The organism is Methanobacteriaceae archaeon (assembly GCA_013403005.1).
GTDB lineage: Archaea > Methanobacteriota > Methanobacteria > Methanobacteriales > Methanobacteriaceae > Methanobacterium.
In genome coordinates this window covers 395,001-452,671 of record JACBOA010000001.1, presented here as the reverse complement: position 1 = coordinate 452,671, position 57,671 = coordinate 395,001, and the positions used below count along the sequence as shown (strand labels likewise).

Annotated in this window: 60 protein-coding genes, 2 tRNA genes and 2 pseudogenes (2 of these 64 cut by a window edge); 42 read left to right on the top strand and 22 right to left on the bottom strand. The window is 36.9% G+C overall.

The window, feature by feature from the left end; genetic code table 11:
- Nucleotides 1–20, bottom strand: partial view of an ATP-dependent protease LonB gene (gene lonB / locus HVN35_02200; protein ID NYB51364.1) — the start only. 1,894 nt of this gene lie to the left of the window's left edge; the window shows 20 of its 1,914 coding nt (coding positions 1–20); it begins with the start codon at nt 18–20; the stop codon falls past the left edge of the window.
- Between the two features lie 464 nt (nt 21–484).
- On the opposite strand from lonB, the gene cobQ reads away from it, so the two are divergent.
- A complete protein-coding gene (cobQ, locus tag HVN35_02195) occupies nt 485–2,017 on the top strand; it encodes a cobyric acid synthase CobQ (GenBank protein NYB51363.1) in 1,533 nt (510 codons plus the stop codon).
- A 170-nt stretch (nt 2,018–2,187) separates the two neighbouring features.
- On the opposite strand, the gene HVN35_02190 is transcribed toward cobQ, so the two are convergent.
- Nucleotides 2,188–2,835, bottom strand: a complete 648-nt coding sequence (locus HVN35_02190; GenBank protein NYB51362.1) for a TrkA family potassium uptake protein — start codon at nt 2,833–2,835, stop codon at nt 2,188–2,190.
- 450 nt (nt 2,836–3,285) lie between these two features.
- On the opposite strand from HVN35_02190, the gene HVN35_02185 reads away from it, so the two are divergent.
- Nucleotides 3,286–3,359 (top strand) — tRNA-Gly (locus HVN35_02185).
- Nucleotides 3,360–3,361: 2 nt separating this feature from the next.
- A tRNA-Gly gene (locus HVN35_02180) sits at nt 3,362–3,435 on the top strand.
- 319 nt (nt 3,436–3,754) lie between these two features.
- On the opposite strand, the gene HVN35_02175 is transcribed toward HVN35_02180, so the two are convergent.
- Nucleotides 3,755–4,156 (bottom strand): CBS domain-containing protein, encoded by a 402-nt coding sequence (locus HVN35_02175; protein ID NYB51361.1) that lies wholly within the window; start codon nt 4,154–4,156, stop codon nt 3,755–3,757.
- Nucleotides 4,157–4,683: 527 nt separating this feature from the next.
- Between HVN35_02175 and nikR the strand changes: the two genes are divergently transcribed.
- From nikR to HVN35_02125, 10 genes are all read left to right on the top strand, one after another.
- Nucleotides 4,684–5,088, top strand: a complete 405-nt coding sequence (gene nikR, locus HVN35_02170; protein ID NYB51360.1) for a nickel-responsive transcriptional regulator NikR — start codon at nt 4,684–4,686, stop codon at nt 5,086–5,088.
- Between the two features lie 38 nt (nt 5,089–5,126).
- Complete coding sequence (locus HVN35_02165; GenBank protein ID NYB51359.1) at nt 5,127–5,897, top strand: methyltransferase domain-containing protein; 771 nt, start codon at nt 5,127–5,129, stop codon at nt 5,895–5,897.
- A gap of 16 nt (nt 5,898–5,913) precedes the next feature.
- On the top strand, nt 5,914–6,363 hold the full coding sequence (hycI, locus tag HVN35_02160) for a hydrogenase maturation peptidase HycI (GenBank protein ID NYB51358.1): 450 nt from the start codon (nt 5,914–5,916) through the stop codon (nt 6,361–6,363).
- Between the two features lie 257 nt (nt 6,364–6,620).
- On the top strand, nt 6,621–7,760 hold the full coding sequence (locus HVN35_02155; GenBank protein ID NYB51357.1) for an ATP-grasp domain-containing protein: 1,140 nt from the start codon (nt 6,621–6,623) through the stop codon (nt 7,758–7,760).
- 201 nt (nt 7,761–7,961) lie between these two features.
- Nucleotides 7,962–9,038 carry a glycosyltransferase family 4 protein gene (locus HVN35_02150; GenBank protein NYB51356.1) on the top strand — a complete coding sequence of 359 codons (1,077 nt, stop codon included), beginning with the start codon at nt 7,962–7,964 and terminating at the stop codon, nt 9,036–9,038.
- Between the two features lie 95 nt (nt 9,039–9,133).
- Entirely contained in the window at nt 9,134–10,552 is a 1,419-nt protein-coding gene (locus HVN35_02145) for a Mur ligase family protein (GenBank protein ID NYB51355.1), read from the top strand.
- A 355-nt stretch (nt 10,553–10,907) separates the two neighbouring features.
- Nucleotides 10,908–12,470, top strand: coding sequence for a Mur ligase (locus HVN35_02140; GenBank protein ID NYB51354.1), 1,563 nt, complete (start codon nt 10,908–10,910; stop codon nt 12,468–12,470).
- A gap of 129 nt (nt 12,471–12,599) precedes the next feature.
- On the top strand, nt 12,600–13,034 hold the full coding sequence (locus tag HVN35_02135) for a hypothetical protein (GenBank protein ID NYB51353.1): 435 nt from the start codon (nt 12,600–12,602) through the stop codon (nt 13,032–13,034).
- Between the two features lie 59 nt (nt 13,035–13,093).
- The gene (locus tag HVN35_02130) at nt 13,094–14,314 is read left to right on the top strand and encodes a hypothetical protein (GenBank protein ID NYB51352.1); all 1,221 of its coding nucleotides are present in this window, start codon (nt 13,094–13,096) and stop codon (nt 14,312–14,314) included.
- A 3-nt stretch (nt 14,315–14,317) separates the two neighbouring features.
- Nucleotides 14,318–14,683, top strand: coding sequence for a DUF356 domain-containing protein (locus HVN35_02125; protein ID NYB51351.1), 366 nt, complete (start codon nt 14,318–14,320; stop codon nt 14,681–14,683).
- Between the two features lie 137 nt (nt 14,684–14,820).
- Here HVN35_02125 and HVN35_02120 read toward each other — a convergent pair whose 3' ends face one another.
- Nucleotides 14,821–15,297 carry a TIGR00270 family protein gene (locus tag HVN35_02120; GenBank protein ID NYB51350.1) on the bottom strand — a complete coding sequence of 159 codons (477 nt, stop codon included), beginning with the start codon at nt 15,295–15,297 and terminating at the stop codon, nt 14,821–14,823.
- Nucleotides 15,298–15,538: 241 nt separating this feature from the next.
- Here HVN35_02120 and HVN35_02115 point away from each other — a divergent pair, with 241 nt between their 5' ends.
- A complete protein-coding gene (locus tag HVN35_02115; GenBank protein ID NYB51349.1) occupies nt 15,539–16,771 on the top strand; it encodes a proteasome-activating nucleotidase in 1,233 nt (410 codons plus the stop codon).
- Between the two features lie 457 nt (nt 16,772–17,228).
- Here the strand turns inward: HVN35_02115 and HVN35_02110 are convergent, their stop codons facing one another.
- The 3 genes from HVN35_02110 to HVN35_02100 all read right to left on the bottom strand — a co-directional run bounded on the left by HVN35_02110 (nt 17,229) and on the right by HVN35_02100 (nt 18,088).
- A complete protein-coding gene (locus HVN35_02110) occupies nt 17,229–17,576 on the bottom strand; it encodes a DUF86 domain-containing protein (protein NYB51348.1) in 348 nt (115 codons plus the stop codon).
- A complete protein-coding gene (locus HVN35_02105; protein NYB51347.1) occupies nt 17,573–17,866 on the bottom strand; it encodes a nucleotidyltransferase family protein in 294 nt (97 codons plus the stop codon). The genes HVN35_02110 and HVN35_02105 overlap by 4 nt, the downstream gene beginning before the upstream one ends.
- Nucleotides 17,867–17,941: 75 nt before the next feature.
- Nucleotides 17,942–18,088 carry a hypothetical protein gene (locus HVN35_02100; GenBank protein ID NYB51346.1) on the bottom strand — a complete coding sequence of 49 codons (147 nt, stop codon included), beginning with the start codon at nt 18,086–18,088 and terminating at the stop codon, nt 17,942–17,944.
- A gap of 259 nt (nt 18,089–18,347) precedes the next feature.
- Between HVN35_02100 and HVN35_02095 the strand changes: the two genes are divergently transcribed.
- The 12 genes and pseudogenes from HVN35_02095 to HVN35_02040 all read left to right on the top strand — a co-directional run bounded on the left by HVN35_02095 (nt 18,348) and on the right by HVN35_02040 (nt 28,429).
- Nucleotides 18,348–19,034 carry an FtsX-like permease family protein gene (locus HVN35_02095; protein NYB51345.1) on the top strand — a complete coding sequence of 229 codons (687 nt, stop codon included), beginning with the start codon at nt 18,348–18,350 and terminating at the stop codon, nt 19,032–19,034.
- Nucleotides 19,003–19,689 carry an ATP-binding cassette domain-containing protein gene (locus HVN35_02090; protein NYB51344.1) on the top strand — a complete coding sequence of 229 codons (687 nt, stop codon included), beginning with the start codon at nt 19,003–19,005 and terminating at the stop codon, nt 19,687–19,689. Before HVN35_02095 ends, HVN35_02090 begins: the two co-directional genes overlap by 32 nt.
- A 738-nt stretch (nt 19,690–20,427) precedes the next feature.
- A complete protein-coding gene (locus tag HVN35_02085) occupies nt 20,428–21,570 on the top strand; it encodes a cation:proton antiporter (protein ID NYB51343.1) in 1,143 nt (380 codons plus the stop codon).
- 29 nt (nt 21,571–21,599) lie between these two features.
- The gene (locus HVN35_02080; GenBank protein NYB51342.1) at nt 21,600–22,379 is read left to right on the top strand and encodes a hypothetical protein; all 780 of its coding nucleotides are present in this window, start codon (nt 21,600–21,602) and stop codon (nt 22,377–22,379) included.
- A 94-nt stretch (nt 22,380–22,473) separates the two neighbouring features.
- Nucleotides 22,474–23,712, top strand: a complete 1,239-nt coding sequence (eno, locus tag HVN35_02075) for a phosphopyruvate hydratase (GenBank protein NYB51341.1) — start codon at nt 22,474–22,476, stop codon at nt 23,710–23,712.
- A 39-nt stretch (nt 23,713–23,751) separates the two neighbouring features.
- Nucleotides 23,752–24,273, top strand: coding sequence for an inorganic diphosphatase (locus HVN35_02070; GenBank protein ID NYB51340.1), 522 nt, complete (start codon nt 23,752–23,754; stop codon nt 24,271–24,273).
- Nucleotides 24,274–24,672: 399 nt separating this feature from the next.
- Nucleotides 24,673–24,972: pseudogene (locus HVN35_02065) on the top strand (ferredoxin family protein).
- A gap of 540 nt (nt 24,973–25,512) precedes the next feature.
- The gene (locus HVN35_02060) at nt 25,513–25,884 is read left to right on the top strand and encodes a 4Fe-4S binding protein (protein NYB51339.1); all 372 of its coding nucleotides are present in this window, start codon (nt 25,513–25,515) and stop codon (nt 25,882–25,884) included.
- Between the two features lie 123 nt (nt 25,885–26,007).
- A pseudogene (locus tag HVN35_02055) lies at nt 26,008–26,228 on the top strand (TM0996/MTH895 family glutaredoxin-like protein).
- 73 nt (nt 26,229–26,301) lie between these two features.
- Nucleotides 26,302–27,075 (top strand): NAD(P)-binding domain-containing protein, encoded by a 774-nt coding sequence (locus HVN35_02050; protein NYB51338.1) that lies wholly within the window; start codon nt 26,302–26,304, stop codon nt 27,073–27,075.
- A 152-nt stretch (nt 27,076–27,227) separates the two neighbouring features.
- Nucleotides 27,228–27,419 carry a hypothetical protein gene (locus HVN35_02045; protein NYB51337.1) on the top strand — a complete coding sequence of 64 codons (192 nt, stop codon included), beginning with the start codon at nt 27,228–27,230 and terminating at the stop codon, nt 27,417–27,419.
- Between the two features lie 23 nt (nt 27,420–27,442).
- A complete protein-coding gene (locus tag HVN35_02040) occupies nt 27,443–28,429 on the top strand; it encodes a permease (GenBank protein NYB51336.1) in 987 nt (328 codons plus the stop codon).
- Between the two features lie 211 nt (nt 28,430–28,640).
- On the opposite strand, the gene HVN35_02035 is transcribed toward HVN35_02040, so the two are convergent.
- From HVN35_02035 to HVN35_02025, 3 genes are read right to left on the bottom strand one after another with little or no spacing between them, the layout of a single operon-like run.
- On the bottom strand, nt 28,641–28,880 hold the full coding sequence (locus HVN35_02035; protein ID NYB51335.1) for a TM0996/MTH895 family glutaredoxin-like protein: 240 nt from the start codon (nt 28,878–28,880) through the stop codon (nt 28,641–28,643).
- 59 nt (nt 28,881–28,939) lie between these two features.
- Nucleotides 28,940–29,626: a hypothetical protein gene (locus HVN35_02030; protein ID NYB51334.1), complete on the bottom strand. Its 687-nt coding sequence runs from the start codon at nt 29,624–29,626 to the stop codon at nt 28,940–28,942.
- 3 nt (nt 29,627–29,629) lie between these two features.
- Complete coding sequence (locus tag HVN35_02025; protein NYB51333.1) at nt 29,630–30,064, bottom strand: arsenate reductase ArsC; 435 nt, start codon at nt 30,062–30,064, stop codon at nt 29,630–29,632.
- Between the two features lie 57 nt (nt 30,065–30,121).
- Here HVN35_02025 and HVN35_02020 point away from each other — a divergent pair, with 57 nt between their 5' ends.
- Genes HVN35_02020 through HVN35_01995 form a run of 6 tightly spaced genes read left to right on the top strand, consistent with a single transcriptional unit; the run spans nt 30,122 to nt 33,313 of the window.
- Entirely contained in the window at nt 30,122–30,475 is a 354-nt protein-coding gene (locus HVN35_02020) for a winged helix-turn-helix transcriptional regulator (protein ID NYB51332.1), read from the top strand.
- 19 nt (nt 30,476–30,494) lie between these two features.
- On the top strand, nt 30,495–31,571 hold the full coding sequence (arsB, locus tag HVN35_02015; GenBank protein NYB51331.1) for an ACR3 family arsenite efflux transporter: 1,077 nt from the start codon (nt 30,495–30,497) through the stop codon (nt 31,569–31,571).
- A gap of 30 nt (nt 31,572–31,601) precedes the next feature.
- Nucleotides 31,602–31,922 (top strand): sulfur relay protein DsrH, encoded by a 321-nt coding sequence (locus HVN35_02010; GenBank protein ID NYB51330.1) that lies wholly within the window; start codon nt 31,602–31,604, stop codon nt 31,920–31,922.
- A 21-nt stretch (nt 31,923–31,943) separates the two neighbouring features.
- Nucleotides 31,944–32,333 carry a DsrE family protein gene (locus tag HVN35_02005; GenBank protein ID NYB51329.1) on the top strand — a complete coding sequence of 130 codons (390 nt, stop codon included), beginning with the start codon at nt 31,944–31,946 and terminating at the stop codon, nt 32,331–32,333.
- A 2-nt stretch (nt 32,334–32,335) separates the two neighbouring features.
- Entirely contained in the window at nt 32,336–32,689 is a 354-nt protein-coding gene (locus HVN35_02000) for a DsrE family protein (protein ID NYB51328.1), read from the top strand.
- A gap of 12 nt (nt 32,690–32,701) precedes the next feature.
- Nucleotides 32,702–33,313 (top strand): Fe-S cluster domain-containing protein, encoded by a 612-nt coding sequence (locus HVN35_01995; protein ID NYB51327.1) that lies wholly within the window; start codon nt 32,702–32,704, stop codon nt 33,311–33,313.
- 656 nt (nt 33,314–33,969) lie between these two features.
- Here HVN35_01995 and HVN35_01990 read toward each other — a convergent pair.
- From HVN35_01990 to HVN35_01980, 3 genes are all read right to left on the bottom strand, one after another.
- Nucleotides 33,970–34,815: a precorrin-6A/cobalt-precorrin-6A reductase gene (locus tag HVN35_01990; protein NYB51326.1), complete on the bottom strand. Its 846-nt coding sequence runs from the start codon at nt 34,813–34,815 to the stop codon at nt 33,970–33,972.
- 92 nt (nt 34,816–34,907) lie between these two features.
- Nucleotides 34,908–37,436 carry a calcium-translocating P-type ATPase, PMCA-type gene (locus tag HVN35_01985; GenBank protein NYB51325.1) on the bottom strand — a complete coding sequence of 843 codons (2,529 nt, stop codon included), beginning with the start codon at nt 37,434–37,436 and terminating at the stop codon, nt 34,908–34,910.
- Between the two features lie 248 nt (nt 37,437–37,684).
- Nucleotides 37,685–38,074 carry a hypothetical protein gene (locus tag HVN35_01980; protein ID NYB51324.1) on the bottom strand — a complete coding sequence of 130 codons (390 nt, stop codon included), beginning with the start codon at nt 38,072–38,074 and terminating at the stop codon, nt 37,685–37,687.
- 36 nt (nt 38,075–38,110) lie between these two features.
- Between HVN35_01980 and rimI the strand changes: the two genes are divergently transcribed.
- The 7 genes from rimI (at nt 38,111) to HVN35_01945 (ending at nt 47,116) form a co-directional block, all read left to right on the top strand.
- Nucleotides 38,111–38,599, top strand: a complete 489-nt coding sequence (rimI, locus tag HVN35_01975) for a ribosomal protein S18-alanine N-acetyltransferase (protein ID NYB51323.1) — start codon at nt 38,111–38,113, stop codon at nt 38,597–38,599.
- A gap of 393 nt (nt 38,600–38,992) precedes the next feature.
- A complete protein-coding gene (gene carA, locus HVN35_01970) occupies nt 38,993–40,075 on the top strand; it encodes a glutamine-hydrolyzing carbamoyl-phosphate synthase small subunit (protein NYB51322.1) in 1,083 nt (360 codons plus the stop codon).
- A gap of 133 nt (nt 40,076–40,208) precedes the next feature.
- On the top strand, nt 40,209–43,397 hold the full coding sequence (gene carB, locus HVN35_01965) for a carbamoyl-phosphate synthase large subunit (protein ID NYB51321.1): 3,189 nt from the start codon (nt 40,209–40,211) through the stop codon (nt 43,395–43,397).
- A gap of 378 nt (nt 43,398–43,775) precedes the next feature.
- Entirely contained in the window at nt 43,776–44,951 is a 1,176-nt protein-coding gene (locus HVN35_01960; GenBank protein ID NYB51320.1) for an amidohydrolase family protein, read from the top strand.
- Nucleotides 44,952–44,956: 5 nt separating this feature from the next.
- Nucleotides 44,957–45,406 carry a universal stress protein gene (locus tag HVN35_01955; protein NYB51319.1) on the top strand — a complete coding sequence of 150 codons (450 nt, stop codon included), beginning with the start codon at nt 44,957–44,959 and terminating at the stop codon, nt 45,404–45,406.
- Nucleotides 45,407–45,465: 59 nt separating this feature from the next.
- Entirely contained in the window at nt 45,466–46,302 is an 837-nt protein-coding gene (locus tag HVN35_01950) for a CBS domain-containing protein (protein NYB51318.1), read from the top strand.
- 385 nt (nt 46,303–46,687) lie between these two features.
- Complete coding sequence (locus HVN35_01945) at nt 46,688–47,116, top strand: hypothetical protein (protein NYB51317.1); 429 nt, start codon at nt 46,688–46,690, stop codon at nt 47,114–47,116.
- Nucleotides 47,117–47,266: 150 nt separating this feature from the next.
- Here HVN35_01945 and larE read toward each other — a convergent pair whose 3' ends face one another.
- The 7 genes from larE to HVN35_01910 all read right to left on the bottom strand — a co-directional run bounded on the left by larE (nt 47,267) and on the right by HVN35_01910 (nt 53,504).
- A complete protein-coding gene (gene larE, locus HVN35_01940; protein ID NYB51316.1) occupies nt 47,267–48,319 on the bottom strand; it encodes an ATP-dependent sacrificial sulfur transferase LarE in 1,053 nt (350 codons plus the stop codon).
- Between the two features lie 227 nt (nt 48,320–48,546).
- Nucleotides 48,547–49,191, bottom strand: coding sequence for a TfuA-related McrA-glycine thioamidation protein (locus HVN35_01935; protein ID NYB51315.1), 645 nt, complete (start codon nt 49,189–49,191; stop codon nt 48,547–48,549).
- A 220-nt stretch (nt 49,192–49,411) separates the two neighbouring features.
- Entirely contained in the window at nt 49,412–49,891 is a 480-nt protein-coding gene (locus HVN35_01930) for a TIGR00295 family protein (GenBank protein ID NYB51314.1), read from the bottom strand.
- A gap of 192 nt (nt 49,892–50,083) precedes the next feature.
- Entirely contained in the window at nt 50,084–50,569 is a 486-nt protein-coding gene (tfe, locus tag HVN35_01925) for a transcription factor E (GenBank protein ID NYB51313.1), read from the bottom strand.
- A 448-nt stretch (nt 50,570–51,017) separates the two neighbouring features.
- Nucleotides 51,018–51,911 (bottom strand): coenzyme F420-0:L-glutamate ligase, encoded by an 894-nt coding sequence (locus HVN35_01920; protein NYB51312.1) that lies wholly within the window; start codon nt 51,909–51,911, stop codon nt 51,018–51,020.
- Nucleotides 51,912–52,032: 121 nt separating this feature from the next.
- The gene (locus HVN35_01915; protein ID NYB51311.1) at nt 52,033–52,719 is read right to left on the bottom strand and encodes a hypothetical protein; all 687 of its coding nucleotides are present in this window, start codon (nt 52,717–52,719) and stop codon (nt 52,033–52,035) included.
- A gap of 83 nt (nt 52,720–52,802) precedes the next feature.
- Nucleotides 52,803–53,504 carry a hypothetical protein gene (locus HVN35_01910; GenBank protein ID NYB51310.1) on the bottom strand — a complete coding sequence of 234 codons (702 nt, stop codon included), beginning with the start codon at nt 53,502–53,504 and terminating at the stop codon, nt 52,803–52,805.
- 625 nt (nt 53,505–54,129) lie between these two features.
- On the opposite strand from HVN35_01910, the gene HVN35_01905 reads away from it, so the two are divergent.
- Entirely contained in the window at nt 54,130–54,690 is a 561-nt protein-coding gene (locus HVN35_01905; GenBank protein NYB51309.1) for a PAS domain S-box protein, read from the top strand.
- Between the two features lie 62 nt (nt 54,691–54,752).
- On the opposite strand, the gene HVN35_01900 is transcribed toward HVN35_01905, so the two are convergent.
- On the bottom strand, nt 54,753–55,520 hold the full coding sequence (locus tag HVN35_01900; GenBank protein NYB51308.1) for an ABC transporter ATP-binding protein: 768 nt from the start codon (nt 55,518–55,520) through the stop codon (nt 54,753–54,755).
- On the bottom strand, nt 55,520–56,293 hold the full coding sequence (gene comA, locus HVN35_01895; GenBank protein NYB51307.1) for a phosphosulfolactate synthase: 774 nt from the start codon (nt 56,291–56,293) through the stop codon (nt 55,520–55,522). The genes HVN35_01900 and comA overlap by 1 nt, the downstream gene beginning before the upstream one ends.
- Before the next feature lie 483 nt (nt 56,294–56,776).
- Here comA and HVN35_01890 point away from each other — a divergent pair, with 483 nt between their 5' ends.
- Nucleotides 56,777–57,340: a hypothetical protein gene (locus HVN35_01890; protein ID NYB51306.1), complete on the top strand. Its 564-nt coding sequence runs from the start codon at nt 56,777–56,779 to the stop codon at nt 57,338–57,340.
- Between the two features lie 230 nt (nt 57,341–57,570).
- Nucleotides 57,571–57,671, top strand: the 5' end (the start) of a protein-coding gene (ftsZ, locus tag HVN35_01885; GenBank protein ID NYB51305.1) for a cell division protein FtsZ. The gene runs 1,051 nt beyond the window's last position; 101 of the gene's 1,152 nt are visible here — the first part of the coding sequence; its start codon is at nt 57,571–57,573; the stop codon falls past the right edge of the window.

The window sequence follows — 57,671 nt, the reverse complement described above, 5'->3', positions numbered from 1 at the left end:
TCTGAGTTATAATTTGCCATAGGTTTTAGAAACCTCCATAATTTTTAGTTTTATAAAAAAATCAAACTGTTTTTTTAAGGGGATATACTCTAATGAATATAGTAAAACTTATATAAGAACATTTGCTTTGAGTGAATTTATAGATATTTTTAATGAGTTGAATCAGCTTATTAAAGAGATTATATAATCATTAACATTTATTTATTTAATATATGATGTCATGGAAAGATTTGATATGATGGATAAACACCAGATCCAAGTCAATTGAGATACTCAAAGGTGAAAGATTATTATAACTACATTTTCTAAAAAAATAAGAGATAAAATAAATAATGTAATCAACTATAACAAATTTCAACGTGTAATTTTTGGAATGAGATATTATTTAATGCCTATCCAATTATCTGAGGATATGTTATGAAAATTTTTCATGTAATAAATTTTTCCCAGGATAAAGAGTTAGTTTAAAGATAAAAGTGAGAAAATGGCGGATTCAAATAAAACGAAATTTATAATGGTTCAGGGAACCGCATCAAACGCTGGGAAAAGTGTGCTGGTTGCAGCACTGTGCAGGATTTTCTCCCAGAGAGGATATCGTGTGGCTCCATTCAAATCTCAGAACATGTCCCTTAACTCATTCACCACCCGCGAAAACAGGGAAATAGCAATGGCGCAAGTACTTCAGGCAGAAGCTGCAGGGGTGGAACCACATCACCATATGAATCCGGTCCTGCTAAAACCAAAGGAAGACTTCATATCCCAGGTAATTGTACATGGAAAACCTGCTGGAGATATGAATTTCTACCATTATCAACACAAGTTCCGTAATAATGCATTGAAGGCCATTAATGAATCTTTAGAGGCCCTATCAAAAGATTACGATGTTATTATTATGGAAGGAGCCGGTTCACCAGCTGAAATAAACATGCTGGATGTGGATCTGGCTAACATGCAGATAGCCAGGTTAGCGAATGCAGATGTTATTTTAGTGGCTGATATTGACAAAGGAGGAGTTTTTGCCTCAATTGCCGGTACTTTCCAGCTCCTACCACCTGAGGATCGTCAGAGGATTAAAGGAATTGTAATAAACAAATTTAGAGGTAATTTAGACATATTGATGCCGGGAATTAAGCAAATAGAAGATATAGTGGGGGTGCCTGTGCTGGGAGTGTTACCCTACGATCAGGACCTCAAACTCCCTGAAGAAGACTCTGCATCACTTTCAGAACGTAAATATCATACTGGTGGGAAAATAACCATTGGAGTGATGAGATTACCACGTATTTCTAATTTCACGGATATTGATCCCCTGGAATACGAACCAGAAGTTGGATTGAAACTCATTGAAATAGGGGATGAAATTAAAAATGTGGATGCAGTGATCATCCCAGGGACACGTAACAGTATCAGTGATATGGTAGCCTTGGATAAATGTGGTCAGGCAGATGAAATTCAAACCCTTGCCCGGGAAATACCTGTATTTGGTATCTGCGGAGGATACCAGATTTTAGGTACAAAAATAATAGATTCTTCCCTTAAAGAGTCAAGTATTGGAACAGTTAACGGGATAGGGATTCTGGATGTTAAAACCACCTTCGGAGCAGTGGAAAAGATAATCAGCCAGAGCAAGGGAACCATGATTGGCAATGGCATGTTCAGAAACATCAATGGAGAAGTTGTTGAAGGATACGAACTTCATGAAGGAATTTCTCATCTTAAAACCTCAAAGCCACTTCTTAAAGTTATAAAAGGTTGTGGAAATCATCCTCAAGCTGGTTTTGACGGTGCTCAGGAAGGTTTAACTGCAGGTACCTATTTCCATGGAATCTTCCATAATTTCCATTTCCGCAGATCATTCACTGATTTTTTAAGAGAAAAAAATGATATTGAACCATTAGGCTACCAACGGGACGATTTCCAGGAGTTAAAAAAGTTTTCAATCCAGAGATTATCTAACCTGGTTGAAGAAAATATTGATATGCAGCTTCTCCAGGATGTAATAGGATTTGAAATCTGATTTATTGACAGATTAAAAGAAATTAAAAGAAATTAAAAGAAATTAAAAGAAATTAAAAGAAATTAAAAGAAATTAAAAGAAATTAAAATTTAAACGAAATTTAGAGATAAATAAGATTTAGATAAGGTAATTACAATTTAACATACAAATAATCACATAATTGTATCATGTCAGATGAAAAAAGAGGTTACCTTCTTCACTGAACTGGTTTTAACCAGCACTGATATTTTTTCATTTTTTTCCAGAACCCAGTCATCCTGGGGGATGTACATCTCACCATTTTGATGAATGGCTGCAATTATATAATCATCAGTAGGACTGAGATCACCAACTCTCTTCCCAACTACTTTGGAATTCTGAATGCTTATGTCGAGTAGTTCTGCATTCCCCTTACCCACAACGATTAAATCAGCAATTTTAGGGCGGTTGATCAGTTTTTCCAGGTATCCTGCTGCAGTGAGCTCTGGACTTATAACATGGTTGATACCCACCTTCTTAAAAGCCTCTTCATGATCAGGATTGCTGACCCTGGCAATGATTTTAGGCACTTTATACTCTTTGACCAGGATACACGATAGCAAGTTGGCCTCATCATGACCCGTGGCTGCCACAAAAACATCAGCATCAGATACATTAGCCTCTTCCAGGATTTTTAAATCCGTACCATTCCCGCAGATGACCAACGCATCTAATTCCGTGGCAGCATTTGCACACAAACCCCTATTACTTTCTATTAGAGTTACATCATTTCCTGAAGTCACCAAGTAGTTAGCAAGGGTTAATCCTACCCTTCCACCACCCATTATCACTATGTACATTCAAACACCTTTAAACATAATTATTAATACAATATAAATCATTGTAAACTTTAATTTTAACATCAATTAAAGATTTTCCAGCAACATTAAAGGATTTTTCAACGATTTTTTTAATTCTGAATAATGCGTGTTAAATAATAACTTTTATTGATAGAAAAGCCCATTATTTAAAGTTTACGCCAATACTTGAAAAATGGGGATACTGTCATGTTGCAGAAACTCTCAAAAATGTCATTCAAATGGGAAGAATAAGGTATTTAAATCTTAGCAAGTAGAATTTAAGCGATTGAATCCTGTAAAACTTCATTAAATCATTAAAAAAAATTTTTTAGTAAAATATGGTGCTTACATGTGATAAATATCGCTCCAAACCATTAAATTTGCGGCCCTGAAAAACTAAGCCCTGAAAACCTAAACATATAAATAACATGAACAGAAATATCACGGTATGCGGCGTTAGTCCAGCCTGGTTAAGACACTGGCCTGCCACGCCAGCGACCCGGGTTCAAATCCCGGACGCCGCATAGCGGCTGTAGTCTAGTCTGGTTAGGACTTGGGCCTTCCAAGCCTACGACCCGGGTTCAAATCCCGGCAGCCGCACTCACTCCATTATTATAACCTGAAATTATTTTTTCCTGATTTAAGACCATTAATTTTAAGATTTTCCCTGGATTTAATTTTAAAAATAAATCTTTAATCTTTATTCTTTAACCAGTATTCTATAATCATCTTTATCAAACTGTTTAAAAAGAAAAAACTATTTAAGGAGTAAATTAAGTTGATTAAGTTGAATACAATTAAATTTGGTAAAAATAAAAATAAAAAAATTGATAATAGTTTTATTTCAACAATTATTCTTAAAACATTATAGCAATCCTAATTCAGGAAAACTAACTTAAGTAAATTTTATTTTAATATTTTATGCAGGCACCAGTAATTCTGCGGCCACCATCCGACAGATATCTGTCTTGGTTATCACACCAACAGGTTTATCATCCTCCAGAACTAATAAACCAGATATATCTGCCCTTAACATAAGGTTGGCTGCATCTTCTATCCTGTCATCTGCAGATATGGTTATCACTTCTTTGGACATTATATCTGTAATCTCAAGGGAAACCGCATCCTTAGCAGATGGTTTAATGGTTCCAAGGACTCCAATTAGATCAGAATAGGAAACCACACCTAAAGGCTCCCCATCATCATCCATAACAAATAGTCTCCTTACCCCTTCTTTGTACATTTTTTGAAAGGCTTCCGGTGGACGAGTACTGGAAGTAATTGTTATAACACCCTGGTTCATTGCCTCTTTAACTTTCATTTTTTTCACCCTTTTTTAAATACAATATTATAAATCCAAGTTATTCCAATATTATTGCATAGTATTTATTCCATTATCTCATTAGTAAAGTTTATTATAATCAGGGTATGAAAAAATGCTGAGTTGAACCGGGCTCAGTATGCAAATCCGTTAATGTATTGGTATTTTCTTAATATTATTCATTGCATTAAGAATAATACCCTGTATCAATAGTATTACCGTGGGAATTTAATTCTACAATATTATCTGCAGGATTGGGTCAAAATTAACATTTTAAACCATATTCTACAACCTTTATGGATTATACCACCGCAAAATAGAGTATGATATAAAAAACCCCCAGATTCATAGCCGTCCTGACTAAAGGATGGGAAAGTTTATATATAACAATTTTTATATAAAATCAAAAAATGTTCACATTTTATGTTTAAAAATTGTTTCTTGTGAACAATATTCGATTAGTATTGCAACATTTAAATACTATGAAATAGTAATATAATATTAAACTACTTGGAGGGACCACCTTGATGAGAATAAGTATGTCATTACCAAAAAAACTCTTAAGTGAGTTCGATGAAGTATTGAAAGATAGAGGATATCAATCACGTTCCAAAGGAATTCGAGATGCATTAAAAGACTATATTGTACGTTACCAGTGGATGAAGGAAATGGAAGGTGACCGTATAGGTATCATTGCCGTGATATACGACCACCACTACACCGGAGTTATGGAAGATCTTACCGACATCCAACACGATTTCAGAGAATACATCAACGCGGTTATGCACGTGCACATGACCGAAAAATACTGTCTGGAAGTCGTGGTAGTTAAAGGAGACGTTAAATACATCCGAGACCTCACTGAAAAGATCATGAGACTCAAAGGAGTAGAACACGTTAAACTCACCAGTACTGCCAGCGGCCCCAATTAGGATAAAAAATAATACCCTAATTCAACAAGATAAACAGGATGAAACTTACATCCTATCAACAGCACCTGCTTTCAGATGAAGAGCGATTATCAGCACTTTACGAAGCTATAACTAAAAAAACAAAAGGAATTGTATACGATCTAGGGGCCGGGTCAGGAATACTGAGTTCCTGGGCCGCACCCCTAGCTCGTCACGTCTACGCTGTTGAAAAAGATCCTTACACTGCCAAATTAGCAGAGAATAATCTTAAATCAATTAAAAACGTTTCTTTACTGGTAAATGATGCCAGAAATATTATTTTTCCAGAATATGCTGATTTAATCATCTGCGAAATGATGGACACCGCTCTTATAGAGGAAGACCAGGCTCCGGTTCTTAATTCGGTGCGGAAATACCTGAAAGAAGATGGAGATATTATTCCTTGCGGTGTTTTCAATGGAGTGGAACTGGTAGATCTGAGCATTGGCTACCCCCTTTACCTGGAAGGGAAAATTCCGCAGTATAAGTTGCTTAGCAAGCTAATAATATACGATAAAATAGACTTCAAGCAACATATACCAGAGAAAGTAGAATATCAAATCCGTATTCCCCTCACTGCTGCAGGAATAATTTCAAGCATTAAAATTACCACTTTCACTCTTTTTACTTCTAAAATTATCTGCGGTCCGACACCCATGATGAATCCTCCCCTTTTAGCTCCCACCAATCATCTGAAAGTTAATGAAGGCGAAACTATTATTTTGAATTTGGAATATTCCATGGGAGGTGGGTTAGATAGTCTTAGAGCATCAGTTGAAACAGTTTCTTGAAGGTTACAGTAAAATTGTGATTTTAGGGATAGGAAATGATATGAGGGGAGATGATGCCCTTGGATCTGTTCTAGCCCAGAAAATGTCCCATTTATTTGCTGATAAGAAAAATTTGATAGTTTTTGATTGTAAGACTGTACCAGAAAATTTCACCGGTGCCATAAAAAAAGAAAAACCTAGCCACATAATCCTGCTGGATGCTGTGGAAATGAACAAACCCCCGGGACATATCAGATTGGTGGAAAAAGAAGAAATTGATAATTACAGCATATCCACCCATGCCATGCCCTTATCTTTTTTCATTAAATATTTAGAATCAACATCTCCTTCTGAAATATTTCTTCTGGGAATACAACCTAAAAAGATGAATTTGATAGGTGAGATTTCCAGGGAAGTTGAAAAAAGCATGAATCATGTTTTAAAAGTTTTCAACAAGGTTATAAATCAAAGCAGCCCTAAGAACTGAAAATATTATAATAACTGAATAATATGATCAATAAAAAAAAGCTCTTCAAAAGTTCTTTGAAATGAAATGAAAAAATAAGGAAATGAAAAAGTAAGTTTGATTATTTAAACCAGGAATACTTCTGAATTTTAATTGAAATGAAAGTTTTAAAAATAAACTTCAACAATCATACCACAGGTTCATTAATTGAATCCTTATATTTATTCCTAAATGAATATTCCTAATGAATTAAAATAAACTAAAAAATTTAAGATAACATGAAATTGCTGTTTATAGGAGCACGCCTGTTTGATGATGTGGCTCTTTATACTAAAAAGAAGGGAATAACCACCGTTCTAACAGAATCAAATCCCAAGGCTTCAAATCTTAATTTAGCTGATTCATATTACATTGTACCGCGAGGAATGGATCATCCCAAAGATATAGCTATAAAAGAAGATGTGGATGGAGTTGTACCCCTCATAGGGATTGATGGTCCTCTTTATGATGTTGCCTTGCTTAAGGAAGATCTGGAAAAAAATTATGGACTGCCAGTGGTGGCATCTCCCCTAAATGCGGTTAAAATCTCAGGGGATAAGGTTAAAACTAAAGAGTTTCTCCTTAAAAATAATATAAAAACTCCTGAGCACTGTTTAATTAAATCCACACAGGAACTTGAAACAACAGAATACCCTCTTGTTCTAAAACAGAATCAAGGTCAGGGTGGTAAGGACATTAAAATCGCCTTAAAAAAAAATGATGTGACTGATTACCTTAAACAGTATGATTATGCCCTGGTTGAACAATTCTTAGAAGGGATTGAAATATCAGTGGAGATACTAAGATGGGAAAGAGAATCTATTCCCCTTATTCCAGTTTACAAGGGAAAAACAACCCTAGACTGCATTCACCCTCTTAAGAAATTAAAAAAAGCACCTCTTGATTTAGGTGTTGAAGGTGAAGACCTCCCCCATTACAACCAGAACATCCAAAAAATAGCCAGAAACATTGCAGAACTCATGGGTGTTGAGGGAACAGCTGACCTGGACCTCATATTCAATAAAGTGAATAAAGAAACTTGTGTTTTAGAAATAAACACCAGACCAAGTGGTACCCGGTACCTGACTGCTGCTTCTTCTGATATTAATCCGTTACATGAACTGGTGGACATGGCCACTGGAGAATGGGATGCATCTTTGGTGAGGGATCGGATGAAAGAATACTACGCACTGGAAGTTCCAGTGGGTAATTACCCCAGTGAAAAAAACAACTATCAATTTAGAGACTTCAAAGGCAAAAACAGTTGGATTATTCACGGCCCTCAAAACCATCAAAGGATTACAATCAGGGGTGTAAATGAAGAGAATGCCCTTAAAACGGCTTCAAAACTTAACTTGAATCTGGAAAAATTTATATAATCCGGGAGTAGTTTTAAGTTTTTCTTAGAAATAATATTTTGGAAATAAAATACATAAACGTATTATTATACCTCAAATTAAAGAATAAATTGACATAGAAACATTTGATTAAAATTACAGAATTTTATAAATAAAGAATTATAATTAAAAATTAAAAATTCTATCCCAATCATAAAAAACATTGATTAATTAGGTGGTACATTGATTGATACTCTGAATCTAGTTTTAGCCTTCATTATAACCTTTTTAGCCACGATATTCTTCACTTTCTTTGTTCGTAAGATATTGAAGGATGCCGATGTAACTGATCGTCCCATTGTAACTGAACACAAACATAAAACTGGCACCCCTACTATGGGGGGCTTGGCCATACTTCTAGGTGCAGTTTTAGCTGCTTGCCTGTATTTCCAGGAAAGAAATCTAGTGCTTACCGTGCTGATCATGCTAAGTGCAGGGGTGGTGGGTTTACTGGATGATTTACTAGGATTGAAAATCAAAGAAGTGCAAAAAGTAGTGCGTAACATCACCCCCCAACCGGTTAATATTGGTCGTTTAACACTTGAACCTGGCGAGGAAGCAAGGGTGGCTACTGAAAAGGCCAAGCAGGACCTTCCAGATTTATTGAAACTTGAAAAAGTGAAAATCACTGATGAAACACCCATAAAAAGCGAGGTGAAAGAGAGGGATAAAATTATCGCCCAGATCATTCTGGGAGTTTTCCTGGTGGTGACAGGTGGAGTTAGTAGCATGGTCCTGGGATTTGAAACAGGAATTTTCATTATTCCAGTGGTTATATTTGGAGTGATAGGTTCCATTAACTCGGTGAACCTCATTGATGGAATGGACGGCCTGGCAGCAGGCATACTAACCATTGCATCAGCTTCATGCACTATTTTTTCTATCATCAAAGGGAATCCCAGTTCAGCTATACTCTTCACTGTTTTAACTGGAGTTTCGCTAGGTTTTCTTGCTTTCAACAGATATCCGGCAAGTATTATTATGGGAGACACAGGATCCTTTGCCCTGGGCGCAGGTTACATAACTGCAGGTTTCCTGGGAGATATCATCTACTTTGCAGTCATTGCACTGGCCATACCCATAATATCAGTTATAGTCAGTCTCATGCACCGCGCTCACATCATAAAACTGCCAGTTGAACCATTACACCATACTCTGCATTACAAAGGTCTGTCAGAGAAAAAAATCGTAGCACTTTACTGGTGCACAACTCTAATCATTTGTATGTCAGCCATTTTAATTTACCAATTTTTCTGGTAACTCCATTAGATTATCGGATACTTATAGATGATTATAATGGAATAATAAATCAGAAATAAACCATATCTTCTCATAAAAAAGAGGTCTAAGTAAATATGAAAAAATTAACCACCACTTATCTAGCTCGGAAATCTGGAGGAAAATTAATAGGTGAAGAGCGGGTTATCAATGGAATTTTCAATATTTTAAAAGATGCCAGAGAAGGTGATGTGGTGGTAAGACACTGGATTGATGAAACCGGTGTTAAGATGGCTCAAGATAAGGGTGCTTCATGCGTGGTAACGCAGGATGCCCGTGGTAAATCTGTTGAAATTGCTGAAAAAATAGATTTACCCCTGATTTTAACTGAAAAAATTGAGTTGGCCAATGCTTTTGCTACTCACTGGGCCATAAATAAATTCGCACCTGATTCATTAAGGGTAGTGGTAACTGGTACCAATGGAAAATCAACCACCACCCACATGATAAATAACATCCTCCTGGAAGCAGGATACCATTCTCACACCAACACCGATTCAGAATCAGAGTTTAACACCCTTATTGATCCCATGGTGGCCAAACAGATTGCAGAATTAGGGCAATATCCGGATTATCTGGTTTTAGAGGTTTCAGAGGTGCAGGGATGGGACAACCGGAAGATGGTGGGACACGCCCACCTAATGACCAGTGCCATTGAACCTCAGATGGTAGTGCTCACCAATGTTGCTTTAGATCATATTGGCCTGGTGAATTCATTGGAGGAGGCATCAGCAGAAATTTCAGGTGTTTTAAAAGGATTTAAAGGGAAATTTGTTATTTTAAACCATGATGATCCTTTAATTTGCAGGATGGAGAAACTGGTCCCGGAAGGTGTTAATACATTCTTCTATGGCTCAGATACGGATGTTAAATCAACTGATGAAGGCATATTATATAAAGAGCAGTTAATCATTCCCAGATCTGATCTTCCATTTCAAAGCCCGCATTTCATCCAGAATACTCTGGCAGCAGTGGGAGCTGCAATAGCCTTAGGAATTGAACCAGAGATTATCAGGAGGGCTGTGACTAAATACCAGCCTTTGAAACGCAGATTCTCTATACTAAAAAAGGAACCCCTGATTATTGATGATTTTGCTCATAATCCTGATGGCATCAGAGCCACCATCAAAAGCACGGTAGAATTAAACTCCGGAGAGCTTTATCTAGTTTGTGCAATTAGAGGTTCCAGAGGAAAGTCAATTAACCAGTTGAATGCACAGGCTATTGCTGATTCAGTTAAAGGGATTAAATGTAACTTAATATTGACCAGTAGTGAAGATGTGGTGGATGATGCAAACTGGGTGAAGGAAGAAGAGAAAAAGGTATTTATAGAGGTACTGCACAATGAAGGGATAAATTACATCCATTATAACACACTAGCTGAGTCATTACATAATGCTGTAAAGTCAGCTCATAACAATGATACCATACTTCTAATCGGTGCTCAGGGAATGGATCCAGCATCAGATGTTTTAAAGAATCTGAAATTAATTTAAGGAATAAATTAATGGATGATCCATTTAATAAATGGATCAGATGTTTAAAATTATCTTTTTATCACCTTTAATCAAAAGCTCAATTGAGCCATTTAATATCTTTATAGGATATCTTTTATTGAATTTTTTATATTTAGGGCAATATCCTGTATTGAATGATGTTAAAGATTATAAATGAATTTATTAAGGTTAAATAACAGAATAACCTTTACTAATAGCCATTAATATTAATTGAATCAAAAACTCATCATAATTATAATCTAAAAATAATGGAAAAAATCCATGTTAAATTTAAATGGGAAAATTTTTCTCAAATGACAAGAAAACAAATAGTAGAAAAGACGGTGCTGAATAGATGAGTGCTAATATTGATAAACATTCATTAGAGGCTGAAAAGGTCCCTCAAAAGAAAATAGAAACCTATGGAGTCATAGGCATATGTGGTGTGGTGGGAAACCTGGCTGCAAGAGTATTGATGGACCATAATCACCATGTAATATGCACTGATCACCAGGATTCAAATAATTGCCCATTTCTTTACACCCTCCATGGTTATAATACCACAATCTATCTGAACAATCATCCAGAATCATTCTTTAAGTCATCTGATTATATTATACCCCCACCCAGCCTCCCCAAAACTTCAGAATTATTCCAAATGATCTTAAACAGTAACGCCCAACTCTTGGAAGTGGATGATCTTCTAAAACAAATACCCCCGGATAAACCAGTGATCTGCATCACCGGCACCAATGGCAAGACCACCACCACCACCCTCCTCAAACACCTATGTTACCAGACCGGTTTAAATCCCACAGAACACGGATTTAAAACTCTTCAGGGCAATGTTGATTATATTCCACCCTTACAATGCAGGTTGAAAGGTGATGTGGCCATCCTAGAAACTGGTACCGAAGGTATAAAGGGTGATTTGAGATTCATACTGGAAAGATGTCATCCTTCAGGGGGGATAATAACCAATATTAACCCTGACCACCTTAATAATGAAGATAATTTCCTTAATTACGCCCAGATAAAGGGAGAAATTATTGAAAAACTTCAGGGCGAAACGATAATTGTTAACGGAGATGATCCCACCATATGGGGATTGATTAGAGAGTTGAATTATCAGGGAAAAATTGTTACCTTCGGAGTAAATCACCCCCCTCAGGGTGAGAGTGAAAAATCATGTTTATGTGGGAATAATATTAAAATAAAGGAAACAGTTTCCGGGGTAGGCTACTTTGAATGTGATTGTGGTCTAAAACAGCCATATCCAGATTATCTGGCAACTGATATTACTGAAAACAGTTTCACCCTTAAAACTCCCGAAAAAGATATTCGAATAGAAATGAATATCACAGGACTGCATAACATTTACAATGCCCTGGGAGCCATTGCAGCTGCACATGAACTGTTAAAAATACCATTGGAACATATTAAAGAGAATATAAAAACATTTACCGGTGTTCCAGGGCGTCTTGAATATATTTATCACAGCAAAAATCTTGATTTGATAGTAGATTATGCCCATAATCCTTCTGGAGTGGAAACTGTACTCCGAGAACTGGGTAAAAAATACAAAAAATTAGCAGTGGTCATCACCATCTCCTCAGAATCCGGAACATCAGGAGATATAGAGATCATGAAAAAAGCATTGGAAAATGCAAATTTCATCATACCCGCATCATATTATTCTCGCCAGGCTGCAGGGAAATATATTTCATCAGGGAAGATTATATTAACTTCTAAAGAGCCTGATGAATTCCGAATGGGCACCCTTGGAGCCACACGCGAACAGGTAGTTGAGGGACTTAAAAAGGGATTGGAATGTGATGCGGATGCAGTGGTGTGCATTGGTGAGGCTGCAGTTAAATACAAAGATGACATTAAATTTTTGATGAATTCTTTAGAATAAAATTTCATAGAGAAGTATTATAACCAAAAAAAAATGATTGAAACTTAAATGAATTAAAAAGTTCAAATGAATTAATATATCCGGAAATAATATTTAATCGAGGAGAACTAATTTATAGGTGAAAAGAAGATGTTTATTAAAGTAAGGAGAGACACCCTGATTATTCTAATGCTGGCTTTTATTCTTATCACATCCGGAAGGCTGATGTCATACATGTCCTACGCTTCTTCAACAGAGACTGAAAAAGGAGTTCCCATAGCGGGAATAATTGTTAAAGGGAATGATATTGTACCTTCAGACTCCATCAAAGCTAACATTGCCAATGTAGGTTTTCGATCTGGAAGTTACATCCAGGGAGACACCCTAATTACCAGCAAAAGAAAAGTTCCTTTAAATGAGGCCCTGGAAAACGCTAGACTGGCAGCCATGATGTCAACTGTTCCCGGTACCAAGGCCACCCCTATAAAAGCTGTGGATGTGAAATTAGACAAACAAACAGGCATATTAACTGTGAATGTAATCGAAGACTTCTCCACAGTACAAATTAATCAAACTTCCTCATAGGTGAAGCTATTATGATTAAAAAATATTTATCCAGAATTATGGTATTGCTGGTGACATTACTGCTGCTGGTTAACACCGCAGCTGCCACCTGTAACATAGTGATCATCACAGATCCCACGGGAAAAGACCCCAATGGAGCTGCTGCAGGGAGTATGTCCTTTGCAGATAATATGTTCCAGTCCACATTTATCATGTCCAAGGAAAAACACTTTGCAGTTCTCTCTGGAGGTGAAGGAAATGAAACTCCTCGACTGGCAGCCATAGTAGAAACCATTAAAAGATTGAATAACGGAGCCACAGCTTCAACAGCAGCCAGTGCAGCCAGCAGCTTTTCCGGAATCAGGGTAATGACTGGTGGCCCTACCATTGGAGCTGCAGTAGGAGGATCCTTCGATGCCTATGTGGTGACAGTTGCAGGAGATGGAACCATCACTGCCACCCCTGTATCAGGTGGTTTGGCCACTCTCCCTGCAGGGCAGAAAGGAGCCATAATACACCTGCGTAACACTCATGGGAATCCACTTTATGGTACTGCAGAATCAGTTCGTCAGGACACTGCCATTTTGATTGGTAAAATGATTCGTGATGGTTATCCTGCCACCGAGATATTAGGTGCGGCTTTTAAAAATGTGGCAGTGAAATCTGGTGAGAAATACGGAGGTGGAGGGGACAACCTGGTTTCATCTTTAACCACTGGTGACATGTTCACCCCATCCAAACTCAACACCACTGGTTACCCCATGGACGAACCATATGCCAAAGAATGTCCTAAAGATGGTTGGAGTATTGCCTTCCCTGCAGCAGAGAATTATCAGACCTGCCCCTATGATGGAACACCATTGAAGACTATTTATGCCTACGATGCCCTGGTGGAAACCATAACTGTAACTGCCAATGGAACCAGCGTATCAGTTTACGGAACAGATGCTCCTGGTGTTAGTGAAACTACGGAAGAAATAGTACAATATTCAGTTAAGAAAAATGGATACAACGCTGCCAGCATAGCCAGTGCACTGAACAAAGCCATTGACAACGGACTGCTGGTAGGAGTTAACTACATAGAGCCTAAGGACATTAACATCGTGGAAAGCACCCGTTCGGTAGGAGTTTATTTCAAGCCGCTTCCTGAAGGCAGAACATCACCACCATGGAATCTGCCAATAAGCACGTCAGTTCTGGACATAACAGGCAGTATACAAACCGCAATAGGGCTGATACTGATAATTCTGGTTCTATTCCGCAGCACACTAATCACTTCATTCCTAAAAAAAAGGCGGTAGCCAATGACTCTTATTTTGATTCGTGGCCAAACCCAGTCAAAAATCCTCAACAGCCTGGCAGATATTGAAAGACATGCCCATCTCAGAATCAATGGTTCCCCTAGAATCATGGACACTAAAATGGCTGATGAATATGCTCAAAGCATTATCAGTGCTAAGTTAAGATCAAAAAGCAAAATAGCAGTTTTAGTGTCTGTTGAGGAAGATGTGACTCGTTCCATAATGCAGGTGAAGAAAATACATCCCCCGGCTCACCTCATAGTAATTAGCCATGAATACAAAGAATGGGAAGATTTAAAAAAGATTTTCAGAACACTTCCCCCTCTTAAAGGCTATTACTCTGCTAAAAAAGCTATAAATGGGAAGTGAAAAGAATTAGGGGCTTATAAAAAAAGTTGAAGTTTAACTTATTTTTTTTGCATTCCCTGCATCTATCAATTAACCTAATATTTCAATAAACCCCAACTAGCTGGACATTTATTCCCAATTAAAAAAATCCCTGCATATTAACCCTTTTTTATACGTGCGATATCTCCAATAGTAGCACCTCTCATGTGGGAACCACTCAAATCATCAAGGTGTGCTTCTTCTGTTTTTTCCAGTAGAGTGATCTTTAATGTGCGTTCCAGTTTTCTTGCTAGTTTCAGATCAGGGACCATTTTCCCTGATTCCAGTCTGTTGATCACTGAAACCTTTTCATATATTTTCTCACCAAGATCCTCCCTGGACCAGCCCCTTTTTTCCCTCGCCTGTCTGATAACCGTTTGATAATCCTCAATTACTTCCTGAGTTGGTTCTTGAGATCTGTAATATCTTCTGCCACCAGAAGGAACTCTCCTACCAGGGCCTTTCTGAGGTCTGGGTGGCTCTTTTTGAACTTTACCGAATTTAGAACATTCATTACATGTTAGCATAACTGAATTTTCAATTTTTGTCCTTAATGGCTTTCCAATAAGCTTTTTTCCGCATATCTCGCATCTCATTGTGATCCCTTATAGTTTATTGGTGGAATGTTTAATACCTGACCAATTATAATCGGGTAATTATAATTGGGTTTAAATGACCTTCTTTATAAATAACATGGGTCATTTAAGGAGATTTTATTGGTATATAATTAGACACCTCAATACTTAAATATTATTAAAGACAATAAATCCATTGAATAATATCAATATAAGCTGATATTATTTTTCTCCACAAATCTATGAGGAGTGAACTTGTAAGATGGAAAAAACATCCCAAAATATCTTAAAAAAGATAGAAGACCTAAAAAAAGAAATAAAAATCCTGAAAGAGGATAATGCCAAGACCAAGCGGAATTTGATGTGGAAGGTCCGGAAACTGGAAAAAGACAAACTTCTTATTGAAAATGAGAAGATGAGATTGGACCGTGAAGTGAAATCCCTGAGAGGAGAAATTGAAAGGTTCAGATCACCACCACTGGTAATTGCCACAGTAACGGAAGTTTTAGATGAAGGTAAAGTAGTGGTGAAAAGCAGTACTGGTCCCCACTTTGTAATTGGCTATTCCCGTTTCTTAGATGAAAATACACTGGAGCCAGGAGCTCGTGTGGCCCTTAACCAGCAAACTTTCAGCATTGTAAGTGTTTTACCATCTGAAAAAGACCCCCTCGTAACTGGTATGGAAGTTGAGGAAAAACCAGAAGTTAGTTACGAGCAGATAGGCGGCCTCGAAGAACAGATTGTGGAAATTAAAGAAACTGTAGAATTACCACTTAAAAAACCAGAATTATTCACAGAGATTGGAATTGAACCACCAAAGGGTGTTCTTTTATACGGCCCACCAGGTACTGGTAAAACCTTACTTGCTAAAGCTGTGGCCCATGAAACCAATGCCACCTTCATAAAAATCGTGGCCTCTGAATTTGTGAAAAAATACATTGGTGAAGGAGCTCGCCTGGTGCGTGGTGTTTTCGAATTGGCCAAAGAAAAAGCACCCAGCATCATATTCATTGATGAAATAGACGCTATTGCAGCTAAAAGACTTAAGAGTTCAACCAGTGGTGACCGTGAAGTTCAAAGGACATTAATGCAGCTTTTAGCAGAAATGGACGGATTTGAAGGAAGGGGAGATGTGGGAATAGTGGCAGCCACCAACCGGCCAGACATCCTGGACCCTGCACTGCTCAGGCCTGGAAGATTCGACCGATTCATTGAAGTACCCATACCCAATGAAGATGGAAGAAGGGAAATTCTTAAAATCCACACCAAAAACATGAACTTGGATGAAGATGTGGATATAGAACTGGTTTCCACCCTCAGTGAAGGTGCATCCGGAGCAGACCTTAAAGCCATCTGTACCGAAGCTGGTATGTTCGCCATACGGGAAGAAAAGGCCATTGTAGGTATGAATGACTTCCTGGATGCCGTTGACAAGATCATAGGCATGGAACGTGACGAAGAGATCAGAAAAGAAGCTGGAGTAATGTACGGATAGATTCCAGTTTGGAGGTTTATACCTCCTATTTCTTATTTTTTTACTTTTAACAAAATATCACTGTCTAATTTACCATAGCTACCCATAGCAGTTTTAGATGCTATATTTAAGCATTATTAATGTTATTTGCTTAATTTTATATGCTATTTTTTTTGTATCTTATCCCCTTCAAATTATCAGTGGACTTGCTAAATTTGCAGGAATCTTGGTATTATAGAATCATTGAATGAAAAACCAAAACCCACCCTGCTAAACAGGGAAAGATCACCAAAACACTCTCCTAGACTTATTGATGGTAATCTATGCCCCTGCAAAGTTTAGAATAAATACGGCAAATAGAAAAACGCAATTGTGACTAGTTAAATTTTCAATTTTCTCCTTTATTTAAAATTCATTCAATTAGAACAAAATTATTATCATATAATCTTTCCAATTGCATCTAATATGTTCTAGAAATCTATTTTAAATCATAATCTTCTAATACCTTTTTTATTATTGTTTTTATTTCGGGAATATCTTTAGTGATAGTTAACCAGACTATTTCCAGATCAACTCCAAAGTAGAAATGAATAACTTTATCTCTCATGCCTGCTATATCTTTCCATGGAATTTCAGGATATTCCTGTCTGACAGAATCAGGTATATGCTTTACTGCTTCCCCAATAATCTCAATACATCTTATAACTGCATAATAAGTCTTTTTATCTCCTTCAAACTCTTCATAACTCATTTTAGAAATGAATAATTCAATTAATTTTATGTTCTCAAGAATATCTTTTAAATAAATTGAAACATCTCTTTTCATATATAACTTACCTCATTAAGGATAATTTCCCTTAACTCCGGCCGGATATTTTTTTTAGGAATAACATCAACTTTAACACCAGTTAGATCTTGTAGAAAGTTCTCAAAATTAACCAATCTTAATAAACTCACAGGTTCCTCAAATTCAACAAGTATATCAACATCACTATCTTCTTTCTGCTCCCCTCGAACATATGAACCGAATATTCCAATTTCTTTTACATGATACTTACTATAAATCCGTTTCCTGTTTGAAATCAGAATATCCTTTATTTCCTGTAATGTTTTCATCATAATCACTTCAGCGAAGGTTTGAGTAAATCATGGGTTTAATTGATAATATTGATTATTTTATTATAATTAATTTTATTCTAACATGGGTTTTGTAAAGGTTTTTTGGGTGGGTTGAGGGATATTTGCAAAAAGTTTTTGACGTGATTTGTCTTTGTTTGGTGAAGGAAGCATAATAAAAGAATTTTGAAAATTTTTATGAAATCCAACACAGCTTAACATCAAATCCCCGATTTGTAGGTCCTTTAATAGTTGGAATCAGCTACCTACTCCGCCATGCCTGTGGTAAGGAAAATAAAAAAACAAAAAATGGATGGAGTATAAAAAATTAAAATAATGTTCATTAAAAAATATTTTTTTCCTTTAAAAAGTGATAGAACAAATATAGAAAAATGCAAAATTGGAATAATATTAAAGGATGATATGAGCATTGAGTTTGAACCATTTGCCTTATTACTCCATTATTTAATCAGGTGATTATATGCGCATTTACATATTAGCTCTGAAAAATCTTCGTAGAAATCGTATGCGCAATTTTTCCACAATTACCGGAGTAACCATTGGTGTGCTGGTTCTTCTAATTCTAGTGGGATCTGGTCTGGGAGTTACCAGTTTTTTAGATAGACTAGAAAGTATTAGCACTGGCAATCATTCAGTAGGAGGAAATGCAGGGAATAATACTTTAAGCCTTAATATAACTCAATATATCAGTTCCACCTTAGGAATAAACCTAGAACAAAATCAAGGTGCCCATGTAATAATAAATTTTATTCAAAGCTTAATTTTTCTGGCGGATGGAATAGCCAGTATAGCACTATTGATTGGTGTCATAGGTGTATATACTGCCATGTTCTTCAATGAATTGGAGCGTAGACGGGATGTGGGTCTTTTAAAGATTATGGGATTTTCTGAAATTCAGATTCTAATTACTTTCGCCCTGGAAGGTACCATTCTGGGACTGATTTCATCTGTACTGGGAGTGATTCTAGGTAGCTTAGGATTGTTCATATTAACCCAAATCTTCGGCAGTGACTTGGGACTGGTACTGCCCGGATGGTTAATAATCATGACCATTACCCTTACAACAGGATTGAGTTTCATTTTGAGTTTATATCCTTCATGGATAGCTTCCAAAAATGGTTTTAAAGAGGTGTTCAACCCTGTCTAAAAAAATTCTCCAATTAAAAGCCGTAAACAAAATATATCCTACTCCTGGTGAGGGTGAAACTCTGGCTCTTAACAATGTATCCATGAAATTAAATTCGAAAAAGTTTACTATGGTAGTAGGACCGATGGGTTCAGGAAAATCAACCTTGTTCCGCATAGCCGGTCTGTTAGAGAGTCCCAGTTCCGGGTCAGTTATTTTTGACCAAGCTGATTTAACTAATCCCACACCTCATGAAAGGTTAAACATAATACGCAATGAAATGGGTTTTGTTCCCCCTTATCCAAGCCTATTGCCGTATTTAACCCTGCTGGAGAATGTAATGTTACCTATGCGTAATAATGATAAGAGCTTGGCACAGGATATGCTCAAAAATTTTGGATTGGAAGGGATATCGTATCCTAATGAGATTTCTGTAGAAGAACAGCAAAAAACCAGCATATTAAGGGCCATAATTAATCAACCACAAATTCTATTGGTTGATGACCCCACTTCTTCACTATCTGCAACAGAAACAACTGATTTGATTAAACTTTTAGTAAATCTAAAAAAGGATTACGCTGTTTTGGTGTTCAGTGATGATATGAAACTTGTAAAATATTCCGATATGGTTTTTAAGCTGAATAAAGGAGTATTATGTGAAGATAAATGTAAATAAAATTATTTCGCAGGGTTTTTAGGACTTTTAAAGTAAGATTTTTTTTATCTCTATAAAAATGGTTAGAGAAATAACTACGATTATTCTTGCCAATTATAGTTGGCTGCCAATGGTATGGATAGAGAGATGGTTGGATTAGATGTTTGGGATGTTTGGATAATATCTTTACTAAAGCCATCCTTTAAACATTATTTTCAAATACCGTGTTTAGAACTTTCTCTAAGGTAAAATAAATCATTTGAATTTTTTATATATCCCAAAGATTGATTTGGTAGAATGTTTATCTTAGATAGGTGAAAATAAATTTTGATAAAACTTTTTTAATCTTTCTGCATTTCATAAGATTATGGACAACCATTATTTCAAAAATCTATTTATAACCCTGATTTAGGCCTGTAAGTTACTTTTATCATTTTTTCCAGAAACTACTAAAGTTTCAATGAAGTTTATAAGAAGTGTAAACTATTTATTAGAAAAAAATGATATGATTAGATTGGTGATGGAGTTCACCTTTAACCGCTTATTTTAAGCTAATGACTCCTGCAATATTGTAGGAGGAGTTATTGGCATTTAATCTTAGCTCAGGCTACTAAATTATCTATCTAGATATATTAACAGCAATTATCAATATTTAATTGCTTATTTTTTAAGCCGATGCCTCCTAAATTATACTAATGTAAATTTATTGGCATCATTTAATGCTAATCAACTAAAAAATAATATTTAGAGGAGATATACTTGGCAATCGATATATTAGCACAAGAAAATGTATTAGTACTGGTTATAGCTATCTTTTTAGCAAGTTTAATTTCATTGAGAGTGGGATTAGCTGTAGCTATCATAGAATTAGTTATAGGAGCCATTTTTGGAAATCTGGGTTTTCTTCATGCCACAGACTGGATGACCCTTATAGCCTCATTTGGTGGGATTCTATTAACCTTCATGGCAGGAACAGAAATTGATACCAAGGTCATGCGAGAAAAATATAAGGAAAGCTTTCTAATAGGGTTTTTTTCATTCCTGGCACCCTTTATAGGGGCAAGTCTTTACACCTATTTTATAGCTGGCTGGAATCTGCAGGCAGCTCTGATTGCAGGAATTGCCCTTTCCACAACTTCACTGGCAGTGGTGTACTCGGTGTTAATGGAAACCGAGCTTCCAGATGTAAATCTGGCTAAGATTGTCCTAGCAGCTACATTTGTAACTGATATGTCCACAGTTTTGGTGCTGAGCATACTTTTCATTAAACCAGACCTATACACTGCCTTATTCATTGTAATTTCCATTGCAGTTATAATTCTAGCATCTAAATATTCTAAATACATTTTCAACCATGAAAAGTTGAAAAATAAAGTTATAGAGCCAGAAATAAAATATGTATTCGTTATTCTGGTGATATTTATGTATTTCGCTGCCCTGGGAAATGGGGAGGCAGTTCTACCAGCATTCATATTGGGACTTCTAATGTCTAAAGAGCTGGCAAAGGTGAAAGAATTAATGGTTAGGATGAGAACCGTGGCCTACGCCGTAATAACTCCTATTTTCTTTATAGTGGGTGGCTTGAAAATTTCTTTTGAGTTGATATTGGCGTCACTGGGTTTGTTTATAATATTATTTGCTATAAAAATAGTCTCAAAGTTCCTGGGAGTCTACTTTCTGGCTAATAAATACATCCCCAATGGAAGTATGTACACCACACTTTTAATGAGTACAGGACTAACATTTGGAACTATAGCCAGCTTATTCGGTCTTAACGCAGGTTACATAGACCAAGTGCAGTATTCAGTACTTATAGGAGTGGTAGTTTCCAGTGCAGTGATTCCCACCTTTGTAGCACAGAAATGGTTTTTACCACGGCACAGCGAAGACATTGTTGAATAAAATATATTGAATAAAAATTAAGTGATAAGATGAAAATCTTAAAAAGGGCTTTAGAATATGTTCACCAGCGTGAACATGAAGGAGGAGGCTTCACTCTTTATGAAGGAATCCCTGATGGGAAAAACACCTACTATGGCCTTTTAATAATGAAAATGTTCAATGAAACCCCTTACAATATTGATAAAACCATAAAATGGGTTGAGGATATACAAAAAGGTTACATATTCGGAGTTTATGGGAAATTTAATTTGGTGAATATTTTAAATTTACTGGGGAAAAAACCTGAAATCGCAGATAAATACATTCACCGCCTTTCCAACCAAAAAGAATTTCCCAATCTGGAAACAGCCTATCTCAGCACAGTTATACTTCACTTAACCGGACATAAAAAGCTGAATAACATTGCTGAGTGGATATTAAGCCATCAAAATGAAGATGGGGGCTTTGGGAAAAAAAATTCAAATATTACTTTGACTCAATACGCATTAGAATCTTTAAATATCATAAACAGGTCCCTGATCAGAAATGAGAGGGATATAATTAATTTTACTAATAACTGCCGTACCGATGAGGGAATATTTGCCTACACTCCCAATAGTTACCCGCCTTATATTGAAGCAATATATTCTGGAATTAGAATCCATGAAATTTTAGATGTGGAACCTGAATATCCGGATAAGATTATCAACCACGTGGTTAAACTCCAGAATAATAACGGTGGATTTAGAAGATCGATATTTCTAGGAATTTCAGAACTTGAATACACATTTAAGGCTTTATACATATTGAAAAGTTTATCTTATCTGTGAAAATAAGGTGCAACCAATCATTAATCATCATCTTATCCATATTGTATCATATAGCGCCCATTGGATTCATTTAATAAAATTTGGTGGTGTAATTGTGGAGAGTACAATAGAAAACGTTTTGATGAGGAAGATTTTAGACAGCAGAGGAAACCCTACCCTGGAAGTGGAAATTATAACTGCAAATGGCCAGGGGATTGCTGCAGCACCCAGTGGTGCCAGTACCGGGGCATTGGAAGTAACTGCATTTCCTGATATAGGAGTGGATAAGGTCATTGCTCAGCATCAAAAGGAGATTATTTCCGAACTTAAGGGACTATCTGCAGAAGACACCAGTGTTATAGATGAGGTTATGAAGGAATTAGATGGTACTGATAATTTTTCATCTTTAGGAGGGAATACTGTGGTTGCAATTTCCCTGGCTGCTGCCAAAGCTGCAGCTTCATCGTATAATATGCCCCTTTACCAGTTTCTGGGTGGAAACCTAGTTACGGAAATTCCCTACCCCCTGGGTAATATGATAAACGGAGGAGCGCATGCTGGGAAAAATGCACCAGATATACAGGAGTTCTTAGTGGTTCCCATAGGTGCGCGGAACATCAAAGAAGCCGTTTTCGCAAATTCAAATGTTCATAAAAGAATTGGAGAGCTTATAAAAGTCAAAGATACCCTCTCAACAGGAGGGAAAGGTGATGAAGGTGGATGGGCACCTAATCTATCCAATTATGAGGCATTAGAGATTCAAACCAAAGCCTGTGAAGAAGTATCTGATGAAACCGGAATTGAAATCAGACCCTCACTTGATTTAGCTCCCAGTGGCTTATGGGATGGTTCGAAATATGTGTATGCTAGAGAGGGGGTTAGCAGGGATACCGGTGAACAGATAGACTTTGTTGAAGAGATCATTGATACTTACAAAATGTTTTTTGTTGAAGACCCCCTACGTGAAGATGATTTTGAAGGATTTGCAGAACTCACTGAAAGGGTTAAAGACCGGTGTATTATTTGTGGTGATGATATCTTTGTTACTAATGCAGAGATACTCTCCAAGGGGATAGAGATGGGAGCTGCCAATGCAATTATCATCAAACCCAACCAGATAGGAACTTTAAGTGACACTTATAAGACTGTGAAACTTGCAAAAGATAATAATTATACTCCCGTTGTCTCACACCGTTCAGGTGAAACCACCGATGAAACTATTGCACATTTAGCTGTTGCATTTTCATGTCCCCTTATCAAAACAGGAGCTGTTGGGGGAGAAAGGATTGCCAAACTAAACGAGCTGATCCGAATTGAAGAGCAAATGACCAATGCTTCAATGGCAAGTTTTTAAGATATGTTCTTTTAATACATTAAAATTAGGAGTGATTGTATGAATTTATGGAAAGAGATACCGACTGGGCCATCAGTTCCAGAAGTTGTTTATGCAGTAGTGGAAATTCCAAAGGGATCTAGGAATAAATATGAATATGACAAGGATAAAGAGGCATTTGCACTGGATAGAGTACTGTATTCACCATTCCACTATCCTGCAGAGTATGGGATTATCCCCAAAACTCTCTGGGATGATGGAGATCCCATGGATATTCTGGTTGTTATGGAACAACCCACTTTTCCGGGGTGCATCATCGAAACCAGAGTAATTGGTGTGATGAGAATGATAGATGGTGATGAAAGTGATGACAAGATATTAGGTGTGCCTGTAAATGATCCTAAGTTCAAAGATGTTAAGGATGTTTCTGACATGCCTACAGCTTTCTTAGATGAAGTTGCACACTTTTTCACCGAGTACAAAAAATTGGAAGGTAAAAAAACCCAAGTGAAAGGTTGGGAGAATGCTCAAAAAGCATTCGAAGCCGTGAAACATTCTATAGAGTTATATAATAAATTATAACCCTATTTTTATATTTTGTTATGTCCTAAACTGGTTTCATAATCAAGATTAAAATATCCGGATATTTTGGCAGAATTTAACATCCTACTGACTTTTAACTATCTAAGTTCTTTATAAAGTTCTTTATATTTATCCTAAAAATTAGTTTAGTTCTTAGTTTCAGAGATTATTAAATTTTATCAACCCTAATTTTGCTTTTAGAGAATTTAATATTGATTAAGGATTACCCATTAATCAATATATTTATATATTTGAATATATGAAATTAGAAGTGTGGAATAAGATGAATCTTAGAATAGAAATCAACTGTTTAAAATTTATGTAATTCTGAGAAAGTTGCTCATCATTATTGCAAAGATAAAAGAACTACTAAACCCTGTGGGATTGGAGGAGATAAATATGGCTTGGTTTGCTGGGTATCCCCGAGAAAAAATTCAATGGTTCCCTAAAATTGATCCTGAAAAATGTGTTGAATGCGGAATATGCATGAACTGCGGAGCAAAAGTCTACAAATGGACTGAAAATGGTCCAGTGGTTGTTCAACCTTACAAATGTACAGTTGGATGCACCACATGCGCAACCCTCTGCCAGGGAAATGCAATCACCTTCCCAGACAAAAAACCACTTCGTGAACTTTACCAGAAAGAAAGAATCTGGGCAAAGGTCAAAAAAGAACTGGTAAAAGCTGGGAAACTCCAAATTGAAGGGAATGATAATGAGAAGACTGCATGCTCTGAAACTCCTGCCCATCAGGAAGTAGATAATGGAGTTTGTGGGTGTGGAACTCCAGAAACAGTTGAATCAACGGAAAAGGTTCCTGAAAAAAACAGTAATTGTAGTTGTGGATGCGGCGGAGACTATCCAGATGAATATATAAAAAACAATCCAGATGAGCCAAAAACAATTGCTGATAGTGAGTTCATGGAAAAACTTGAAGATTATGCTCATTCCATTGGAATCAAAAGCATAGGATACACTAATATCACTCCAGAGCTAATTAATCCCGGTCAATCCCCCCTATTTTCCAATACAATTGTATTAACCATGGAAATGGATGATGATCTCATCCTAACCGATCCAGGAACTGCAGCAAAGGCAATAAACGACGCACATTATGAAAAACTGGGCGAATTAACCTACCAAATCGCAGATTTTCTTAGAGAAAATGGTTTTGCTGCTGAATCTGCCCATCCCTACGGAGGTGCTGTGAAATTCTCACCACTGGGCCAAAAAGCAGGTATGGGATGGATAGGGCAAAGTGGCCTGTTAATAACTCCCACATCTGGTCCCAGACAGAAGATTTCAGCCATATTCACCAGCATTGAAAATTTGCCTGTGAAAAAAGATAATGAACATTCATGGATAGCAGAGTACTGTAAACGGTGCGGTAAATGCATAAAGGCCTGCCCTGAAAACGCGCTCATAGAAACAGAAACCTGTTGCGGTGGTAAAGAAACAATGTTTTTAGAAGAACGTTGCATCGGATGCAGTCAAGGGTGTACCTACTGCATAGAAGACTGTCCCTTTGATGAAAAAGAATATACAGACATCAAAAACAGATTTGACAGGATGAACACTAAATTAATGGAGAGAAATAAAACAAAAGCATGAATCCATAAAATTTATATTCATATCATTAAATTTATTCTCTGAATCAATCTCTCATTAGATGCTGATTGACCATGAAGTTGATTGAATGAAACGTAAGAAGGGTGAAATGAAGAAAAACGAAATATAAATGGAACTGGTTGCGCAAACTGCAAAGCAATTGAAAATAACGCCAGAAAGACTGTTGAAGAATCTGGAGCAGATGCTGAAATTGTGAAAATCCAGGAAATGGAACAGATCTCTGAAGCAGGATCACTGAAACACCAGGTTTAGGAATTGAGGGAGAAATCAAGTCAATGGAGAGAATTCCATCAGTAACTGAAATTAAAAAATGGATAATAGATTAAAGAATCAGATTAATCAAAAACAGGTAAATTTTCCATTTTAAACCTATTTGTATCACAATTGGAGGTTAGATACATGAAAACTATAGGATTCATTGGCGGAGGAAGAGTAACCAAAATATTACTAAATGGATTTAAGAATAAAGGAATGAAATTAGATAATATGGTAGTATATGACACCAGCCCAGAAAGCCTTAAAAAGATCGAAAATGAATTTCCAGAAATTAAGACAGTTTCAGATGAATATGGAATCGCTGCCTCGCAGGATATGGTTTTTCTAGCTGTTCATCCACCCATCATGGCAGATGTGTTGAAAGAGACCAAAGCACATCTAAAACCAAATTCCGTGGTGATATCACTGGCACCTAAACCTAAAATCGAACAAATATCCAGCATACTGGGTGGATTCAGTCGTATAGTTCGCTTGATACCCAACGCACCATCCATCATCAACCAAGGATACAACCCCGTCAGCTTCGCTCCGGAGATAAATGATTCCGAGAAAAAGGAAATCTTAGATCTATTTAATACTCTGGGAGCCACCCCTGAGGTTGATGAGGATAAACTGGAGGCTTATGCAGTTTTAACTGCCATGGGCCCCACTTATTTCTGGTTTCAGTTTAATGAATTATTCAAACTGGGTAGTTCATTTGGGCTGGAAGATAATGAGTTAAAGGAATGCCTCCTGAAAATGGTTACTGGTGCAGCGAAAACATTTTACGAGTCTCAACTAAGCCCAGAAGAAGTAATGGATCTCATACCTGTTAAACCAATGGAAAAGGAAGAAAATACTATAAAAACTGCTTACCAGAACAGATTAAGAACCATCTACCAACAGTTGAAGGGCTGAGCATCTATAGTATTCAAAAAAAACAACCACAAACTTTAAACAGATTTAAACCTGAAAAGTCTTTGGAAGTTATTCTTAGCACGATGCTGAGGAATAATATGCTGGAAATAGAATAAAAAATATTAATACGCGAGAATGAGCAGGTGTTACATATGAATGAAGATGATAAAGGATTTGAAGCGAAAATCAAAGGAATGTACAGTGGTGGGGGATGTGCCTGCCAAACAGGACTCTTAGAAAAGAAAAAATCATCCCTTAAAGAAGTAGTTTGTAAGAACTGCGGTAGAATATTCAAAACAGATAAAGAAACAGATTACTGTTTTAGATGCAGGAAAAAGGTTTGAAGGTGTAATTAAAGAGGTTAAAAATGGTACCTGATATTCTACAGGAAGGAGTGAATTATCTTACCTTTGTCCTAATGGGATTAGATCCTGCATCGCAACTGGGAAGTGCAGTAAATTTCTTCATATACGACACCATCAAGATCCTGATCCTATTATCCGTTATAATCTTTGCCATAGCTTTCTTCAGAAGTTACATATCTCCCCTTAAGGTAAGAAAGGCACTGGGAAAAAGAAATGAATATGTGGGGAATGTAGCGGCTGCTTTAGTGGGTATTATCACTCCATTCTGCTCCTGCTCCGCAGTACCCCTTTTCATTGGATTCATTGAATCTGGAGTTCCTTTAGGTGTGACTTTTTCCTTTCTCATTGCCTCCCCAATGGTAAATGAAATTGCCATTATATTACTGTGGGGTATGGTAGGATGGCAGATAACCGCATTATACATCATATCCGGACTAATAATTGCCATTATCGCAGGAATCATCATAGGGAGACTTAAACTGGAAGGTGAGGTGGAAAGTTACGTTTATGAGATGATTGAAAAAATTAAGGCTGCTGAACAATCAGGAGTGGCCCTGGAAGAGGAAAATCAGACCCTCAAAGAACGTGCCATATCCTCCAAAGATTACACCAAGGATCTGTTGAAGAAAGTAGGACCCTATGTAATAATCGCCATTGGAATAGGAGCTATAATACATGGATACGTGCCTTCAGATTTCCTTCTCACCTATGCCGGTCCGGGTAATCCTTTAGCAGTGCCCGTAGCAGTTTTAATTGGAGTGCCATTATACTCTAATGCTGCAGGGATCATCCCCCTGGTGGCGGTTTTCATTGACAAAGGCATACCCATAGGAACTGCTCTGGCCTTTATGATGGCAGTTACTGCACTTTCAGTACCCGAGATGATTATACTTAGAAAGGTGTTAAAACCTAAACTTCTGGCCATATTCATTGGCATACTTGCTGTGTCCATAACTGCCATAGGTTACCTGTTCAATGCCATAATTTAAAGAAATGGATTTTTTCTAAAAAAAAATTCCTATTTTATTTCCTTACTTGAATTTTGTGAGTTTTTTCACAAAAACTACTGTGATCAATGGATTAGGAAAATGAAATTATCAAAAATCAATTATTGCTAAATCAAAAGATAAAAAATAATGATTCTCTATTTTTTATAAAAAAAATGAAAATTTTTTTTTTGAAAAATTCGTAAAATATAAACTATTTCTTAGCTTCTATCCATTTCTTAATCTCATCTACTGATGGAATACGACCCATGGATTTTATTTCATCATTAATTGCCAGCCCTGGCGTTCCTGTAATTCCAGCTTCAAATATCTGGTCCATTTCCTGAACCTTTACTATATCTGCATCTACACTTAATTCTTCAACTGCCCTGCGAGCATTGTTTTCTAATGCCTGGCAATTAGCACATCCAGTACCATACACAGTTATTTTCATATTTTTCACCTCAAATTTTATATTTAAATGATTATTTTATTAAATAGATATATTTTCAGTTACGATTTTTCCAAAGTCCGACATGCAAAGGCAATTGCCTCTTCAAACGCGTCACGGTGAAGTCCTGAAGCCATTTCTTTTTTACACTCCTCATCAGTGAATAGTCGCATTTTAGCTGCTCTACAAGGATAATGCTGCAACTTAAGCCCTGCTTCTGTCGGAAGGTTTTCAGAGTCTAATTCTTTACCTAGATAGTTCTCTTTTATGTAATCAGCTACAAATGAGGTTGATCCGCATGGTGAGGATCTTAAAACCAGAATATCCTTCATCTTATTACCATCCAATTTCAGAACTACCTTGGGTTTCCCGATATCTGATGCAAACTTATCAAAGATGAGATCACCATTCTCTTCCAGTTCACACATTATATAGGGACATAAAACATTTTCATGTATTTCTAATTGGTTCTTAAAACCATCACCCCTCCAGGCAGCCACTATAATCCAATCAACTTTATCTGCAAATCTTTCCACCAATTCCAGGGTAAGATCAGGATGGGTAGTATAGGTGATCAATATATTGGCATCTTCAATCAGTTTAACATCCTTTTCAGGTATTTCAATATCATCTATAAACATGGAACTAGGTTGTTCCAGTTGGATTAAGACTGTATCAAACTCTTTTTTGATGGTATCGTAGGCACGATCTCCATATGGGCCATCGGTGGCTATTGAAACTTTTAACATCACTCACCCTCTATAAAAAGTTTCTTTAATCCATTCTTTTATTTCATCCCTTATTCTTCTAAAGGCAGCAATTTTCTCCTGGTCAGTTCCTTCAACTGCTGCAGGATCTGCAAATGATTCATGAAGATAATTTTTCCCTCCAGGGAAAAAGGGACATAACTCTCCTTCTCCTCCACATACTGTAACCACGTAGTCAAATTCAAAGCCCTCAAATTCTTTGAGGCTTTTTGAACGATTGTCTGTAATATCTATACCCACTTCTTCTAAGACTTGCACTGCATAGGGATTCACAGTACTGGGATTATTCCCGGCACTGTAAACTTCATAATTTTCACCATACAATGATTTCAGAAGTCCTTCAGCCATCTGAGACCTTGCTGAATTTTGATTACATAGAAATAAAACCTTTTGCTTGCTTTGTGATCGGGTAGTTTTCATCATCAATAAATAAGACATCCATATATTTAAATATATCATTTGTAAATAGCAATGTTCATGAAATCATGCGAAGTAAGTCCAGATGGAAAGCCGGACCAGGAACAGATTGAAAGATTAAAAAAAATAATATCCAAAATACCTGATGATAACACATTATACAAAAATTCAGATATATTAAAGGCCCTTGGAGACCCAACTAGACTTAAGATAATTTATTTATTAACACATGGCGAATTATGTGTCTGTGAAATAATTAAAGCAATGGATAAACCACAACCCACAGTATCACACCATTTAAACATACTAAAAAAAGCAGGATTTTTAAAATGGCGTAAAGAAGGAGTTTGGGTACACTATAGTCTGTCTAATCCTAAAATTACTGATACTTTAGATGAACTCCTAAAAAAATAGAAATTTAATGGAGAATTTTATGAAAAATAATCTTCCAAGCCAAATTACTGATCAAATTCATGATACTCCCAGACTAGGATTTTTAGATAAATATTTGACCTTATGGATTTTTTTGGCCATGGCCGTAGGCGTATCTATTGGTTATTTCATACCCGGAGTTGAATCATTTATAAATAGATTTTCTGTTGGCACAACCAGCATACCTATTGCCATTGGTTTGATCCTGATGATGTATCCTCCCCTTGCTAAGGTAAGGTACGAAGAATTGGGAGAAGTTTTTAGAAACACAAAAATATTGGGTTTATCTTTATTTCAAAACTGGATATTTGGACCCATCTTGATGTTCATCCTTGCCATAGTTTTCTTGCGTGGTTATCCTGAATATATGATTGGTTTGATATTAATAGGTCTTGCACGTTGTATTGCTATGGTTATTGTCTGGAATGAACTGGCAAAAGGAAACACTGAATATGCTGCAGGATTAGTTGCATTCAACAGTATTTTCCAAGTATTCTTTTACAGTGTATATGCTTGGATATTCATCACTGTCTTACCACCAATGTTAGGAATACAAGGTAGTATTGTAGATGTTAGTATACTGCAAATAGCTGAAAGTGTTTTCATATATCTGGGAATTCCATTTATTGCAGGAATACTAACCAGACACTCCTTAGTAAAACGAAAGGGCAAGGAATGGTATCATGAAAAATTCATTCCTAAAATCAGCCCTATAACCCTTATAGCACTTTTATTTACTATAATCGTGATGTTCAGCTTAAAGGGCAATATGATAGTCCAGATACCTTTTGATGTGGTGATTATAGCGATTCCACTTCTCATTTATTTTGTGGTAATGTTTTTCTCCACATTTTTTCTGGGTTACAAAGTTGGAGCCGATTATTCCAAAACAGCCGCACTGTCATTTACAGCAGCAAGTAACAATTTTGAACTAGCTATAGCAGTAGCAGTTGCCGTCTTTGGAATAGGATCAAGTGTAGCTTTTGCAGCAGTAATAGGACCCTTAATAGAAGTGCCAGTGCTTATAAGTCTTGTAAATGTGGCACTGAAAATCAAAAAACGCTATTTTAAGGAATAAATAACAATAATATCCCTATAAGTGAATAACATGCGCATTGGATTCATATTAACAAAAAGCCCATCAGAACTGGGATTCAGGACGTTTATTGATTTTTCAAAATTATATGCCAATAATGATCAAATCTCTATTTATCTGGTTGGAAACGGAGTTTATTGCGCCCGAAAAAGATGCTCTCATCCCGATTTAGAAACAATTTTAAACAATTCAGAAGTCCATGTGTCTGGTGACGATCTTAAAGCAAGAGGAATTGAAGAAGAACAAATAAAAGATGGTCTGATTTTGTTTTCAAAGTACGATGACATGGTTAGGAATATTATGGAGAATTTTAATCAAGTTGTAAGTTTTTAAAAGCCCTATGGAGTCAGTAGTATGGCAACATATCCCCGTGAAAATCAACCTAATAAAGAAAAAATGGTTATTGTGTTGTTGGATGGTCCTTACATTTCACAATACGCAGATATAGGATATAGAATGGCAGAATCTGCCCTGAAGTTAGGTTATGGGGTGAAAATATTCTTATACATGGATGGTGTGCACCTACCCCTGAAAAATCAAAATCCCAGGGATTTCCCTTCAAGTTCCAAGATTATTGAAGAATTAATAGAGAAAGGTTGTGAAATTAAGGCTTGTGTGCGTTGTGCAGCCGCAAGAGGATACTCAGATCAATCACATTACGTAAGAGGAGTTGAAATTACCAGTGTCTATGATCTTGCAGAATGGATGGATGAAAAAAGCAAAGTTGTAATTTTAGGTAGTTAAACATGTCATCATCATTAGTTATAATTGACAAAGCCCCTTACGGACATGAAAACGCTTTAAGTGGAATTTATATAGCCATAGCAAGTTTAGATAAAGGACTTGATTCTGATGTTCTTTTAACTGGTGATGGTGTTTATGCCGCCTTAAAAAACCAGTCCGCGGAAAAAACAATTGGATATCCGTCGGTGAGTGAATTAATATATTCTTTATTCCCTAAAGGGAACTTATTTGTCCATTTAGATTCTATTATCCAAAGAGGAATTCAATATGAGGATCTAGTAGAAATCACAGAATTAGTTGATGATAAAACTCTCTATAACCTTTCAAAATCAAAGGAACATATAATAAAAATTTAAGAGGCTATAAAAATGGAAATGAAAGAACTAAAATACGAAATTTTCGAAGATGGATCGTTAGTAAAAAGTGTTTCCATAACCAAAATAATGCCCTGTATGGCAGAAGAAGGCAGAGTTAAACTAGCAATGCAACTTGATTCAGCATTAGAAGATGTAATGCCCATATTTGCACGTAAATTCCCCCCAGGAAACGTTAATTTCATACCTCACAAAAAAATCTTAACCCTAAACACACACGAAAGAGTCATATCTTTTTTCCCCTCTGGAAAAATAATGATGATGAACACCAGAGACCCTGAGGAAGGGATTGAAATAATCACATATTTCATGGAAAAAATTAACCAATGTTACCTTGAAAGTCAGGAAGGAAATGGTGATGAGGATATTTCAGAAAAGCTGTCAAAAATTGGGCCTTTAAACATCTATAACTGCCTCCCTAAGACTAACTGCAAAGAATGTGGAACTGCAACTTGCATGGCATTTTCAATGAAACTTCTTTCAGGAGATGCTACCTTAGATCAATGCAAACCTCTACTAAAATCTGAATACCAGGATAAATTGGATTCTTTAAAGGAACTTCTAGGGGATCAACTGATGAAAACCCTGGGATGGATTGAACAGTAGGGTTTTATGCCTTTTCCTCAAATAACTTTGAAACATCTTAGTAAATTATCTAATAACATCTTAACAAGTGGTTCAAGATTTGTTATCAAATAGGGAAATTTAAGCCTTCAAGTCCAAACCACTAAAGAACAGCTTTTATTGAACTTAAATAAGATGCCCGAGAGTTTAGATATGATAAACTCTGATAAACTTGCCAGATGGATTGGAGAAACTGGATACAGCCGTTTCTATTCTTGAACAACAGGAAAAATTGCAATCAACATAAAAGAGATAAACCCACCATTCTCTTAGATATATTAAATCATAGCATTGTGAACTACTTTCATCAAGAATGAACCAATTCATGAATTATTCAATATTCATATTATTGGACAGTCAATAAATTTTAAAAAATGATAAATAAGTTATATTAGATGCATCTAACATAATCATATAACTAAAAAGCTTTTTATTTCTCTATAAATAAATTAGCTTTGTTTTTTCAAAAAACCCAATTAAGCCAATGATGAACCCTATGAGCTCTGAAAATGTGATGAATGATGGGCGAGCTGAGGCTTACTTCTACTTACTGATAGGCTCTTATTGATTTGGTGGATTTGGTGATTTGATTAATTTTAGGAAATGATTTCTTTGATTTCTTCTTAAATCCCTGAAATCTATCTAAAAAGTTCATCACACAGGGATTCTATTTCCTTTAAAACTGTTCTGCCACGAAGTTCTTTGATTTCTGGGCGCATTACTACTACCGAAGGTATGCCCACATCAAGAGCTGCCTGAATTTTAGGCAGTGTACCTCCACTCATTCCGCTTTCCTTGGTTAAAACCACATCAACCTGGTATTCTTTCATGAGAATTTCATTAAATTCTTTTGAAAAAGTCCCTTCCATGGCAATAATGTTCCTGTGGGGAATGCCCAGTTCAAGACATCTTTTAACTGAATAAACAGTTGGAATAACCCGAACCACAATCTTTTCCTGGGGAATATAATTGGTAAGGTAATGTAAGGTGTTCCCACCCGCCATATGGAAAACTCTACCAGATTCATCAGTTAAATCTTCTGCAGAACTCCTTTTTTTGGAGGAAAATTCTGCACTTGAAATAGAATCATTTCTATTTAAAAGTTCCAGGATGGTTTTAACCGCGTCTTCAAAAGAATTTGATTTAAAGACAAGTTCACTGTCTGGAAGTTTGGTGGAAGGTCTTTCAAAACGAATATAATCAACACCCATGGTATCTGATGCTTTTATGGCATTTTGTGTTGCTGCTGCTGCAAAGGGATGTGTGGCATCAATTAAAAGTTCAATATCGTTCTTTTTAATTATTTCCAATAACTCATCTGAATCGAAACGACCTTCAAGAATTCTATTGGCCCCTGAAATTCTGGCCAATTCACTGCCATGAGGGGTGGTGGCAGTGGCTAAAATATTAACACCTTCTCTGGATGATAAACATTTAATGATCCTCCGGGCATCACTGGTTCCAGCCATCACCATTATATTCATTTTCACGACCCTCGAACACTTATAAATTTTGAATCCCTTACTCTAAGTGAATTTTTACTCTATTAACATATTTATGAGCATTTATGAGCCTCTTACTTTATGAACCTCTCTGCCAGCCAGTTACTGATGAATATGGTGGATGCAACCAGGAAAATCAACACCCATTCCATAGCACCGAGGTATGTGGTTTTGAAGATTCCCTGAAGGAAGGGGATGTATATTACTCCTAATTGTAGCAGGAATGATGAACCCACAGCTATGAAAAGGAATTTGTTTGAAAATCCCTGTTGTGAACGGCAGTTGAACACATTGAATATCTGGTAAATTACAAATACAGTGAAAGCCACAGTCGTGGCCTTATCTAACCCTGCATTACTTAACTTGTAAATGTAATAGTACAGGCCCAGTGTCCCCGCACTCATAACCAAACCAGCAATGACTATTTTTAGGATGTTCCTCCGGGGAATAATATCCTCTTTAATAGGTGGACGTTCCATTACTCCCTTTTCTGATGGTTCAACACCCAGTGACTGAGCTGGAGGTCCATCCATAATAATGTTAATCCATAACACCTGTATGGGGTTAAAGGGAACTGGCAGTTGCATTATCGATGCAGAGGTTATGGTGACTATGGCTCCAATGTTGGTGGATAGCTGGAAGCGAACGAAACGGCGTATGTTATCAAAAATGGTACGTCCTTCTTGCACTGCCTTAACTATGGTGGCAAAGTTATCATCCTGAAGTAGCATATCCGCAGATTCCTTGGCCACATCAGTACCACTGCCCATGGCCACACCAATAGCAGCTTTTTTCAGTGCAGGGGCATCGTTCACCCCATCACCAGTCATGGATGCAACATTACCCCTCTTTTTAAGGGTTTCCACAATGCGGACTTTCTGTTCCGGATACACCCTGGCGTAAACCCGGACATCATCCACCATGTTCTCGAATTCCTGGTCACTGAGCTTATCCAGATCTGAACCAGTGAGTGCCAGGACATTCTCATCATCAGCAATGCCTATCTCTCGAGCTATGGCCACCGCAGTATCCTTATGATCTCCAGTTATCATCACCACCTTTATTCCTGCCTTTTTAGCAGTGGCTACTGCTTCTCTAGCTTCCTCCCGGGGAGGGTCCATCATACCCACCAGTCCTGCGAATATAAGATCCTTTTCCAGGGCTTCTTTATCCTCCAGGTTTTCATTAGGATTTAATTTACGATAAGCAAATCCCAGAACCCGGAGTGCATTTCCAGTCATTTCATTGAGGTCCTTCATTACCTTTTCTGTGTCTTCAGTTTCCAGGGAGCAAACCCCCCTTTCACCCTCAATTTCAGTGCAACGTTTCAGCAGGACTTCTGGAGCACCTTTAATCAGTAGATATCGATCACCCTCAATCTCATTTACTGTGGTCATCCTTTTTCTGGTGCTGTCCAAGGGTATTTCCAGTAACCGGGGATATTTTTTCTCAAGTTCCTTCCGGTTGTAGCCATTTTCATCAGCATATAAAAGCAGGGCAGCATCGGTAGGATCTCCCAGCACTTTTCCATTGGACTGGGTGGCATTGTTACATAGTGCCGATATTTTGTACACCATTTCCGGTTCATTAACCCGGGCATCACGTACAGTCATCTGGTTCAAGGTGAGTGTTCCAGTTTTATCTGTGCATATAACGTTACAGGACCCCAGAGTCTCCACTGCCAAGAGTTTGCGAACTATAGCATTGCTTTTTGCCATTCTCTGCATTCCCAGAGCCAGTGTGAGGGTTAAAATAGCGGGCAAGCCTTCGGGAACCGCAGCCACTGCCAGTGAGACCGCAGTCATGAATGTTTCCACCAGGGGTGTTCCATGTAAATATTCAAGTACAAACACCACTGAACATACTAAAACTGCCAGCAGTCCCAGGATCTTTCCTAAACTGGCTATTTTTTTCTGCAGTGGTGTTTTTTCTTCCTCTTCCTGGATCATCTCTGCGATTTTGCCAATCTCGGTGTCCATTCCAATTTCAACCACTACACCCTTTCCCCTGCCGGAAGAAACATCCGTTTCCATGAATGCCATGTTTTCTGCTCCATGATCATCAACGGATATCACCTCTGAATGTTTTTCAACAGGTAATGATTCTCCAGTCATAGCTGACTCATCCACCAGGAGATCGTAGCTTTCAATTATCCTGAGATCCGCTGGAACATTATCCCCCTCTTCTAAAATAACAATATCCCCCAGAGTTAGGTCTCCTGCAGGTACTTTCTGCTGATGACCATCCCTTATAACCACTGCTTCGCTGGATATCATATCTTTAAGTTTTTCCATGGCCTTCTCAGCACGGTATTCCTGGATGAATCCCACCACAGCATTGATGAATACCACAATCAATATGACTATAGCATCCAAGGTGTCCCCTACGTAATACGCGGCTATGGCTGCTATAATCAGGATCAAGATGAGAATGTCCTTAAATTGCCCTAAAAATATGGAAATAGGCCCTGCTTTTTTATCCTCGACCAGTTCGTTTTTTCCATATTCCAATAAACGTTTTTGAGCCTCAGTACTGCTTAAACCATCTCTACTGGAATTAAGAGTTTTTAAAGTTTCATCTACACTTAAATTCTTCCATTTCATGAAAACGCACACCTAAAAACCTGAAAATAATTTATACAAAAATAATTTATACATTTGATTAATGTTTTTATATTTAATAATAATTTTGGCATTTGCTATTATTATATTGAATATATTGAATTAATTAGAAGCATTAGGGTTATGGGATTATATCACTCGTTTAATCACGCACCAAAAGATTAAATAAAGATTATGTATCACTACCCAATCAAAAGCAGCCCTACTGAGTATAATCCTCTTTTCATCTTTTATTTGAAATTGAGTTTATAAAAAAATGCCTTTTTATAATTAATCAACTCCATTTCCTCATGGGTATTAATAGAATCTGTTGATAAGGGTTTTATAATTAGATCAGCACCCGTTCTTTGACAGAGTTTTTCCAGATGGGGGTGTAATTCTTCTGGAGGTCTTATGGAGTAGATGAGCCCAGCATCCTTATATATTTTTAAGTCAGGTTGCCTAATATCATCTAAGATGATCTGGTCATGGTAAGGTTTAATATCCGTCATGATGATATCCACCTTAAGATGTTCCTTCAAGTTGCATACCACCTGCTTAAAGTGTCCAACTCCAACTTCCACAATGAGTGAAGACTGGTAGTAGTTCCTATAAATGTACTCAGCAAAGTCATTCCACATTTTTATCACTTATGAATCCAGAGAGATGAGAACTTCATGATAATAAGAGAATTCAAACGTCCAGACCTGAAAAGAGTCATGGAAATTGAATTAGCATCCTTTGACGACCCTTACCCTGCCCATGTTCTGGTTGATATCTATAACTTAGGTGCAGGATTTTTGGTGGCCCAGCAAGATAATATGGTGGTGGGCTATATTATATTTTGGATCAGATTTGAAGATGAGGGTCATATCATCTCCATTGCAGTGGATAAAGAATATCACAGGCAGAAAATTGGAACAGAATTAGTTGAAACAGCCATTGAAATTTTCCGCAAATATGGTGTAAAAACTATTCGTCTGGAAGTGAGAAAATCAAATCTAAAAGCCCGTAAATTTTACCAGAAGTTGGGCTTCATTGAGAAAACTCCCTTAAAAGATTATTATGAAGATGGGGAAGATGCAGTGGTTATGGCAAAAATCTTGAAGGAATTAGGGGAATCTAGAGCAATAGAAAATATTTCAAAGAGTGAAACAGAGTTCTAAAAACAATCTGAGTTGTTCTAGAATAGTCCTGTGAAAGAAATTCAATATTCCGAATAATTTTGATTCAGAAATTTTCAGAATATATTTGTATAAAACATCTAAAAAAAATTTCTTAAATGATTAGACAAATAGATTAATAAGTGGATAGATTTACTTCAGATAGATACTTCAGATAAATGATAAATAGATAAAATTTGATTCATACCCTAACAAAATATGGTAATTTTTGCAAAAAAAGCGTATTCTACTAAAAAATGGAAATTAATCAAGTTATAGCATAAATTATCCTGTTAGATCTTATCAGAAGTCTTATCAAAAAATATATCAAATTAACAAAAGATAACCACGTAATAATGCTGATCCCATTAAAATAGTGGTAATCACGGTGATTTAATGCGAGAAGAGGCCAAGTTAGCTTTAGAGGATGGCACCATACTGAAAGGAGAAGGATTCGGGTACTGCACAATTAAGACAGGAGAAGTGGTTTTTGCCACTGGCATGACAGGCTATGTTGAATCTCTTACTGATCCATCTTACAAGGGTCAGATTTTAATGTCCACCTATCCTTTGCAAGGTAATTATGGTGTGTCAGAAGATTGGTTCCAATCTAATGGAATAAAAGCAGAAGGATTTATTGTAAGAGAAGAAAATCCATATCCATCCCATGGTCTATCTGAAAAGAACCTATCTGACTTTTTAGAAGAATATAAAATTCCAGGGATCAGTCAAATAGATACTCGTTCGGTTACCATTAAAATTCGGAAACACGGAACCATGAAAGGAGCTCTGGCTACTGAAGAGATTGAGGATGATGAACTCCTGGAAATGGCCCGAAATCAGCCAGGAATTGAAGAACTGGACCTGGTTGAAGAGGTGTCCGTCACCAAAACACGCATACTGGGTGAGGAATACAAACAAAGAGCTGTAATACTTGACTGTGGAATAAAAAACAATAGTATAAACGCTCTTTTAAAAAGAGAAGTTGGAGTGGTTGTTTTACCTTATAACACTTCTCCTCAGGAAATCATGGACTACGACCCAGGAGCACTTTTAGTCTCAAGTGGACCTGGAGATCCTACCCGAGTTAAAGAAGCTATAAGTACCGTGCGAAAGCTTTCAGAAAGACTCCCCATTTTTGGAATTTGTTTAGGGCAGCAGATTATTTCCCTAGCTTTTGGTGCGAAAATCTATAAAATGAAATTCGGACATCGGGGAATAAATCAACCGGTAAAGGATTTGAAAACTGGTAAGGTTTCCATAACCTCACAGAATCATGGTTTTACCATTGATCCTGAATCATGTAACGACCTACCCATTGAAGTGACCCAAGTAAACCTTAATGATGGCTCGGTTGAGGGAATAAAACACCAGGAACTCCCCATATCCAGTGTACAGTACCATCCAGAAGCAGGGCCCGGACCCCATGACACTGATTACTACTTCAACAACTTCGTGGAAAACCTTAAAAATTATTGAAATAACTAGAATTTGAGGAATAACAAGAATAAAAAAAGAAAACTGGTATTGAAATATTGGATAAAAATTCAAAGCACTGATAATATTTGAATATGAAAATGAATAGCCATTAAGAGGATAAAGAGGATTATAAATGCCGCGGGACGAAGAAATTAGGAAGGTACTCATTATTGGCTCAGGACCCATTCAAATCGGCCAGGCAGCTGAATTCGATTATTCTGGTTCTCAAGCCTGTAAATCCCTCCAGGAAGAGGGTATTGAAACTGTACTGGTGAACAGTAACCCAGCAACCATCCAGACTGATATTGACATGGCTGATGAGGTTTATGTGGAGCCTCTCACCCCTGAAATTGTTGCCAAGATTATTGAAAAGGAAAACCCGGATGCCATACTACCCACCATGGGAGGGCAGACTGGTTTGAACGTTGCCACGGGTCTGGAAGCCATAGGTGCCCTGGAAGGAGTTAAAGTCATCGGATCTTCTGTTGAAACCATTAAAAATGTTGAAGATCGTGACCTTTTTGATAGCTTCATGAAGAGGCTTAATGAACCTGTTCCTAAGGCTAAAGCAGTTTCCACATTAGAGCAAGCATTGGAAGCTGTGGAAGAAATCGGTTATCCCGTTATTGTAAGACCTGCCTTTACTCTGGGGGGAACTGGTGGTGGAGTAGCCCATAATCGTCAGGAACTGGAAGAAATAACCACTCACGGATTGGAAATGAGTTATATCAACCAGGTGCTCATTGATCAATCGGTAATGGGTTGGAAGGAATTCGAGTACGAGGTAATGCGGGATAAAAATGACACTTGCATCATTGTGTGTAACATGGAGAACCTGGACCCTATGGGAATTCACACTGGTGAAAGTATTGTAGTGGCACCCTCACAGACCCTGTCTGACGTGGACAACCAGCGCCTTAGAAATGCTTCCATCAAAATTATACGTGCTCTGGGAATCCAGGGAGGTTGTAACATCCAGTTTGCTGTTCACCCCATCACTGGAGAGTACAAAGTTATTGAAGTTAATCCTCGAGTGAGCAGGAGCAGTGCTCTTGCTTCTAAAGCCACCGGGTACCCTATAGCTAAGATTTCAGCCAAGATTGCAGTGGGTATGACTCTGGATGAGATTCAAAATGATATCACCAAGGAAACTCCTGCATCTTTCGAACCCAGCCTGGATTACATTGTCACCAAAATTCCTCGCTGGCCGTTTGACAAATTCAAGGGAATAAGCAGGGAAATAGGGGTGCAGATGAAATCAACTGGGGAAGTAATGGCCATTGGCCGTACACTGGAAGAATCCTTGCACAAGGCTATTCGCAGTCTGGATGTGGGAAGCTATGGTTTTGAAACCACAGCATTTGATGAAGAAAAACTTAAAAACGCCACTGATCAACGACTTTTCCAGGTTTACAGTGCCCTGAAATCAGGAATGACTGTTGAAGAAATACAGGATATAACTCAAATTGATCCTTTTTTCCTGAATAAAATACTCAATATCGCAAAATGGGAAGAAAAAATCAGTGCAAAAAATATTTTAAAACCAAAAATAATGCGTAAAACTAAAAAAATGGGTTTTTCAGATCGTATCATATCCCAAATCACAGGTTTAGATGAGAAAACCATTAGAGAATCCCGGGAAAAGGAAGGAATAACCCCTTCCTATAAAATGGTTGACACTTGTGCTGCAGAGTTTGAGGCAAAAACACCGTATTATTATGGTTGCTATGAAGAAGAAGATGAAGTTGCAGTTTCAGAGGAAAAAAAAGTCATCATAATTGGAGCAGGACCCATCAGAATCGGACAGGGAATCGAATTCGATTATTGCTGCGTGCATGCAGCCATGGCACTTAAAGATGATGGTATTGAAACCATAATAATAAATAATAACCCTGAAACAGTTAGTACTGATTATGATATCTCCAGCAAGCTCTATTTTGAACCTCTCACTCTGGAAGATGTTATGGGCATAATCAACAAGGAAAAACCATACGGAGTGGTGGTACAATTCGGAGGTCAAACTTCCATTAACCTGGCAGTTCCCCTGGCCCAAGAAGGAGTTAGGATATTGGGAACACCTCACGAGAGTATTGACCGTGTTGAAGACAGGGAAAGGTTTACTAAAGTTCTAAATAAACTGGAAATACCACAGGCTGATTATGGAATTGCATATTCATTTGAAGACGCCCGTAAAGTAGCTGCTAGAATTGGATTCCCGGTTCTGGTAAGGCCATCCTATGTTCTGGGAGGTAGGGCCATGCAAATCGTCTATGATGATGATGAACTCCGGGAGTATATGCAGGAAGCAGTGCGCATATCTCCGGAACATCCCATTCTGGTGGATAAATTTTTGGAAGATGCCATTGAGATCGATGTTGATGCCCTGTCAGATGGAGAAGAAGTCTTCATTGGAGGGATCATGGAACACATTGAAGAGGCAGGAGTGCACTCCGGAGACTCGGCATGCGTTATACCCCCACAGAGCATCCCTGAAGATGTTCTAACTACCATCAAAGAACATACCATTAAATTAGCTCTGGAATTGGATGTTGTGGGTTTAATGAATATTCAGTATGCAGTTAAAATGGATGAACAGGATAGACCGCAAGTTTACATCTTAGAAGCCAATCCCCGAGCTAGCAGAACTGTTCCATTCGTTAGCAAAGCAGTAGGTATTCCACTGGCTAAGATAGCTGCTGAGTTAATGATGGGAAAAAAATTAAAAGATTTTGGACTTAATCACGAAGTTAAAATAAGCCATGTGGCAGTTAAAGAATCCATATTCCCCTTTATAAAACTTCCTGAAGCCGATTCTGTGCTGGGCCCTGAGATGAAATCAACTGGGGAAAGTATGGGAATCGATGAAAACTTCGGAATATCCTATTACAAAGCACAGCTATCAGCAGGCATGGATCTTCCCCAGAAAGGCACCATTTTCATAAGTGTTCGTGATGCTGATAAGAATAAAATCAGAGATATTGTAGAAAAAGCCAAAAAACTAGGTTTTAACCTCATCGCCACCCGTGGAACAGCTAGAGCTGTTGATGAACATGTGGATATTGACATTGTACGCAAAATCAGCCAGGGATCGCCTAATATACAGGATGCCATCCTTAACAAGGAAGTGGATATGATTATAAACACCCCCTCAGGCAAACAATCTGCAGATGACGGATACTACATCCGGAGGATGGCTGTTGAACTGGGAATACCCTATGTCACCACACTGGCCGGTGCAAGAGCAGCGCTGAATGCCATTGAGAGTGTTGGAAAAGGGAAAATTGGAGTTAAATCACTTAAAAAGTATCATAATATAAACTGATTTGAATTAGAACTCGTAGATTCAACTTTAAATAAACAAATATTATCTTTTTATATTTTTATTGAAAATTAAGATTATGAATTCCTTTAAGCTTAAAAAAAACCATATAAGTTCCACTAGACACTGAAAAATTTTTTAAACGTTTTTATTCACGTTTTTATTCGAATTATTTTACTTATTTTTCTTTTTTTATGGTTTTACGGGTTGCAGTTTAATTTTCCCAAGATCGATTTAAAAAAAATAACTAATTTTTAAAAATCAGATATATCCAATCAAAATATGGGAGGGGTTTTGATTTTGTTTTTTTTAAGCAGATTTATCTATTTTTTATCTATTAAGTCAAAGGATAAATAGCCCGTTTAATATACTAATCTTTGTATGTTTAACATCAAAAATGGATTGGTACTTTACGGTCCGGAAATGGAACCAGTGAAGGCAAATGTTCTAATTGAAGACAATCTAATTGTGGAGGTTTCACCCCAAGCATCGGGAGGGAAGGAATTAGATGCTAAAGGTTGTATAGTATCCCCCTCACTTATTAATAGTCATGTTCATTTGGGAGATTCTGTGGCCAAGGATATTGGAGATGGAGAAACCATTGATAAAATTGTAAAACCACCCCACGGGCTTAAACATAAACTGCTTAGTGCATCATCACCACAAGATATTATTACTTCCATGCGAGGTTCAATGGAGGATATGCTCCAAACAGGGACCACAACCATGGTTGATTTTAGGGAAGGAGGGGTTGAAGGTATTTCTTTGATTAAAAAAGCCGGGGAAGGGTTGCCTATAAGGAAGATTGTCCTGGGACGTCATGATTCATTTTTAAAAAAATTTACCACACCCCTGACTTCTGATGCTGAAGAAGAAATTAGAAAATCCTCCAAAATGATTCTTTCTTCTTCAGATGGTATTGGTTTAAGTGGTTTTGGAGAAATTGATGATGAGGTAGTGAGTATAATTACAGAAACATGCGCTGAGATGAATAAAATATCTGCCATTCATGTTGCAGAATATGAAAAAGTGCAGGAAAATTCTCTCAAAACCACTGGTAAGAGTGAAGTGGAAAGGGCTCTTCGAAATGATTTTAATATCCTGATTCATGCGACAAGCCCCCTTAAATCTGATCTGGAACTCTTAAAAAATGATGAAAAGTCTGTTGTTTGCTGTCCCCGTTCTAATGGCGCGCTTTCTGTAGGAATACCTCCCATTAAAGAGATGTGGGATAGGGGAATTAATTTACTTCTGGGAACTGATAACCTGATGTTTAATTCCCCCAATATGTTTAGAGAGATGGAATATGCTTTGAAAGTTACCAGAGGCCATTATAGAGAGTATTTCTCTCCGGTGGAGATTCTGAAGATGGCCACAGTTAATGCAGGTAAGGCTTTTAATCTGAACCTGGGGTGTATTGAGGAGGGAAAGTTAGCAGACATGATGATAGTAGAACAGTTATCAAATAACCCCATACTGTCTCTGATAAACCGCACTGAATCGAAAAACATAATAGGTCTCATGACAGATGGTAACCTAGTATACTTCTTAAGGTGAAACAAATGTACCAGAAAATATTATTGCCCACAGATGGTTCAAAATATGCTGAAAAAGCCGCACAACATGCCATCTGGATAGCAAGCAAAAGCAACGCTGAAATCATTGTTTTAAATGTAATTGAAACATCATCATTAGTGGGGCTCCCTGCTGAAGACCTTATCGTAAGAATTAAAGAAATGTTAAAGGAAGAAGGTCGAAGATCACTGGAAAGAATCTCCGAAATGGTAAGTGACAGTGCAAAAGAAGCTAAACTAGAAGAAAAAATTAAAGTAACCCTTAAAACTGAAGAAGGTTCCCCTGGAGATTCTATTCTTAAAACAATAGAGAAAGAAAATGTGGATCTGGTAGTTATGGGCACCTCTGGAAAACACGGTTTGGATCGATTTTTACTGGGCAGTGTAACTGAAAAAGTTGTCAGATCAGCGAAATGCCCTGTTTTAGCCGTGCACTAATTATAATATCATATTTTTTTAATACTTTATTTTAGTTGCAGCTTATGGCTGGTGAAATAATGCAGATAAAGGACATCATGTCAGAGGAAATTTACCACATTCAAGTACCAGGAAATCGTCAAAATGCAATGGAACTAATGAGGAAATATAAAGTATCAGGATTACCAGTAGTTAAAAAAGGCACTAAGAAATTAGTAGGCATACTCACCAGAACCGACCTGGTAGAAAACCCCGACGAAGAGCAGATCGCTCTGATAATGACTCGGGATATGATAACCGTGGGGCCTGAAGATGATATTAAAGATGCTGCCAGGAAGATGTCAGAAAACAATATAAGAAGAGTTCCAGTGGTGGAAAATGAAGAACTAGTGGGATTAGTAACTGCATCAGATCTGATTAACAAAGCCCTGTGGAAACTGGATATCACTGATCCAGCAGAAGATTACATGCTACATAGCGTGCCAACTACTTGGGAAAGAACCCCTCTTAATGTAGCCTTCGCAATTATGCGATACTTCAACCTTAAGGTACTCCTGGCCCTTAGTAATGAAGGTAAACCTTCAGGAATTCTCACAGAAACTGACTTTTTAGATGAAAGTGAAGTGGTTTCTGAACAGACTGTTCACAACACTTCCGTAGGTACAGAAGGAGATAAATGGTCCTGGGATAGTAAAAATGTGCTCTATGTCATTAAAAATCATCTACAGTTCTCTGACAAAGAAGTTAGAGATGTTGCAACCACTGACCTGGCTATTGTCACCACCAAAACTGCAGTGAAGGATTGTGCCAACAAGATGCGTCAGAGAAACATTGAACAGATGCCAGTGATTGATGTGGAAGGAAACTTAGTAGGACTAGTAAGGGCTGGAGATCTGATTAAATCCATTATTGACTAACTAAATTATGGATTTTGGAAATTCAGAGAAATTTAAGATATTGGACATCTAATTGAGTATTAAAATTCTGGATACCCCATATTAATTGCTTATTTAATTGATTAACTATTTAATTGATTAATTGATGAATGTGCTAATCAGAACTGCATATAACTTATCGTTAAATGGTAAATAATATATTAGATGTTCGCTATTCCAGCATGATTCAAATTATTTCCATCCAAATCCATCCCTTCCATCCCAAAAAAAATCCCAAAAACAAAATAATTTCCCTAAAATGATATTTAGTATCTAAAAAAACCAAAAAAATGTTTTTATGATTAATATGTCTGATACAACTCCCCATGAAACTGAAGAAACTCTCACTGAAGACCAAGAAACTAAAATGACCCCCATTGTTAAACCCATCATCAAAATAAAGGCAGATCCTGAAACAATCCGTATTGTGGGTAAAAAAGGTGGAGATGTGGTACTGCATGATATCAATCCTCAATTTATCATGGCCACTCTCTGGTGGGAAGGAACACCTCAACTGGAAACTTTCTTCAATATCCTGGAGCTTACCATTAAAAGAGCACTGCAAGAAGTGCATCCTCATGATAAACTGGTTTTGGATTATACCTACACCTCCAATGACACCCTGGAAGATGCTTCTGAAATTACTGTCGAAATTGAAAACATAGAAGCCGATGGGGAAGTAGTGGAAGTAGAAGGGGATATTATCATCCTCTCAGGTAATGATGATAGGGGCTTTTTCAAGAAACTAACTGCATTTAGACGTAAGGTTAAAGAACCGGTTCATAGAGAACTATGATTGAAAAAAGAATAATTTTAAAGAAATATTAATTGAAAAAGCATTAATTAAAAAACTAAATCCATTAATCGCCCTTTTATTCTTTATTTTAAAAATTACAATTATAAAACCAATATAAATGAAAAATAATCTATATATTTTTCTAATTTTTTATTTCTTCCTTCGGATGCATGGTAAAATTTTCATCAGTAATTCCTGAGCATCTTTTTGGTCTTTTACTCTTCTGACAACGATTTTCCCACTGGCAAATAGGGTGATGCTGCTACCATCTATTTCCAGCATGGCTATGCCCATCTCCACAGAACATTTAACTGCACCCAGTTGTTTCAGTTCATGACAAGTATCCTGGATATTAAACTGATATGGCAGCTGGGTTTCAAACATTATCCGATTTTTCTCATCCTTACACGGTTTGTAAACCATAATTTCAGTTTTAAAATCTCCATAATTATCAATATCCAAGTTTATTTTCTTAAATCCAACTGCTTTCAATTCAGAATCTATCTGGCAGAGTAGAGCTTTATCTAAAAGTTTTTCGATATCTCCCACTTGAATAAGAGCTAATCCTTCATCATCTCTCACTCTGACCACATCAAGACCCGTAAGTGCACGGACGAGATTTTCAGCATAGGCAATACGGTTGATTTTTTTGAGAGTGATCTGGCACCCTGCGGGTATTCTTGTGGCTAAACAGGTGGTTGAGGGATGATAATTAATGTTCCAATCTTTCAAAATAGTTCTTACATCCTTTGAACTGAACCCAAATTTAACCAGAGGCATCTTAATATTTTTCTCCCTATTGACTATTATTCCGGGCCGGTCTTCCATTAAATCACTAAGATTGGTACCATCCACAACCAGATCATAGTGATAATCCAATGCCATCTCAGTCAGATATTGATATATTTTATTTTTACAGATATAACAGCGATTTGGTGGGTTTTTTGCAAATTCATCATCCTTTAGAAAGTTTTCTCGGATTGTAAAATGTTTTATTCCTATTTCACCAGCGATTTCTTCTGCTTTATCCATGCAATTTGAAGGCATAAGCCCATTGTCCACTGTAACTGCCAGTGCTTCTTTTGCCCCGTCTTTAGCCATCAAAGCCAATAGTGTGCTATCCGCACCGCCTGAAAAAGCCACAAGGACTTTTTTTCCATTAAAATAAGCCTTTAAATTATCTAATTTTTCTTCGGCATCCATAATCATACCACAAACGGTGAAAGATTGTATTTATTCACGATAATGTTATTTAACTTGTTGTATATTATTCAGAATTATTCAGATTCAATTTATAGATTTTATTCATTTTATTATTTCTTCAATTTTGATTTTTTATATTATCCTAATGATTTCCATCCGACTGATTTCCTATTGATTAGATGTCTATGGTTAGATATCCTATAGTTAGATATCCTAGGGTTAGATTCCTATTCAACAAGATTTTTAATGTACTTTAGAACTTTTCTAGCATCTTCAGTCTTAATGTCAATTCCATTTTTATCTAAAAAGGATTTAAGTTTTAGAATCTTGTTTTCAGGAAGACCAGAACTCTTGAAAACACGCGGATAGGTTCTTTGAGGATAATATATGTTCTTAGCAGTTTCGTAAAGTTTTTTATAATCATCAGCTGTTATTATCCCCTCATTTTCAGCCATTTGGAAGTTATAACTCATACTGACTAATGCTTCGGAGAGCAGTTCATGCGTCTCAGGGTTGAATACAATTGCCACCTCATCATCAGATTCTATTTTCCCATCCCTGTACATCTGGTATACAGTTCCCATGCCAATCATACCTGCACTGTCAAGTTCAGCTGATCTAAGCGCGCCCATACTGGATCCTCCTACAACAGTAATTCCATATTTAAGAGCCTTCAGTATCTCACGATGGGAAACAGCAGGTTGTTGATGAAAAACACCGTCAATGATGCCGATAATGTGTGGAGGATCAGTTAATAAGGCTTCAATATCACCCCGAGCCACTGGAGAACGATAATCAGCATCTAAAATTTTACGGGCATCATCTAATGGTAATGAAGGCCCTATAAACACTACGACTCTTTTTTTATTCATGCTCTCCACCCTAATTACTACTATATAAGATTTATATTCATTATTCGAATGTTAGTTAATTATTAGAATGTTAGTTATAGTTTTTTATATGATCAGCATGGGTATTAAAAAAAAATTAGCTTTAAATTAGCTTTAAATGACTGGACAGTAAGTGACTTGTAATATTGAATTCTGGATGTATTAATGATGCAATAAATTATCTGGTTGATTTAGGACCGTTTCAGTCAAAAGCATCCACTAATTCAGCATGCAATCTTTCCAGCCGGATGATAGAGGGGTGATGTGCTCCCATTTTATCTGTCCATTTTTTAATTACAAAATCTAAATCTACTTCACCAGTTCCATGGATAAGATTATCCGCATGCGCAACCAGTTTTTCCTCAAGTGTAACTGGAATATAATCTTGAGGAGGCAAACCAAGGATTTCAGCCTCTTTTTTACTTATCCCAGAGCCTATATGCCGTTCCACAATTTTCACTATTTCTTGGGGAAAATGATTTTTTCTTAGAATATCTGCCCCAACAACAGCATGTTTAATGCCAGCAGTTTTGGAACGCCCCACATCGTGTAGCATGGCACCTGCTTTCACCAGATTTAGGTCAACTTTTCCCTTAAAATTCAAGGATAAATCAGCTGCCTTTAACATAACTGCTTTTGAATGTTCAATCACGTATCGGGGACAGTTGAATTCTTCTAAGATATGGGGAGATTGAAATTTACTATATTTATTATTATATTTATTGGAAATCAAATATCCACCTTTAAAAAGAGGCAATTTCCTTTGTAGTTGTATTTAATATCCTAAAAAGAATTTACTACTATATTTCCATGAATTATTTGAACTAATGACTTAAAAAAAATTTCCAGACACTTGAGAATTAAGGAAAAATTTTTAACTCATTCTTTCCTTTAATTCCCTTAATTCAGTTATTATGGAGGAGTTATCCTGGAATTCCATGCTGGTATTACAGTCTGGACAGATGAAATTCCTTTCAGATGCTTCTTCGAAATTGTAGCGACATCCATTAGGACATACAAAGAACATGTTTCCTTCTTCGTATTCCAGGGATTGGTGAATTTCTTCTGAGAACTTTTCAAACTTCTCAGATATGATTTCTGCAATTTTTTCTTCTTCAAATTTCCAACTGTAGGTATACCATTGGGTTTCTGGATCCTTACTTCTTTTATAACTGGCAACACCAGCATCATACAATTTGTAAAGAATCCTTCGCACAATGTTTAATCGGATTTCTGTTTCTTCTGCAATCTCTTCATCGGTGGTTTTACCTTTTAATAAGCACTGGATTATAGGGATGCTGTTCTCATGGTCGTTTGTAACATCAATGAGAATCTCCTGTACAGTAGGATCCTTAAGCATCTCAGTTCCTCCTTCATGTTTTGACATTTTTAGCAACTCTTGAATTTCAGGATCATTCAATTTGAGCATTATGACAGACCTCCCATACGGAGAGAAAGAAATCAAACATAAAACTGATAAGTCAAATCAAAGCAATGCTAATAAATTTTCACCCGTATGGTTGCCGCCATGGTGGAAATCAGCCGCTTGAATTTGTAAATCTAAATGTATCTCTCCGCCCCTATTAAACCCCTTGGTGTTAAATATGCACGGTTAGCCCTTATTTAATGATGTAAGCTAAATAATGGGTGTTAAAAATATCATGGGTTAATTAACTATATGGTCCTAGATAGTATTTATATTTTTTTGATAGGGGTTACTTGCAAGAAAAACAGTTGAAAAAGCGAATACTTAAGACCATATTAGGCCTATAGGAGATCTATAGAAGCATATTAAGGTACAATACACGTTAATGGAATTTTCGGACAATTACAGCAGGAATATGGGTAATTGAATCCAGTATTTCTACAGTTATATCATTTACTTCTTTTTGGACTAATTTTTGCATGTCATAAACAGTTTCCATGTTATTTTCATGAAGCTTTTGACATTCTTCTGCTGCCCTGGCAATTTGAAAGATCTCATCCATATTTTTTGGTTTTGAAATTCCCAGTGGTGTAGGTCCCTGAATCTTGCCCAGACGACCCAGCAAATATCCAAAAATCCCCATGTTATTTTTAATTTCATCAATAGAAATCGGAAGAGATGTAAATTTCATTTTCCCAATTTTATAAGTTGCATCCGTATCTATAATCATCACAGTTACCTTTTTACCTAATTCATCCCTTATTTTCTTCTCCATCTCTTCTGAAATACCCTGAGGATCATGGGGAAGTAACGAAACACAGGACCCTGGAGCATTACTCAAATCAACCCCAGCTTCTGAAGCTGGTTTTAAAGCGTGCTTCCATCCATAATATTTTAAAATAACTTCTTTATGGGAACGTGCTTCAGATGGTAGTTTTCGAAGGTTTTGGATGGTTCTTTTTTTAATTCGAAGTAAAGGTCCCAAGAAATATCCCCACACATGTTTAGACCATAGATCTGCCAGGAAATAAGCAGCTAAAGATGGTTCAAATTCAGCTTCATCAACCAGCCTGCCCTGTGATATGGCCAGGGGAGTTTCTGAAACAACAAGATAGTCCTCATCCTCCAAAAAATCAGCTGAGTTTTTTATTATAATATCATAGGGAGTACCCGGTTTGATATAACCCGTCTTGACCGGGATAACCTGGTACTTACTTTCTCCTTCAGAATATTGTATATATTCTGGTTTAAGACTTTGATGCGGTTTTTGATTCATAACCATCAACAAAAATAGGATTTAGAGTATAAAAAAAATTTGAATTTTTATTTTGCTGATTTATTATCGCCTATACAATTATCTTCTATACACAATCCTAAAGCGCATAAAACGGTGATGATCACCCCTTTACTGGAGGTGCCCATACTTTAAGGTCGATTCCCTCAATAATTGCCTTTTTACCTTCTAATTGGACCACAACACCAGAGTGGACTTTCTGCATCATACAATGGTAGGGTAAGAATCTTACTGTTTCGCCTACACTTGGTAGCTCTCCTTCGATAATGCCCTCAAATCCACCAACCATACAAACTCCCACATCTTTAAAGTCAAATTCAACTTCGGGATCCAGACGATGGCATGGTCCAACCAGGTGTACTGTGATCAATCCATGATTTTCATCCAAAACTTTGGCAAAGTGGATAACTGGACATCCCAGGGGACGGTACCTTATAACCTCGCCCGCCTTTATCTCCTCACGGGTGAATGGAAATAGAATTTCCCGGCAAGAAGTTTCATCTGGAAGTGGTTTTAGTATGATGTCCGCTTCATAACCATCCATCACCCCTATTATTTTCTCTTTTTCAGGTATTATGTGTTCTTCCTTGAGAATTTCCTGAAGTTGAGCAAGTTCATCCTGAAAAATTTCCTGGTATAGGAAACGACATTTATCCAGCTGTGTTCTTTTTCTGAGAAGGGCTCCTGCGAATTCATCACACCTTGCATAGCCACATATTCCACAGTTATAACCTGGGAGCAACATTAAAATTTTATTTTGTTGACCAATATCTTTAGGGACTTTATTCATCATTTAACACCATAATTACCTGTTTATGGAGAAATCTATAATTATTTTGAATAAATTATATTTTGGATAAATTTATTCTAGATTTATTCTCCCTCGTAACTTTGAAAACCATCTATTCGGCGTAAAATACCTCGGTGATATTTCTTGTTAACCCTGGTTTCCCCTACGCATAGGGTGCAAACAGCCAGTGGTGCTGAATGTCTTAGTTTTTCACCATCAAGGGCAACTTCAGGTGATTTAATAATCTCATCTGCCAGTTCAGCACAACCCTGACCACTGAGGCCATTAGCTTCGATAATCTTACAATTCGGATTTACTTCCAGGATTCTTTCCCGGAAGATCTCTCTTTCAGCCTGAGAAATCATATCCCCCTTGGTAATCACAGCAATGTCTGCTGTGCTTAAAAAAGGTCCTACTTTTAATGGAGTGTTAGGACCGCTGGTAGCATCTATGACACAAACTCCCAATGAATTATCGGTGAAGGGAGCGCATCGGTGACACAAGCCAGCAGTTTCTACTACTAGGAGTTCTGCATCGTTTTCATCTGCCCAATCAATCATTTCTTCCAGGTTGTAGATGGCATAGTGATCAGGGCACATGTCCATGGATAAACCAACCTTGGTAGGTACTCCTATCTTCGAAAATTTACGATCATCATCAGTGTACAGGCAGTCCACCTTTACCACAGCGGATTTAAGTCCCATTTCATTAAGACTGCGCAGAGCATGGATTAAAACAGCAGTCTTCCCGGAACCTGGAGTTCCGGCCACTATTATCATTCTCATAAAAATCACCGTTCATTCAATTTTTACTCTTAGTTTACTTAACTAATCTTTACACTTATTGTTTGTTTGAATTTCTTGTTATATTCTACAATGAATTAAATAGTTTTTAAATAACTGAATGGTTTTTAACAAAAAAAATTATCAACGGCACATACTTAATTAATTAAGCTTTTATTATTGTTTTACTAGTTTTATTATTTAACATAATGTTATGGTAAGTAATGTTAAAATTATGGTAACCGTGTATAAAGTTTTTCTCAAGAAAAAATGACAATAAATGGGAAAAATCCCCAAATTTTATTGAAATTTTTTAATTTCCAAATAATTAAATGGAATTAAGATGAACATTGACTTATAGATAAACAAATAATAAGATTGATGAAACAAATAGTGAATTGGCTTAATTAATATCAATTTATACCTAGTACTTAGATATTCATTTGGCCAGATATTATTTTCTGGCCATGAAAATGATATGTATATTAATTTATTTTTTTATATTAATTTGTATAACTTGTATTAATAAATTGGTTTGCATAATAATTGATATTTTATTATCTTGTAAAAACTAGATAAATAAACATTAATTAAAAAATTGAGGTTAATAGTTGGATGGTCTTACACTATGAAATCCGATAAAACAACTGCTGAACTCCAGCAGGAAATTGAGAGACTTAAATCTAAGATTGCTGAACTGGAGAAATCCAAAGAAGAGCTTAAAAAAGTGCAGAAAGAACTGGAGGAGAAAGAAAATTATCAAAAAACTATTTTTTCTGCCATACAAACTGGGATCATTATCATTGACGCTGAAACCTGCAATATACTTGATTTGAATAAGGTGGCTATGGAACTTATCGGAGCTTCTAAGGAAGAGATTGTGGGACGTAACTGTCACCACTACGTTTGCCCAGCTGAAGAAGGAAGATGTCCCATTATAGACTTGAATCAAACTGTTGACAATTCAGAAAGAGTGCTGTTAGATGTGGATGGTAATGAAATACCAATCATTAAAAATGTGGTTCCTGTTAATTTAAATGGTCATGAAGTTCTGCTTGAAAGTTTTATGGATATCAGGGATCGTAAAAAAGCTGAAGAAGCATTAAAAAGGAGTGAGGAAAAGTACAGAACCATAGTGGAAAAATTCCTTAAAATATCCAATGAAATAATCATTGAAATAAACAAATAGCAATTAGAGCAATTAGTAATGGTTCAGTGTAATGGTTCAGTTGCTTTTTTTATATTTCCACTTTACATTTCCACTTCAATATCCTGAATCACTTCACCATTTCTAACTTTATCCCTTAAACTGAGCATCAGTTCATCAATTTTATTTAGTTTTTGAGATAGGGCTTTTTCTTCATGTGTAGTGCCTACAACAGTTTGCATTCCACCATTTTTCATGACTATTCTCTTATCGGTCATTAGAGCCAATACTGGATCGTGTGTAACTACCATAACAATCTTTCCATGGCCTGCAAGAGCCTCCAGGGCGTCATGTTTTCTGATTCCTGCATTTTCAATCTCATCAATGAGTACAATTGGTGAATTGCTGATAATAGCCACATCTGCCACCATTAAGGCTCTTGATTGCCCCCCACTTAATATGGTGAGATCATGCTCCTTTTTTATTGGCTCTCCAGTTAAGGTGTTGGCTAATTCAATCACTGCATTCACACATTTACTGCTGGCTCCACGGCACTTGGCATGTAAACTCAAAAAGTCACCTACAGTCATGTCCGCCAGAAAATTCATATTCTGAGATAATTGAGCTACCATTTTCTTTCTTGGATTGGTTCTATCCTCGTAACTGGGTGCCTCACCATTGACTAGTATCCTCCGTTTGGAGAAGGTGTCCTCCTGGGAAAGTTGCTCAATATCACCTATTAGGGAGCTTTTACCACTTCCTGTGGGACCGACCACACCGAAGATCTCACCCTTCCTGATTACTACTTTTTTGACGGGTTCGGGGTTTCCCTGCTTGTCAAATCCCCCTAAAATAGTTATCTCCTCAATCATTATAGTTTCACCTTTCCAAAAGTGTCTCCTCTGAGCCCTAATCGCATGGTTTCCAGGGCGGTTATCTCCTCTGGAGGGATGTTACCTAAACTTACATTGGGTCCGAACTTTAATATAAAATACGCTTGCTGATTTTTTTGGGGAGCTTCCCATATTATTTTGTCCACTTTACAACCTTCAACAATAACTTGCAACTCGTCTTTCTTAACCTGGCCACTGTCATCGAAAAGACCTATTCCCTTTCCTCCTTCCCGAGCCTCCATTAAAACATAATCTGCTCCAAATTTTAAGTCTTCATTAACCATTTTCATCCGATCATTTGCTGTTAAAAGGCCATCCTTTGCCGGGTCCTTTTTCCCAACTTCAGTGATGGCCAGAAATCCTTGATCTTTCACCATAGATATAACCTTCTCTCTGTCCTCAGGAGAAATTTCAACTGTTCCATCAGAAATTTCAATGGCTCCGAATCCGAGTTCATCTGCCTCTTTTAGATAATCCTCTACCTTATTTTCTGAATAGGCTATTTCAAAGAGAGTACCACCAGGATAAGGGTTAATACCATAAGAGCGGTAGATTTCAACTTTCTCCTGAATTATTTCGCGGTTGTGAATAGCTGAAGTTCCCCATCCAAATTTAGCCAGGTCCACATATTTTCCAGAGATTTCAAGGAGATCTATGATGGAAACCGGACCCATCCCTTTATCCAACATCATGGTGATTCCAGTACCTTCTGGAGGGTTGCGTTGGGGGGTAAGAAAATCAAAAGCATTCATTAACATCACTTTTTAGAACTTTATATAGTGTAGTGTTTTTTTTCAAATTATTTTCTAATTAAACATCTAATCATTAATTTATCTTACTTAACAGATATTAATAGCAGAAATATGATGTTTTATGTATAGGTAAGTGTCTTTTCACACATGTCAATTTAAACATTTACTAATACCTTTACTAATACCATTACATTAGATTTGATCACATATGTAAATAGTCATTTAAATATCATTTATATAAGTTGGAATAGTTGGTAATAGTTGTACATGAAAAATATTTTTATACATTTATAATTTCAGAATTTTACATCAAAAAATTTTATATCAAAACAGTGAAAAGGGTTAATAGTTGCTGAATTCAAATACTATAGTCAATTTGAGATTCTGAATTCATAAAAAAGAGGATTCAACAACTAAATGCAACAAATACCTCGTGATAACAAAATCATCATGATCATTTAAATAAAAATGGAGGGGCATTTTATGGAAAAAACAATTAATTACTTTGCAAATCCTGGTGCAGAAAACACAGATAAAGTAATAGAACTGGTTAAAGAAAGAAGAGAAGAATTAGGTATCGAGAATATAGTGGTGGCCTCAGTATCCGGGCGTACCAGTGTGAAAGTTCTCCAGAGCATGCCTGATGCACAGATTATTAGCATAACCCACCATGCAGGATTTAGAGGTGGGGATGAATTAGAACTTCAAGAGGAATATGTTAAAAAACTGGAAGATGCTGGCGTGCCAATATACATAGGTTCCCACTCCCTAAGCGGAGTTGGACGGGGAATAAGCAATAAATTTGGTGGTATAACCCCTGTGGAAATAATAGCAGGAACCTTAAGGTTGTTTTCACAAGGAATAAAAGTTTGTGTGGAAATAAGCATCATGGCTGCAGATGCAGGACTCATACCCACAGATAGAGAAGTTATAGCTATAGGGGGCACTGCTAAAGGTGCAGATACTGCTATGGTTTTGAAGCCCGCGCACATGGGTAACTTCTTCGACCTAAAAATAAATGAGATCATTGCTATGCCCAGACCTTAGAGTCTAATGTTTCAAACTGATGATGTTGACCACCACTGGTTCGATTGTTCGAGTTATAAAAATTGTGAGTTCACAATCACTCCCCGGTTGGATGTTGAAGATGATCTTCGAATATTAGTCAAAAATTCTTTGCTTGGTGGTAAATTATTGGTTAAACAACCGTTGCTTTTAAATATAAGTTAGTACAATAACACATTTAAGATAACCAACATTTGCTGTGGGGGTAGAGATTGAAATCTATTATAGACAATACCATAAAGGAATCCGAAAAAATAAGGGATAGGAAGAGAACTGAAAAGCATCGTGGATATGACAGTAGCATCGACCAAGA

What these genes read in the sequence shown, in the direction of transcription:
- HVN35_02010 (NYB51330.1), top strand. Translation starts at nt 31,602, where the DNA reads ATGCGCATTGGATTCATATTAACAAAAAGCCCATCAGAACTGGGATTC.
- HVN35_02050 (NYB51338.1), top strand. Translation starts at nt 26,302, where the DNA reads ATGAAAACTATAGGATTCATTGGCGGAGGAAGAGTAACCAAAATATTA.
- HVN35_01945 (NYB51317.1), top strand. Translation starts at nt 46,688, where the DNA reads ATGACCCCCATTGTTAAACCCATCATCAAAATAAAGGCAGATCCTGAA.
- HVN35_02155 (NYB51357.1), top strand. Translation starts at nt 6,621, where the DNA reads ATGAAATTGCTGTTTATAGGAGCACGCCTGTTTGATGATGTGGCTCTT.
- HVN35_02100 (NYB51346.1), bottom strand. Translation starts at nt 18,088, where the DNA reads ATGTTAAGCTGTGTTGGATTTCATAAAAATTTTCAAAATTCTTTTATT.
- comA (NYB51307.1), bottom strand. Translation starts at nt 56,293, where the DNA reads ATGAATGCTTTTGATTTTCTTACCCCCCAACGCAACCCTCCAGAAGGT.
- HVN35_01910 (NYB51310.1), bottom strand. Translation starts at nt 53,504, where the DNA reads ATGAGAATGATAATAGTGGCCGGAACTCCAGGTTCCGGGAAGACTGCT.
- HVN35_02095 (NYB51345.1), top strand. Translation starts at nt 18,348, where the DNA reads ATGCGCATTTACATATTAGCTCTGAAAAATCTTCGTAGAAATCGTATG.
- HVN35_02040 (NYB51336.1), top strand. Translation starts at nt 27,443, where the DNA reads ATGGTACCTGATATTCTACAGGAAGGAGTGAATTATCTTACCTTTGTC.
- HVN35_01960 (NYB51320.1), top strand. Translation starts at nt 43,776, where the DNA reads ATGTTTAACATCAAAAATGGATTGGTACTTTACGGTCCGGAAATGGAA.
- HVN35_01955 (NYB51319.1), top strand. Translation starts at nt 44,957, where the DNA reads ATGTACCAGAAAATATTATTGCCCACAGATGGTTCAAAATATGCTGAA.
- nikR (NYB51360.1), top strand. Translation starts at nt 4,684, where the DNA reads ATGAGAATAAGTATGTCATTACCAAAAAAACTCTTAAGTGAGTTCGAT.
- HVN35_02025 (NYB51333.1), bottom strand. Translation starts at nt 30,064, where the DNA reads ATGAAAACTACCCGATCACAAAGCAAGCAAAAGGTTTTATTTCTATGT.
- HVN35_01980 (NYB51324.1), bottom strand. Translation starts at nt 38,074, where the DNA reads ATGTGGAATGACTTTGCTGAGTACATTTATAGGAACTACTACCAGTCT.
- HVN35_01950 (NYB51318.1), top strand. Translation starts at nt 45,466, where the DNA reads ATGCAGATAAAGGACATCATGTCAGAGGAAATTTACCACATTCAAGTA.
- HVN35_01915 (NYB51311.1), bottom strand. Translation starts at nt 52,719, where the DNA reads ATGAATAAAGTCCCTAAAGATATTGGTCAACAAAATAAAATTTTAATG.
- HVN35_02140 (NYB51354.1), top strand. Translation starts at nt 10,908, where the DNA reads ATGAGTGCTAATATTGATAAACATTCATTAGAGGCTGAAAAGGTCCCT.
- HVN35_01900 (NYB51308.1), bottom strand. Translation starts at nt 55,520, where the DNA reads ATGATTGAGGAGATAACTATTTTAGGGGGATTTGACAAGCAGGGAAAC.
- HVN35_01920 (NYB51312.1), bottom strand. Translation starts at nt 51,911, where the DNA reads ATGAATCAAAAACCGCATCAAAGTCTTAAACCAGAATATATACAATAT.
- HVN35_01905 (NYB51309.1), top strand. Translation starts at nt 54,130, where the DNA reads ATGAAATCCGATAAAACAACTGCTGAACTCCAGCAGGAAATTGAGAGA.
- HVN35_02110 (NYB51348.1), bottom strand. Translation starts at nt 17,576, where the DNA reads ATGAAAAGAGATGTTTCAATTTATTTAAAAGATATTCTTGAGAACATA.
- HVN35_02115 (NYB51349.1), top strand. Translation starts at nt 15,539, where the DNA reads ATGGAAAAAACATCCCAAAATATCTTAAAAAAGATAGAAGACCTAAAA.
- arsB (NYB51331.1), top strand. Translation starts at nt 30,495, where the DNA reads ATGAAAAATAATCTTCCAAGCCAAATTACTGATCAAATTCATGATACT.
- HVN35_01995 (NYB51327.1), top strand. Translation starts at nt 32,702, where the DNA reads ATGGAAATGAAAGAACTAAAATACGAAATTTTCGAAGATGGATCGTTA.
- HVN35_02190 (NYB51362.1), bottom strand. Translation starts at nt 2,835, where the DNA reads ATGTACATAGTGATAATGGGTGGTGGAAGGGTAGGATTAACCCTTGCT.
- carA (NYB51322.1), top strand. Translation starts at nt 38,993, where the DNA reads ATGCGAGAAGAGGCCAAGTTAGCTTTAGAGGATGGCACCATACTGAAA.
- HVN35_02000 (NYB51328.1), top strand. Translation starts at nt 32,336, where the DNA reads ATGTCATCATCATTAGTTATAATTGACAAAGCCCCTTACGGACATGAA.
- HVN35_02045 (NYB51337.1), top strand. Translation starts at nt 27,228, where the DNA reads ATGAATGAAGATGATAAAGGATTTGAAGCGAAAATCAAAGGAATGTAC.
- HVN35_02005 (NYB51329.1), top strand. Translation starts at nt 31,944, where the DNA reads ATGGCAACATATCCCCGTGAAAATCAACCTAATAAAGAAAAAATGGTT.
- HVN35_02165 (NYB51359.1), top strand. Translation starts at nt 5,127, where the DNA reads ATGAAACTTACATCCTATCAACAGCACCTGCTTTCAGATGAAGAGCGA.
- HVN35_02120 (NYB51350.1), bottom strand. Translation starts at nt 15,297, where the DNA reads ATGAGATGCGAGATATGCGGAAAAAAGCTTATTGGAAAGCCATTAAGG.
- HVN35_02135 (NYB51353.1), top strand. Translation starts at nt 12,600, where the DNA reads ATGTTTATTAAAGTAAGGAGAGACACCCTGATTATTCTAATGCTGGCT.
- tfe (NYB51313.1), bottom strand. Translation starts at nt 50,569, where the DNA reads ATGCTTAAGGATCCTACTGTACAGGAGATTCTCATTGATGTTACAAAC.
- HVN35_01935 (NYB51315.1), bottom strand. Translation starts at nt 49,191, where the DNA reads ATGAATAAAAAAAGAGTCGTAGTGTTTATAGGGCCTTCATTACCATTA.
- larE (NYB51316.1), bottom strand. Translation starts at nt 48,319, where the DNA reads ATGGATGCCGAAGAAAAATTAGATAATTTAAAGGCTTATTTTAATGGA.
- HVN35_02035 (NYB51335.1), bottom strand. Translation starts at nt 28,880, where the DNA reads ATGAAAATAACTGTGTATGGTACTGGATGTGCTAATTGCCAGGCATTA.
- HVN35_02030 (NYB51334.1), bottom strand. Translation starts at nt 29,626, where the DNA reads ATGTTAAAAGTTTCAATAGCCACCGATGGCCCATATGGAGATCGTGCC.
- HVN35_02125 (NYB51351.1), top strand. Translation starts at nt 14,318, where the DNA reads ATGACTCTTATTTTGATTCGTGGCCAAACCCAGTCAAAAATCCTCAAC.
- HVN35_01890 (NYB51306.1), top strand. Translation starts at nt 56,777, where the DNA reads ATGGAAAAAACAATTAATTACTTTGCAAATCCTGGTGCAGAAAACACA.
- HVN35_02070 (NYB51340.1), top strand. Translation starts at nt 23,752, where the DNA reads ATGAATTTATGGAAAGAGATACCGACTGGGCCATCAGTTCCAGAAGTT.
- HVN35_02175 (NYB51361.1), bottom strand. Translation starts at nt 4,156, where the DNA reads ATGAAAGTTAAAGAGGCAATGAACCAGGGTGTTATAACAATTACTTCC.
- HVN35_01985 (NYB51325.1), bottom strand. Translation starts at nt 37,436, where the DNA reads ATGAAATGGAAGAATTTAAGTGTAGATGAAACTTTAAAAACTCTTAAT.
- HVN35_02090 (NYB51344.1), top strand. Translation starts at nt 19,003, where the DNA reads ATGGTTTTAAAGAGGTGTTCAACCCTGTCTAAAAAAATTCTCCAATTA.
- rimI (NYB51323.1), top strand. Translation starts at nt 38,111, where the DNA reads ATGATAATAAGAGAATTCAAACGTCCAGACCTGAAAAGAGTCATGGAA.
- carB (NYB51321.1), top strand. Translation starts at nt 40,209, where the DNA reads ATGCCGCGGGACGAAGAAATTAGGAAGGTACTCATTATTGGCTCAGGA.
- HVN35_01990 (NYB51326.1), bottom strand. Translation starts at nt 34,815, where the DNA reads ATGAATATAATGGTGATGGCTGGAACCAGTGATGCCCGGAGGATCATT.
- HVN35_02080 (NYB51342.1), top strand. Translation starts at nt 21,600, where the DNA reads ATGAAAATCTTAAAAAGGGCTTTAGAATATGTTCACCAGCGTGAACAT.
- cobQ (NYB51363.1), top strand. Translation starts at nt 485, where the DNA reads ATGGCGGATTCAAATAAAACGAAATTTATAATGGTTCAGGGAACCGCA.
- HVN35_02020 (NYB51332.1), top strand. Translation starts at nt 30,122, where the DNA reads ATGAAATCATGCGAAGTAAGTCCAGATGGAAAGCCGGACCAGGAACAG.
- HVN35_02145 (NYB51355.1), top strand. Translation starts at nt 9,134, where the DNA reads ATGAAAAAATTAACCACCACTTATCTAGCTCGGAAATCTGGAGGAAAA.
- HVN35_02060 (NYB51339.1), top strand. Translation starts at nt 25,513, where the DNA reads ATGGGATGGATAGGGCAAAGTGGCCTGTTAATAACTCCCACATCTGGT.
- HVN35_02105 (NYB51347.1), bottom strand. Translation starts at nt 17,866, where the DNA reads ATGAAAACATTACAGGAAATAAAGGATATTCTGATTTCAAACAGGAAA.